The sequence below is a fragment of the Streptomyces sp. NPDC055966 genome (assembly GCF_042269865.1).
Taxonomy (GTDB): Bacteria; Actinomycetota; Actinomycetes; order Streptomycetales; family Streptomycetaceae; genus Streptomyces.
In genome coordinates, this window is record NZ_JBHJYK010000019.1 from 1 (window position 1) to 54,761 (window position 54,761).

Annotated in this window: 53 protein-coding genes and 7 pseudogenes (1 of these 60 running past the window's edge); 23 read left to right on the forward strand and 37 right to left on the reverse strand. The window is 70.6% G+C overall.

The window, feature by feature from the left end; all coding sequences use genetic code 11:
* Both ACFC8N_RS33505 and ACFC8N_RS33510 read left to right on the forward strand, forming a co-directional pair.
* A pseudogene (locus ACFC8N_RS33505) lies at positions 1-213 on the forward strand (hypothetical protein); the annotation flags it as partial.
* A 233-nt stretch (positions 214-446) separates the two neighbouring features.
* Positions 447-1,715 carry a protein kinase gene (locus ACFC8N_RS33510; protein ID WP_376292363.1) on the forward strand — a complete coding sequence of 423 codons (1,269 nt, stop codon included), beginning with the start codon at positions 447-449 and terminating at the stop codon, positions 1,713-1,715.
* A gap of 368 nt (positions 1,716-2,083) precedes the next feature.
* On the opposite strand, the gene ACFC8N_RS33515 is transcribed toward ACFC8N_RS33510, so the two are convergent.
* Together ACFC8N_RS33515 and ACFC8N_RS33520 are read right to left on the reverse strand one after the other, a co-directional pair.
* Complete coding sequence (locus ACFC8N_RS33515; protein ID WP_376292365.1) at positions 2,084-2,920, reverse strand: hypothetical protein; 837 nt, start codon at positions 2,918-2,920, stop codon at positions 2,084-2,086.
* A 74-nt stretch (positions 2,921-2,994) separates the two neighbouring features.
* Positions 2,995-3,645: a papain-like cysteine protease family protein gene (locus ACFC8N_RS33520; RefSeq protein ID WP_362817053.1), complete on the reverse strand. Its 651-nt coding sequence runs from the start codon at positions 3,643-3,645 to the stop codon at positions 2,995-2,997.
* Between the two features lie 255 nt (positions 3,646-3,900).
* On the opposite strand from ACFC8N_RS33520, the gene ACFC8N_RS33525 reads away from it, so the two are divergent.
* The 3 genes from ACFC8N_RS33525 to ACFC8N_RS33535 all read left to right on the forward strand — a co-directional run bounded on the left by ACFC8N_RS33525 (position 3,901) and on the right by ACFC8N_RS33535 (position 6,243).
* The gene (locus tag ACFC8N_RS33525; RefSeq protein ID WP_376292368.1) at positions 3,901-4,890 is read left to right on the forward strand and encodes a hypothetical protein; all 990 of its coding nucleotides are present in this window, start codon (positions 3,901-3,903) and stop codon (positions 4,888-4,890) included.
* A gap of 467 nt (positions 4,891-5,357) precedes the next feature.
* Positions 5,358-5,807, forward strand: coding sequence for a DUF4395 domain-containing protein (locus ACFC8N_RS33530; protein WP_376292370.1), 450 nt, complete (start codon positions 5,358-5,360; stop codon positions 5,805-5,807).
* 7 nt (positions 5,808-5,814) lie between these two features.
* Positions 5,815-6,243 (forward strand): thioredoxin family protein, encoded by a 429-nt coding sequence (locus tag ACFC8N_RS33535; protein ID WP_356038202.1) that lies wholly within the window; start codon positions 5,815-5,817, stop codon positions 6,241-6,243.
* 708 nt (positions 6,244-6,951) lie between these two features.
* Here ACFC8N_RS33535 and ACFC8N_RS33540 read toward each other — a convergent pair.
* The gene (locus tag ACFC8N_RS33540) at positions 6,952-7,476 is read right to left on the reverse strand and encodes a MarR family winged helix-turn-helix transcriptional regulator (protein WP_376292372.1); all 525 of its coding nucleotides are present in this window, start codon (positions 7,474-7,476) and stop codon (positions 6,952-6,954) included.
* A gap of 52 nt (positions 7,477-7,528) precedes the next feature.
* On the opposite strand from ACFC8N_RS33540, the gene ACFC8N_RS33545 reads away from it, so the two are divergent.
* Positions 7,529-8,449: an EamA family transporter gene (locus ACFC8N_RS33545; protein WP_376292769.1), complete on the forward strand. Its 921-nt coding sequence runs from the start codon at positions 7,529-7,531 to the stop codon at positions 8,447-8,449.
* A 425-nt stretch (positions 8,450-8,874) separates the two neighbouring features.
* Here ACFC8N_RS33545 and ACFC8N_RS33550 read toward each other — a convergent pair whose 3' ends face one another.
* Positions 8,875-9,129 (reverse strand): hypothetical protein, encoded by a 255-nt coding sequence (locus ACFC8N_RS33550; RefSeq protein ID WP_376292375.1) that lies wholly within the window; start codon positions 9,127-9,129, stop codon positions 8,875-8,877.
* A gap of 41 nt (positions 9,130-9,170) precedes the next feature.
* Entirely contained in the window at positions 9,171-9,602 is a 432-nt protein-coding gene (locus ACFC8N_RS33555) for a hypothetical protein (protein WP_376292378.1), read from the reverse strand.
* 73 nt (positions 9,603-9,675) lie between these two features.
* Here ACFC8N_RS33555 and ACFC8N_RS33560 point away from each other — a divergent pair, with 73 nt between their 5' ends.
* A complete protein-coding gene (locus tag ACFC8N_RS33560) occupies positions 9,676-9,819 on the forward strand; it encodes a hypothetical protein (RefSeq protein WP_376292381.1) in 144 nt (47 codons plus the stop codon).
* 38 nt (positions 9,820-9,857) lie between these two features.
* Here ACFC8N_RS33560 and sigJ read toward each other — a convergent pair whose 3' ends face one another.
* Entirely contained in the window at positions 9,858-10,811 is a 954-nt protein-coding gene (gene sigJ / locus ACFC8N_RS33565; RefSeq protein ID WP_356038213.1) for an RNA polymerase sigma factor SigJ, read from the reverse strand.
* Between the two features lie 161 nt (positions 10,812-10,972).
* Between sigJ and ACFC8N_RS33570 the strand changes: the two genes are divergently transcribed.
* Positions 10,973-12,109, forward strand: coding sequence for an LUD domain-containing protein (locus tag ACFC8N_RS33570; RefSeq protein WP_376292384.1), 1,137 nt, complete (start codon positions 10,973-10,975; stop codon positions 12,107-12,109).
* 410 nt (positions 12,110-12,519) lie between these two features.
* On the opposite strand, the gene ACFC8N_RS33575 is transcribed toward ACFC8N_RS33570, so the two are convergent.
* Positions 12,520-14,838, reverse strand: coding sequence for an MMPL family transporter (locus ACFC8N_RS33575; protein ID WP_376292386.1), 2,319 nt, complete (start codon positions 14,836-14,838; stop codon positions 12,520-12,522).
* Positions 14,839-15,062: 224 nt separating this feature from the next.
* Complete coding sequence (locus ACFC8N_RS33580; RefSeq protein WP_376292388.1) at positions 15,063-15,629, reverse strand: LmeA family phospholipid-binding protein; 567 nt, start codon at positions 15,627-15,629, stop codon at positions 15,063-15,065.
* A gap of 404 nt (positions 15,630-16,033) precedes the next feature.
* On the opposite strand from ACFC8N_RS33580, the gene ACFC8N_RS33585 reads away from it, so the two are divergent.
* Positions 16,034-16,243, forward strand: a complete 210-nt coding sequence (locus ACFC8N_RS33585) for a hypothetical protein (RefSeq protein WP_376292391.1) — start codon at positions 16,034-16,036, stop codon at positions 16,241-16,243.
* A gap of 24 nt (positions 16,244-16,267) precedes the next feature.
* Here the strand turns inward: ACFC8N_RS33585 and ACFC8N_RS33590 are convergent, their stop codons facing one another.
* Together ACFC8N_RS33590 and ACFC8N_RS33595 are read right to left on the reverse strand one after the other, a co-directional pair.
* Positions 16,268-17,473, reverse strand: coding sequence for a cytochrome P450 (locus ACFC8N_RS33590; protein ID WP_376292394.1), 1,206 nt, complete (start codon positions 17,471-17,473; stop codon positions 16,268-16,270).
* A 536-nt stretch (positions 17,474-18,009) separates the two neighbouring features.
* Positions 18,010-18,201: a hypothetical protein gene (locus tag ACFC8N_RS33595; protein ID WP_362817073.1), complete on the reverse strand. Its 192-nt coding sequence runs from the start codon at positions 18,199-18,201 to the stop codon at positions 18,010-18,012.
* A 409-nt stretch (positions 18,202-18,610) separates the two neighbouring features.
* Here ACFC8N_RS33595 and ACFC8N_RS33600 point away from each other — a divergent pair, with 409 nt between their 5' ends.
* From ACFC8N_RS33600 to ACFC8N_RS33610, 3 genes are all read left to right on the forward strand, one after another.
* On the forward strand, positions 18,611-18,766 hold the full coding sequence (locus tag ACFC8N_RS33600; RefSeq protein ID WP_356038229.1) for a hypothetical protein: 156 nt from the start codon (positions 18,611-18,613) through the stop codon (positions 18,764-18,766).
* Between the two features lie 163 nt (positions 18,767-18,929).
* Positions 18,930-20,252, forward strand: a complete 1,323-nt coding sequence (locus ACFC8N_RS33605; protein WP_376292397.1) for an ADP-ribosylglycohydrolase family protein — start codon at positions 18,930-18,932, stop codon at positions 20,250-20,252.
* A gap of 234 nt (positions 20,253-20,486) precedes the next feature.
* Complete coding sequence (locus ACFC8N_RS33610; protein WP_376292400.1) at positions 20,487-21,194, forward strand: hypothetical protein; 708 nt, start codon at positions 20,487-20,489, stop codon at positions 21,192-21,194.
* Positions 21,195-21,399: 205 nt separating this feature from the next.
* Here ACFC8N_RS33610 and ACFC8N_RS33615 read toward each other — a convergent pair whose 3' ends face one another.
* The gene (locus ACFC8N_RS33615) at positions 21,400-21,780 is read right to left on the reverse strand and encodes a sigma factor (RefSeq protein WP_376292402.1); all 381 of its coding nucleotides are present in this window, start codon (positions 21,778-21,780) and stop codon (positions 21,400-21,402) included.
* Here ACFC8N_RS33615 and ACFC8N_RS33620 point away from each other — a divergent pair.
* A complete protein-coding gene (locus tag ACFC8N_RS33620) occupies positions 21,664-22,239 on the forward strand; it encodes an SDR family NAD(P)-dependent oxidoreductase (protein WP_376292404.1) in 576 nt (191 codons plus the stop codon). The genes ACFC8N_RS33615 and ACFC8N_RS33620 overlap by 117 nt on opposite strands.
* Before the next feature lie 214 nt (positions 22,240-22,453).
* On the opposite strand, the gene eno is transcribed toward ACFC8N_RS33620, so the two are convergent.
* Positions 22,454-23,761 carry a phosphopyruvate hydratase gene (gene eno, locus ACFC8N_RS33625; protein WP_376292406.1) on the reverse strand — a complete coding sequence of 436 codons (1,308 nt, stop codon included), beginning with the start codon at positions 23,759-23,761 and terminating at the stop codon, positions 22,454-22,456.
* A 163-nt stretch (positions 23,762-23,924) separates the two neighbouring features.
* Between eno and ACFC8N_RS33630 the strand changes: the two genes are divergently transcribed.
* Positions 23,925-24,347 carry a MarR family transcriptional regulator gene (locus ACFC8N_RS33630; protein WP_356038240.1) on the forward strand — a complete coding sequence of 141 codons (423 nt, stop codon included), beginning with the start codon at positions 23,925-23,927 and terminating at the stop codon, positions 24,345-24,347.
* Positions 24,348-24,817: 470 nt separating this feature from the next.
* Positions 24,818-25,036, forward strand: a complete 219-nt coding sequence (locus ACFC8N_RS33635) for a hypothetical protein (protein ID WP_376292408.1) — start codon at positions 24,818-24,820, stop codon at positions 25,034-25,036.
* A 264-nt stretch (positions 25,037-25,300) separates the two neighbouring features.
* Here ACFC8N_RS33635 and ACFC8N_RS33640 read toward each other — a convergent pair whose 3' ends face one another.
* Positions 25,301-26,050 carry a class I SAM-dependent methyltransferase gene (locus ACFC8N_RS33640; protein WP_376292411.1) on the reverse strand — a complete coding sequence of 250 codons (750 nt, stop codon included), beginning with the start codon at positions 26,048-26,050 and terminating at the stop codon, positions 25,301-25,303.
* Between the two features lie 175 nt (positions 26,051-26,225).
* On the opposite strand from ACFC8N_RS33640, the pseudogene ACFC8N_RS33645 reads away from it, so the two are divergent.
* Positions 26,226-26,735, forward strand: a pseudogene (locus ACFC8N_RS33645) (IS30 family transposase); the annotation flags it as partial.
* Between the two features lie 103 nt (positions 26,736-26,838).
* On the opposite strand, the gene ACFC8N_RS33650 reads toward ACFC8N_RS33645, so the two are convergent.
* The gene (locus ACFC8N_RS33650; RefSeq protein ID WP_376292414.1) at positions 26,839-27,318 is read right to left on the reverse strand and encodes a DUF732 domain-containing protein; all 480 of its coding nucleotides are present in this window, start codon (positions 27,316-27,318) and stop codon (positions 26,839-26,841) included.
* A gap of 341 nt (positions 27,319-27,659) precedes the next feature.
* On the opposite strand from ACFC8N_RS33650, the gene ACFC8N_RS33655 reads away from it, so the two are divergent.
* Positions 27,660-27,932 (forward strand): hypothetical protein, encoded by a 273-nt coding sequence (locus ACFC8N_RS33655; RefSeq protein ID WP_376292416.1) that lies wholly within the window; start codon positions 27,660-27,662, stop codon positions 27,930-27,932.
* A gap of 313 nt (positions 27,933-28,245) precedes the next feature.
* Here ACFC8N_RS33655 and ACFC8N_RS33660 read toward each other — a convergent pair whose 3' ends face one another.
* Entirely contained in the window at positions 28,246-28,962 is a 717-nt protein-coding gene (locus tag ACFC8N_RS33660; RefSeq protein WP_376292419.1) for a TetR/AcrR family transcriptional regulator, read from the reverse strand.
* Between the two features lie 115 nt (positions 28,963-29,077).
* On the opposite strand from ACFC8N_RS33660, the gene ACFC8N_RS33665 reads away from it, so the two are divergent.
* Positions 29,078-29,785: an NAD(P)-dependent oxidoreductase gene (locus ACFC8N_RS33665; RefSeq protein ID WP_376292421.1), complete on the forward strand. Its 708-nt coding sequence runs from the start codon at positions 29,078-29,080 to the stop codon at positions 29,783-29,785.
* A gap of 234 nt (positions 29,786-30,019) precedes the next feature.
* Here the strand turns inward: ACFC8N_RS33665 and ACFC8N_RS33670 are convergent, their stop codons facing one another.
* From ACFC8N_RS33670 to ACFC8N_RS33680, 3 genes are all read right to left on the reverse strand, one after another.
* On the reverse strand, positions 30,020-30,514 hold the full coding sequence (locus tag ACFC8N_RS33670; RefSeq protein ID WP_362817093.1) for an alpha/beta hydrolase: 495 nt from the start codon (positions 30,512-30,514) through the stop codon (positions 30,020-30,022).
* Between the two features lie 833 nt (positions 30,515-31,347).
* On the reverse strand, positions 31,348-31,548 hold the full coding sequence (locus ACFC8N_RS33675; RefSeq protein ID WP_376292424.1) for a hypothetical protein: 201 nt from the start codon (positions 31,546-31,548) through the stop codon (positions 31,348-31,350).
* A gap of 147 nt (positions 31,549-31,695) precedes the next feature.
* Positions 31,696-31,902 carry a hypothetical protein gene (locus tag ACFC8N_RS33680; RefSeq protein ID WP_376292426.1) on the reverse strand — a complete coding sequence of 69 codons (207 nt, stop codon included), beginning with the start codon at positions 31,900-31,902 and terminating at the stop codon, positions 31,696-31,698.
* A gap of 266 nt (positions 31,903-32,168) precedes the next feature.
* Between ACFC8N_RS33680 and ACFC8N_RS33685 the strand changes: the two genes are divergently transcribed.
* The gene (locus tag ACFC8N_RS33685; RefSeq protein ID WP_376292427.1) at positions 32,169-33,011 is read left to right on the forward strand and encodes a hypothetical protein; all 843 of its coding nucleotides are present in this window, start codon (positions 32,169-32,171) and stop codon (positions 33,009-33,011) included.
* 23 nt (positions 33,012-33,034) lie between these two features.
* Here ACFC8N_RS33685 and ACFC8N_RS33690 read toward each other — a convergent pair whose 3' ends face one another.
* From ACFC8N_RS33690 to ACFC8N_RS33710, 5 genes and pseudogenes are all read right to left on the reverse strand, one after another.
* Positions 33,035-33,247, reverse strand: coding sequence for a hypothetical protein (locus ACFC8N_RS33690; RefSeq protein ID WP_362817097.1), 213 nt, complete (start codon positions 33,245-33,247; stop codon positions 33,035-33,037).
* 1,794 nt (positions 33,248-35,041) lie between these two features.
* Positions 35,042-35,335 (reverse strand): SPW repeat protein, encoded by a 294-nt coding sequence (locus tag ACFC8N_RS33695; RefSeq protein WP_362817099.1) that lies wholly within the window; start codon positions 35,333-35,335, stop codon positions 35,042-35,044.
* A gap of 128 nt (positions 35,336-35,463) precedes the next feature.
* On the reverse strand, positions 35,464-35,943 hold the full coding sequence (locus tag ACFC8N_RS33700; protein ID WP_376292431.1) for a hypothetical protein: 480 nt from the start codon (positions 35,941-35,943) through the stop codon (positions 35,464-35,466).
* 194 nt (positions 35,944-36,137) lie between these two features.
* Positions 36,138-37,220 (reverse strand): annotated as a pseudogene (locus ACFC8N_RS33705) (SpoIIE family protein phosphatase); the annotation flags it as partial.
* 45 nt (positions 37,221-37,265) lie between these two features.
* A pseudogene (locus ACFC8N_RS33710) lies at positions 37,266-37,562 on the reverse strand (PAS domain-containing protein); the annotation flags it as partial.
* Positions 37,563-38,009: 447 nt separating this feature from the next.
* On the opposite strand from ACFC8N_RS33710, the gene ACFC8N_RS33715 reads away from it, so the two are divergent.
* A complete protein-coding gene (locus ACFC8N_RS33715) occupies positions 38,010-38,483 on the forward strand; it encodes an Hsp20/alpha crystallin family protein (RefSeq protein WP_356038330.1) in 474 nt (157 codons plus the stop codon).
* 365 nt (positions 38,484-38,848) lie between these two features.
* Positions 38,849-38,992, forward strand: a complete 144-nt coding sequence (locus tag ACFC8N_RS33720; RefSeq protein WP_356038333.1) for a hypothetical protein — start codon at positions 38,849-38,851, stop codon at positions 38,990-38,992.
* 83 nt (positions 38,993-39,075) lie between these two features.
* On the opposite strand, the pseudogene ACFC8N_RS33725 reads toward ACFC8N_RS33720, so the two are convergent.
* Both ACFC8N_RS33725 and ACFC8N_RS33730 read right to left on the reverse strand, forming a co-directional pair.
* Positions 39,076-39,180: pseudogene (locus tag ACFC8N_RS33725) on the reverse strand (type III effector protein); the annotation flags it as partial.
* 75 nt (positions 39,181-39,255) lie between these two features.
* Positions 39,256-43,794, reverse strand: a complete 4,539-nt coding sequence (locus tag ACFC8N_RS33730) for an HAD-IC family P-type ATPase (RefSeq protein WP_376292433.1) — start codon at positions 43,792-43,794, stop codon at positions 39,256-39,258.
* A gap of 693 nt (positions 43,795-44,487) precedes the next feature.
* Between ACFC8N_RS33730 and ACFC8N_RS33735 the strand changes: the two genes are divergently transcribed.
* Complete coding sequence (locus ACFC8N_RS33735; RefSeq protein ID WP_376292436.1) at positions 44,488-45,282, forward strand: SigB/SigF/SigG family RNA polymerase sigma factor; 795 nt, start codon at positions 44,488-44,490, stop codon at positions 45,280-45,282.
* Positions 45,283-45,877: 595 nt separating this feature from the next.
* Here the strand turns inward: ACFC8N_RS33735 and ACFC8N_RS33740 are convergent.
* From ACFC8N_RS33740 to ACFC8N_RS33795, 12 genes and pseudogenes are all read right to left on the reverse strand, one after another.
* The gene (locus tag ACFC8N_RS33740) at positions 45,878-46,099 is read right to left on the reverse strand and encodes a DUF5133 domain-containing protein (protein WP_356038341.1); all 222 of its coding nucleotides are present in this window, start codon (positions 46,097-46,099) and stop codon (positions 45,878-45,880) included.
* 194 nt (positions 46,100-46,293) lie between these two features.
* A pseudogene (ligD, locus tag ACFC8N_RS33745) lies at positions 46,294-47,226 on the reverse strand (non-homologous end-joining DNA ligase).
* A 204-nt stretch (positions 47,227-47,430) separates the two neighbouring features.
* Positions 47,431-49,281: a complex I subunit 5 family protein gene (locus ACFC8N_RS33750; protein WP_376292439.1), complete on the reverse strand. Its 1,851-nt coding sequence runs from the start codon at positions 49,279-49,281 to the stop codon at positions 47,431-47,433.
* Positions 49,282-49,292: 11 nt separating this feature from the next.
* A complete protein-coding gene (locus tag ACFC8N_RS33755; RefSeq protein ID WP_362817114.1) occupies positions 49,293-49,637 on the reverse strand; it encodes a sodium:proton antiporter in 345 nt (114 codons plus the stop codon).
* Positions 49,634-50,389 (reverse strand): MnhB domain-containing protein, encoded by a 756-nt coding sequence (locus tag ACFC8N_RS33760; protein ID WP_376292441.1) that lies wholly within the window; start codon positions 50,387-50,389, stop codon positions 49,634-49,636. The genes ACFC8N_RS33755 and ACFC8N_RS33760 overlap by 4 nt, the downstream gene beginning before the upstream one ends.
* On the reverse strand, positions 50,379-50,684 hold the full coding sequence (locus ACFC8N_RS33765; protein ID WP_376292444.1) for a Na(+)/H(+) antiporter subunit B: 306 nt from the start codon (positions 50,682-50,684) through the stop codon (positions 50,379-50,381). The genes ACFC8N_RS33760 and ACFC8N_RS33765 overlap by 11 nt, the downstream gene beginning before the upstream one ends.
* Positions 50,681-50,989 carry a cation:proton antiporter gene (locus ACFC8N_RS33770; protein WP_376292446.1) on the reverse strand — a complete coding sequence of 103 codons (309 nt, stop codon included), beginning with the start codon at positions 50,987-50,989 and terminating at the stop codon, positions 50,681-50,683. The genes ACFC8N_RS33765 and ACFC8N_RS33770 overlap by 4 nt, the downstream gene beginning before the upstream one ends.
* A gap of 1 nt (position 50,990) precedes the next feature.
* The gene (locus tag ACFC8N_RS33775; protein WP_356040458.1) at positions 50,991-51,284 is read right to left on the reverse strand and encodes an MrpF/PhaF family protein; all 294 of its coding nucleotides are present in this window, start codon (positions 51,282-51,284) and stop codon (positions 50,991-50,993) included.
* Positions 51,281-51,766, reverse strand: a complete 486-nt coding sequence (locus ACFC8N_RS33780; protein ID WP_376292449.1) for a hypothetical protein — start codon at positions 51,764-51,766, stop codon at positions 51,281-51,283. The genes ACFC8N_RS33775 and ACFC8N_RS33780 overlap by 4 nt, the downstream gene beginning before the upstream one ends.
* A gap of 617 nt (positions 51,767-52,383) precedes the next feature.
* Positions 52,384-52,941: a hypothetical protein gene (locus ACFC8N_RS33785; protein WP_376292451.1), complete on the reverse strand. Its 558-nt coding sequence runs from the start codon at positions 52,939-52,941 to the stop codon at positions 52,384-52,386.
* A 185-nt stretch (positions 52,942-53,126) separates the two neighbouring features.
* Positions 53,127-53,664, reverse strand: a pseudogene (locus tag ACFC8N_RS33790) (thiamine pyrophosphate-dependent enzyme); the annotation flags it as partial.
* A 700-nt stretch (positions 53,665-54,364) separates the two neighbouring features.
* Complete coding sequence (locus ACFC8N_RS33795; RefSeq protein WP_376292454.1) at positions 54,365-54,547, reverse strand: hypothetical protein; 183 nt, start codon at positions 54,545-54,547, stop codon at positions 54,365-54,367.
* A gap of 130 nt (positions 54,548-54,677) precedes the next feature.
* On the opposite strand from ACFC8N_RS33795, the gene ACFC8N_RS33800 reads away from it, so the two are divergent.
* On the forward strand, positions 54,678-54,761 hold the 5' portion of the coding sequence (locus ACFC8N_RS33800; RefSeq protein ID WP_362817128.1) for a UdgX family uracil-DNA binding protein. Its footprint extends 669 nt past the window's final position; the window shows 84 of its 753 coding nt (coding positions 1-84); its start codon is at positions 54,678-54,680; its stop codon lies beyond the right edge, outside the window.

Genomic DNA, 54,761 nt, shown 5'->3' on the forward strand with positions numbered 1-54,761 from the left:
GGCCCGGCGCTGCCGGACATGTACCGCATCGGCTGCACCATGACCGGCGGTTCGTCGGGCGGTGGCTGGTTCCGGGTGGTGAACGGCAAGACCGTACTGGTGTCGAACACCTCGATCGGCCCGGCCGACCACTCCTGGCTCGCGGGCCCGCCGCTGGGCCAGGAGGCGAAGGCGGTGTACGAGAGCATGAGCCGGAAGTACGGCGGACAGTGACACACGCGTGACGAAGGGCCGCTCCTGTTGACAGGAGCGGCCCTTCGCGTTGGCCGTCAGAGCCCGTGTGGGCCCGCCGGGTCTGTGCAGGCCGTCGGTGTCCGCCGCAGTGGGGGGGCGCGGCCCCCGACCACTGCCGGGGCGTGCCACAAGGTCGGCCCCGGATCACAGAGATCCCACAAGAACCGCCCCTACGGTGCCTCGGCGGAAGTCGGCAACGAGGGGGGAACACCATGGATCGCTCACGTCATCTGGGCGGACGCTACCGTCTGGAAGAGGTCCTGGGGCACGGGGGGATGGCCGAAGTATGGCTGGCATACGATGTGTTGCTGTTCCGCCAGGTCGCCGTGAAGACGCTCCGGCCGGAACTGGCGGCCGATGCCGAACACTGGGCGCGTTTCCGCCGTGAGGTCGTCTCGGCGGCGCTGTTGGGCCACCCGTCCGTCGTCGCCGTGTACGACGCGGGCGAGGACACGATCGACGGTCACCTCGTCCCGTACCTCGTGATGGAGTACGTCAAGGGCGCCACACTGCTCCAACTCGTGCGCGAGGAACCGGTCGTCGGGCCCGAGTACGCGCTGGAACTCACCGCCGGCGTGCTGGAGGCGCTCGATCACGCCCACCGTAACGGCATCGTCCACCGGGACATCAAACCGGCGAACGTCATGCTCGGCGACGAGGGCACCGTGAAGGTGACGGATTTCGGTATCGCCCGCTCCGTGGATCGGGCGGGTACGACCCTCACCCGTACGTCGGTGGTGGTGGGCACGGCCGAGTATCTCTCGCCGGAGCAGGCCCGGGGCGAGCAGGTGGACGTCCGTACCGACCTGTACTCGACCGGCTGCCTGCTGTACGAACTGCTCACCCGCCGGCCCCCGTTCACCGGTGACAGCCCGCTGGCGGTGGCCATGAAGCACCTCTCGGAACCGCCGGTGCCTCCCTCCGTCCACGTCCCGCAGTTGCCCGCCGCCTACGACACCCTGGTGCTGCGCGCGCTGGCCAAGGACCGTGCGGACCGGTACCAGACCGCCGAAGAGATGCGCGACGCCATCGGGAAGGTACTCACAGAACGTGCCACGCCGGTCACGTCGGCTCCGCTGGCCCCGCCCGCTCCGCCTGCGACGCTTCGGCACACCCAGCCACAGCCGCCCCGGGATCCCCGGAGGGACCGCCCCGTGCGCCGACTGCGCATCCGCCGGCCACTCCAGGCGATGGCGGTGCTGCTGGGAGCCGCCGTGTGCACCTACGTGATCATCGGATCCCACGCCCCTGCTCGTCCCCGGATCGCGGCACCCTCGCTGATCGGTGACACGATGGCCGAAGCCCGATCGAGCGCCCAGGCAGTCGGCGTACGCGTCCAGCCCGTCCGACACCGAGCGTGCCCTCACCCCGGCACGCCCGTCGGCCGCGTATGTGAACAGACACCCTCGCCCGGCAGCCAGGTCTCACGTCACGCCATCCTGCGGATCACCCTGTCTCCCGGCACACCTCAACAGAGGTAGACCTGTCTTGCGGCTGCCCTGCTCAGGCCGCCGAATCCGCGGTGCGGGTCGCGGAGTGCCGGGCCGTCGTGCGTCCAAGCCGAACGCCAACGAATACGACCGGAGGCGACCGAACGCGAGCGACCCCGGGGCCATCGCGCGGTACGGAGAGCCGGGGGAGCGGTGGATGTGATGGAGAGCTGGGATCGGGCGGCGGCCCAAGTACCCCGGGAACGAGACCACTTGGCGGCGAGGCGTGGACGCTGATGCCGATGGGCGCGAAGTCCGGGCGCCCGTCGGCACGGGTCCGGCCGCGGCTCACCCCCGTGCGCCAGACCGGGGATGAGCCTGAGGCACGGGGGTCCGGGGATCCGGCCCGGGAAGCCCACTCAGCCGACGCGGCGCGAGCGGCGCAGGCCGAAGCAGGTGCCGAGCAAGGCGGCGACGGCCGCAGTGGCGGTGCCCGCGATGACGGCCGCTCCGGCGGTCGCCGTGGGGGCGGCGGACACGCGCGGGGGCGCGGCCGTACCGCCGTAACCGCCGCCCTTGCCCGCCCGGTCGTAGGCGGACCCCGGGAGCTTGTCGCCGTATTTCGCGTGGACCAGGTGCTGGTAGGCGGCGAGTGTCATGCCGCCGTTGCCCACGGCGCGCCGTGCGTCGGGGTCGAGCGGCAGCACACGGCCGTCGCGCACCATGTACCACGCGTCGATCTGCGGTTCCTCGAAGACGGTTCCGAGACCGTGCGCCTCGCTGACGTAGTCGGTCTCGTCGCCGCCGGTCGCGATGTTGACGACCTTCCAGCCCTTCGCCGTCCGTGCGGTCCACACCGAGGCGACCTGGCCGTCCGCGGAGACCGCCTTGGTCGCGACGAACTGCCGGTCGGCCACGGGGGCGCCCGCGCGCCCGGCGACGAACCCCGGGTCGAGGAAGGAGACGGTGACCGACGGCCCGACGAGGTGCGGCCGGGCCGCGCGCTGTGCGGTCGCGCCGTCGCGGGCGAAGAAGCGAGAGAGGGTGAGGAGGGTGGCCGGGGTCGACGCCGCATCACGTGCCTGAGTGGTGTCGGCGGCGGTGAAGGGCGCGGGGAGGGTGCCGGCGGTCGCCGCGTGGGCGCTGGCGGGGGCGAGAGCGCCGAGGGTCGCGGTGACGGCGAGCGCCATGACCGCCGCGCTCTTGCGGACGGGCTTACGGCCGGCGGGCGCGTGCCCGTTCGGCGTGCGGTGCATCGACGACCTCGGGGTTGGTGACGTCTGGGTCGGTGACGTCTGGGTCGGTGACGTGCGGATCGGCGTCATCGGGGTCACGCTCCGATCCCGTAGAGCGAGTGGGTCCACGTGAACGTGTTGTTGCTCACGTAGTAGTCGTAATCCCCCCAGTTGTAACGGTAGTTGGAGGGCCACGGGTCGCCCCAGTAGACCTGGTTGGTGGAGGCGTCGTAGCCGTACAGCACATGCATGTGCCCGCCCCCGGAGTTCCACTCGATGCGCGTCTCGACCGGCCGATCGGCGCTGATCTCCGTCTGCACGGTGCTGTAGCGCAGGTAGCCGCTCACGTACCTGCCCGGGTTGATACCCATCCAGTCGAGGGCGTTCTGCACGTCGTCCAACGCCGCCTGCCAGTTGCCGCAGGCGCTGCCCTGGGGCCGGTTGAAGGCGGCGTCACAGAACTGGTTCTGGGTGTAGTTGCGCCCGAACCACGAGGCGATGGTGTCGCCGCTCGCCGCCCAGCACCAGTTGCTGTTCTCCTGGGCCTGCATGGTGATGTTGAGCCGCTTGGCGGCGGGAACGGCGGGGTGAGCCGCGGCCCGAGGAGCGGCGTGCGGGGCGGCGTCAGAGGCGGAGCGCGGAGCGGCGTGAGCGGTTGCCGTGGGCACGAGGGCGGCCGCCAGGAAGGCGACGGCCGCGAGGGCCGTTGACGCCAGCCGTCTGCGACCCCGGGTGGTGATGGACATGGCGTTCCTCCCAGTCAGGGTGGGGGTGGAGGAGCGCGTCCGGACGCTGCGACAGCAGCATCGATCTCTTGTCGGGTTTCGGTCAATGACGTTATCCACAGGGCTGGCGGCGAAGTGAACACCACCCGTACGGTTGTGAACGCCACAGCAGGTACCAGCAGGTGGCAGCGCGCGTCACGCCCTGTTCCAGGACGGGGAAGTGAACGTTCATAGATGAACGATCCGAGGGGGGTGGGGGGGAGGGGAGAGGCCCAAGTGACAGCACACAGCACCGATCGCCGCACCACCCCACGCTCCGCCGCCGGTCCAGCCCCCGGCTCGTCCCGCCGCCCCACCCCCGAGGCCGAACTCGCCGAAGTCCTGCGCACCGGCCCGTTCTCCGCCGCGCTGCGGGCCGCGCTCGCCGCGCGCGGGCTGGCTCTGCATCGCGTGCAGCACCGGCTCGCCCAGCGCGGCATACGTGTCGGTGTGACCAGCCTCAGTTACTGGCAGCGCGGGGTGCGGCGGCCCGAGCGGCCCGAGTCGCTTCGTGCCGTCACCGCGCTGGAGGAGGTCCTGGAGCTTCCGCCGCAGGCCCTCACCCGTCTGATAGGCCCACGTGCCACCAGCGGCCGTCCCCCGGCGGCCCGCCCGTATCGCACCCTGCTCGAACCGGCCGCCGCGCTCGAATCGCTGCTGGCGAGTCTGGCGGCACCGGCGGACGGCGGGCTGCACACCGTCATCCACTACGAGCACGTTCACATCGGTGCCCATCGAGAGCTCACCGCCCGCGACTCCCAACACGTCGTACGGGCCCACCGCGATGGCGTCGACCGCTATGTCGCCATCCATCACGGCGACCCTGGCTGCGACACGGAACGAGTACGGGTACGAGGTCTCGGCAACTGCAGGGTCGGGCGGATCCGACGTCACGGCGCTTCGGGAGTGATCGTCGTAGAACTGCTCTTCGACGGGCGGTTGAGAGCCGGCGAGACCGCCGTCCTGGGGTACCGCTTCGAGGACGGAACCGGCGTGCCCAGCCATGAGTACGTTCGTGGCTTCTCCTACGGCGGCGGCCAGTACGTCCTCCAGATCGGCTTCGACCGCACCGCCCTGCCCGTCCACTGCCGCCGCTTCTCCCGCCCCTCCGCGACCGCCCCTCGCGAGGCGGTCGCCGATCTGACACTGAACGCCCATGGCTCCGTCCACCTCGTGGAGCAGCAGATACGGCCGGGCGTCCTCGGCATCACGTGGGAATGGGACTAGGAGTTGTCCGCGCGATCACGCTGGAACTCGCATGACTGCGGACGCAACGGCAGCCGTGACCATGGTGGGTTGGCGGACCGAGGGCTCTCCTCCGCGGCGGCTGGACGAATGGTGTGGGTGCGGGGCAGGAGCGGCAGAGGCCGTCAGCGGGTGAATTTTTTTCGCAGAATGATCGAAAGCCGGCCTATTCGAATGCGGAAACGACTGCTGATCGGGCACGCGTACCGCTTCCAGCTCACCCCGGTGCTGTGAGGGCCGTTCCTGACCCCCGTTGGTCGGCCCCCGTGTGTCCGGCAGGTGGGCGGTGATTGACCGCGGTGCGGGTGACTGCTGCAATGACGGCATGTTCTCCGCGACGTTCCTGGTGATCAGGGCGCACATCGATTTCGGTCGCGTGTGGTCCGCCGCGTGTTGTTGACCGCGCGCCCCACCCACCGGAATCCCTCCCTACCGTCCCGGAGTTCTCCATGCCCGACCGCACCCCCGGTGTGCCCGTCCGCGTCGACCCGCGTGGGCCGCGCTTCGCCGCCGCTCTCACCACCCTCGTTCTGCTTCTGGTCCTGGTCACCGGCAGCGGCGTGCTGCTCGCGGCGCAGGGCGCCGTCTTCGCTCTCGGTGCGGTTCTGGGATTGCGCTGGTCCCCGTACGGCTGGCTCTACCGTCGGTTGGTGCGTCCCCGTCTCGGGCCGCCGCAGGAGCTTGAGGACGAGCGGCCGCCGCGGTTCGCGCAGGCCGTCGGCCTGGGCTTCGCGGTCGTCGGCGCGGCGGGTTACCTGTCCGGTGCCACCTGGCTCGGCATCGCAGCGAGCGCGGCGGCGCTCGCGGCAGCCTTCCTGAACGCAGCCTTCGGCTACTGCCTGGGCTGCGAGCTCTACCTGCTCGCGGTCCGCAGCCGGGCCCGTCTGAGCCAGGGGTGAGGCGGCCGTGAGCGATCCGACCGGGCTGATCGTGGCCGCCGTCGTGCTGGTGGCCGCGACCGTCTTCGGGCTGGTCCGCGTCCGTCGCGACGGCAGGCTGCGCGACGGTGGCCGGGGCGACGCGCTGCGTTTGTCCTCCGGTGAGCTGGGTGCGGCGCTCGGCGAGAGGGCGACGCTGGTGCAGTTCTCGACAGCCCTGTGCGCGACCTGCCCCGGCACCCGGCGACTGCTGGCCGGCGTGGCCGCCGAGACGCCCGGCGTGCGCCTGGTGGAGATCGACGCCGAGGCGCGGCTCGACCTGGTGCGTCGCGTCGAGGTGATGCGCACGCCTACGGTGCTGGTCCTCGACCGCGCTGGTCGCGTCGTGCGCCGCGCCTCCGGGGCGCCGACCCGGGCCGATGTGGTGTCGGCGGTGGAGTTGGCTACGGCGGACTGATCGCCGAGTCCGGCGGGTCCGGGCTGTGATGAGGGCTTGGGTGGCCGGGTCGTGTTCGAGGCCGAGGTCGCTGAGGCGTCTTGCGGGGCGGGGATTGCAGGCGTGCCGGGCGGCGTCGTTGGGTCCGCAGGCCCGGTAGAGGCGGATGGCATGCTGGGCGGGGCGTTCGTGGTCGGGGTGGATGGTGCCCAGGTGTTCCAGCAGCGCCAGGACGGTGTCCCGCTCGCGTGGTGTGGCCTCGGAGTCCTCGGCCTTGCGGGTCAGACAGAACGGGGCAGGCGGAGCCCGGCGTCGGTGGCCCTCATGGCGAGGTGCTCGCGTACTGTGTCGACCCAAGGCAGTCGCCGCTCTGGGCGAAAGGGCCGCTGCCGCAGGGCCTGCGATCCTGGAAAGAGCGGACCCTCAGCAGTACCCGCCCCGCCGGAGCGGATCGGCGAGGCCACCGACGCCGACCTGCCTGGTATCAGCAGTTTCGCGGCCGGGCCTGAACAACGACTCCGATGCGGTGACTGCCGGGCTGACCAGTGACTGGAATTCCGGCCCGGTCGAAGGAGCAGTCAACCGGATCGAGACGATCAGACGGTAGATGCTCAGACGACAGATGTTCGGCCGCGTCGGCTTCGGCCTCCTGCACAAGCGGGTCATGCTCTGCTCATGAGGGCTTCCGTCAGAGCTGCCAAGGCGCCGGTCGCAGACCCCGGGGGCGGGTCAGTCGCCGCGGGAAGGACGCGGATGCTCCATGCGGGAGAGCCAGTTCGTGAGCAGAGCCTCCAGTGACTCGGCCTCGGTGGGCGTCAGTAGATCCAGCAGGTGGCGTTCGTTGCGCATGTGGTCGGTGAACGCGCGGTCGATCAGTTCACGTCCGGGTTTCGTGAGGGCGACGATCCGGCCGCGCTGATCGTCGTCGGCGCGGCGGCGGGTGACGAGTCCGGCTCGCTCCAGGCGGTCGATCCGCTTCGTCATCGCGCCGGTGGTGACCATGGTGTGCGCGGCGAGCTCACCGGGTGCCCGCTCGTATGGGTCCCCGGCGCGGCGCAGCGCGCACAGCACGTCGAACTCTCCCTCGCTGAGGCCGTAGTGGCCGTACACGAGGCAGAGTTCCTCCGTGAGTCGGTCGGCCAGGCGGTGCAGCCGTCCGATCACTCCCTGCGGGGTGATGTCGACGTCGGGGCGCTCGCGGCGCCAGTCCGCCTGGATGCGGGCCACGCGGTCCATCGGTTCGCCGTGCTCCATGCACCCCATGATAACTTCCCGGGAAGTTATATTAGCTTCCATGGAAGCTAATATGCGCTGGGCAGCACTGACCGCGGTCGCACCGGTGGCCTGGGGAACCAACTACTTCGTCACGCACGAGTTCCTGCCGGCCGACCGCCCGCTCTACGGGGCTGCCCTGCGGGCGCTGCCCGCCGGCCTTGTCCTGCTCGCCCTGCGCAGACAGCGGCCGCGCGGCGCGTGGTGGTGGCGGTCCGCGGTGCTCGGGCTGCTCAACATGAGCGTGTTCTTCGTCCTCGTCTACGCCGCCTCCCAACTGCTTCCGACAAGCGTCGCCTCGACCGTCATGGCGGTGTCCCCGCTGACGATGATGCTCATAGCCTGGCCCCTGGTGTCCGAACGTCCCCGGACCGCCCACCTGGCCTGCGCCGCGATCGGACTCGCCGGGGTCTGCCTCATGCTGCTCACCGGGACGGAGGGGGTGAGCGTGCCGGGCGTCCTCGCCTCGACCGCCGCCATGCTGGTGTCGTCCTTCGGGCACATCCTGGCCAAACGGTGGAGTGCCGGTGTCGATGTGCTCGCCTCGACCGCCTGGCAGCTAACCGCCGGCGGTCTGTTCCTGCTCCCGGTCGCCGCCGCAGTGGAAGGCCCTCCACCCGCGCTCTCGACGCCGACTCTCCTCGCGTTCGGCTACGTCGCCCTCGTCGCCACCGCGCTGGCCTTCACCGCCTGGTTCACCGGACTGCGGTACCTGCCGGCAGGAACCGTCGGACTGATCGGACTGCTCAACCCTGTCACCGGCGTCCTGCTCGGCACAGCTGTCGCCGGAGAGACGCTGACTGTTCAGCAACTGTGCGGACTGGTCCTGGTCCTGGCCGGAGTTGTCCTCGGTCAATCCAAGCGCGCGGGCCGACGCGACAGAAGTCAGGTACCTCCCCATCCGGTAGCCGACGAGCGTCCCGTGCAAGCACCCTCTACGCGCAATGCCCCGTGACGATCAGAAATGCGGGTAGAAGCGCGGGCAGAGCCCGGGCAGGGATACGCGCGAGGACGAGCGAACTTCCGCCGTCTCACCACACATCGCTGATAGCACGGGTAGCGATCGACTGATCGCCTCACGGAACCTGTGCGTTTGGCCCCACCACTGGACGACGCCATACGCTCCCCGCTGCGGGACGCTCTGCACTGTGACCCGGGGGCTTTCCCGCGGGGAACCCGGACCGCCTGCGGTGGGTGCGGAAGTTGGCGGCATCATCGCCGGCGGCTTCCGCGGCCAGCAGAACCCCTTCGGCCGGGTCCCGCCTATGGGCCCTGATTACGGGGAGCAGGTCGGTCAATGCCCGCCGAATGTCGGGGAGTTTGAGTCTGCGGGTCAGTTCCATCGCCCCGGCGAGGGGGTCGCCGTGCGAGCCGGGGACGTTACGAAGAGCGGTGGCCGTCGCTAGTCCCCTCTCCTTCAGGGGCGACGGCGCAGCGGGGCGAGGCGGATGTGCCCGGCTGCAGGCTGTGGCCCCTGGAGGGGCGGGTCGGCTCGGGAACGCGGCGTCCGATGTGGTGGTCGAGGATGGAGATGAGGTCGTTCTCGGTGAGCCGGCGGGCCGGCGCCGCGGTGCCCAGGGCCTGGTCAGCCTCGGCGGCGCCGTGGAGTTTGGCGAGTTGGTCGGCCTCGGCCATCTCCGGCCGCATTCTGCGGGCGCCGGCCGCTGGGGGCTCCACTAGGACGCGGCCTCGGTTCGAGCCGCAAGAAGGCGGCCTCTTCGGCGCTGCTGGCTTTCGGGGGGGCGGTCGCCTTCCCTGTCCTCGCGGGGCGGGCAGGGCTCGTCCTTGACCGACGGGACGCCCGGGGCGGATCGCTGGTGACGGGCGGCCTCGACGGCGGCGGTCTCGGTGACCGTGGTGACGACGACCTCGTCGCCGTGGAAGTGGGCCCAGACGGTCTGCCCGGCCAGCCGGCGCGGAACCGAATACCGAACCGAATCGATGGAGAGTGTCGCGCCGTTGGCGACTTCGACGTCGTCCCAAGGGCCGCGGCCAACGGATTCTCGGGCAGCGCGTGCTGTTCCTCGGCGCGGGCCTCGGCGGTCCGTCCGGCGCCGGATGGCCCGGCGGATCTGCATCGCTGCCGTGCGGGAGACTTCCCGGCCCATCTGGGAGGCAAGCAGCGACGCGGATGTCCTCCGGCAGTTCCTCAACGACAACGGAATCCGTGGAGTCGAAGCCGTGTTCGTCACCACGGGCCTGTTGAGCTGCGACCTTGCCGAAGCTCAGCGAGCCTTCTTCAGCGTTCCGTGGCGCGACGCCGAACGCCGGTTCCACAGCGACGCCTTGGGCCTGCTCGCCGAGGACGCCGCTGACGACACCTGAGAGCAGGCGGAGGCCTGACCACCGTCGCCGGCCGACGGTCAGGACAGTTGCCATGGGTGGAGCTTGTCCGGGTTGCGTACTGCCCAGATGTGCGTGATCCGGTCGTCGTCGGAGACCTCGAACGCGAACACCGTCTCGATCCGGCCCTCGGACTCGACCACCAGGCCCGGCAGCCCGTTGACCGTGCGCTCGAGGATCGTGCGGGGCGGCGCGAACCGGGCGATCGTGCGGTAGAGGTGGGCGATCTGTTCCGCGCCCTCGATCGGCAGCAGGTGGGCGATGGCGCGGCCACCGCCGTCGGAGATCGCGGTGGCGCCCGGGTCGAGCAGGCCGAGCAGGGCCTCGATGTCCTGCGCCTCCCAGGCCGCCCTGAACCGCCGGACGACGCTCGCCTGCCGGGCCGCGTTCGGGCTCGCCCCGGCCCGCGCGGCGGCGATGCGACGGCGGGCCGAGGACGCCAGCTGACGACACGCCGCCGGGCTGCGGCCGACGATTCCGGCCACCTCGGCGAACGGGTAGCGGAAGACGTCGTGCAGCACGAACGAGACGCGCTCGGCCGGAGTCATCGACTCGAACACGACCAGGAAGGCCATGGTCACCGACTCGTCGAGGGTGATCCGGTCGGCCGGGTCCACGACGGCGCCGCCCGCCGCCCCGGCGATCCACTCGGCCGGGTCGGGCAGCGGCTCCGGGACCCATTCTCCGACGTAGGTCTCCCGCCGGGCGCGCGCAGAGCCGAGCAGGGTCAGGCAGATGCGGCTGGCCACCTTCGTCAGCCAGGCACCCGGCGACTCGATGGCCTCCTGCTGCGCCCGGGACATCGCGTACCAGCGGGTGTAGGTCTCCTGGACGACGTCCTCCGCGTCGGCCAGGGAACCGAGCAGCCGGTAGGAGAGATTGAGCAGCTGTCGCCGCTCGCTCATGATCGTGCTCAGACCCGGGTCCTGCTGCTCGTCTGTCTGCCGCTGTGTGTGTTCCGACGGGGTGGTCATACGCTCTCCGGCTCCCTTGTTCACGGTCCCTCTCCATTACGACGAATCAGAGCGGCGGAATGTGAGGTCGGCGGTGCGCCTCACATTCGGCGGGGCTGCGTGGTCGGACTGGTGAAGAGGAGCACACCGTCCACAGGACACGACGAGACAGGACGCTGAGCATGAACGACTTCCAGGAGATCGCCGACCGCGTCGAGATCGAGGCGCTGCGCGGGGAGTTCACCGACGCCGCGATGATGCGCGACCGTGCCCGCCTCGCCGCGCTGTTCACCCCCGACGGCGTTCTGCGCATGCCCAACGTCCCGGTCGAGCTCATCGGCCGGGAGGAGATCCGGACCGGAGGCGAACGCCTGCAGAGTCAGTGGGACTTCTTCGTGCAGAACAGCCACCCGGGCACGATCCGGATCGACGGCGACACCGCCACCGGTCGCACCTATATGCAGGAGATCGCGCGCGTGCTCGACGGCCGCTCGGGCCTGAACTTCGCCATTTACCACGACACCTACCGGCGTACACCGGAGGGTTGGAAGTTCACCGAGCGGGTCTACGAGGTCAGGTACGTCGACACCACCCCGCTCCGGGGTTCGGCGCCCGGCCCCGACGCTCAGGGGCATGGGTCCGGCAAGCCCGAGGACGCAGGCCGGGCGCCGGGCACGATTGAGGCGGACGCGTCGGCCACGGGTGCGGCCGACGACTTCGGCGCACCGGCGTCCGTCGAGCGGCTGGACCGGGCGGTCGCGGCGCTGCGGGCGAACGGCTTTACCGCCGAACTGCTCGACGACGCCGCGGCGGCCCGCGCCCGCGTCAGGGATCTGATACCGGAGGGCGCGGGCGTGTTCACCGGGGCCAGCGAGACGCTTCGGCTCTCCGGTATCGCGCGGGACATCGAGACGGGCGACCGCTACCAGGCCATCCGGCCGCGCGTGCTGACGATGGACCGCGCCACCGAGTTCGACCAGATCCGCAGGCTGGTGGCCACCCCCGACGTCTTCGTCGCCAGCGTCGCGGCCGTCACTGAGACCGGCTCGCTCGTCATCGCCTCGGGCAGCGGCAGCCAGCTGCCCGCCTCCGCCGGCGGCGCCGCAAGGGCGATCTGGGTCGTCGGGGCGCAGAAGGTGGTGCCCGACCTGAACAGCGCTCTGCGCCGGGTCGAGGAGCACGCCCTTCCGCTGGAGACCGCGCGCGCCCAGGCCGTCTACGGGCAGCCGAGCGCGGTCAACCGTCTCCTCGTCCTCAACGCGGAGCCGCAGCCCGGGCGCGGCACCGTCCTGCTGTTGCGCGAAGCCATCGGATTCTGAACCACCAGGAGTCGTCCAAGGGCTGCTCCCCGCAAGGCGTGCCTCCACTGGCTGTGGCGGAGCGTAGGTGCACACGTCGGTGGCCGGCTGAACGGCGACGACGGACGATCGCGAGGGCACGGCCCTGCTCACGCAGCAGGGTTCCGAAACTTTGCTGTGCTCAGCGGGCGCGGCGCCGTGCTGACGGCGAATCGATGCCCGGCCCGGCCTGGCCACGTCGGGCCGGGCCGGAAAGTCGGCTACCCGCCGCGGGTGCGCCTCCCGGCCGTACCCCTCGGCTGACCGGCCTTGCTCTTTGTCCAGGAGTTCGTGCGGATCCGCATCCGTCTCAACTCGTGGACGCGGCAAGGCCGGAGCCCGTGACCGGGCGATGGTCACGGGCTCCGGTGGGCTCGTTGGCGGCTGTTGTGTCAGTGCGGGGCCTCCTGGACGGCCCCGCCGACCGCGACGGGCAGACCCGGACGACTGTGCCCGACCGTGCCGTCCGTCTGCTGATATGCCGCCAGTCGTTCGCCCTCGATGTCGAGGTCGGGCAGCAGCCGGTCCAGCCATTTCGGCAGCCACCAGCCGGCCCGTCCGACGAGGGCGAGGACCGCGGGGACAAGCGTCATGCGGACCAGGAAGGCGTCGATGAAGACGCCGACGGCGAGGGCGAAGGCGATCGGCTTGAGCATGGTGCTGCCGCCGGGGATGAAGCTCGCGAACACCGCGAACATGATCAGGGCTGCGGCGGTGACCACGCGGGAGGCGTGGCGCGAGCCGGCCAGGACGGCCTCCCTCGGTGCGGCGCCGTGGACGTGTGCCTCGCGCATGCGGCTGACCATGAACACCTCGTAGTCCATGGCGAGTCCGAACAGGACGGCCATCACCAGGATGGGCAGGATGCTGACCACCGGCCCGGTCTCGGCGACGCCGAGCGCGCTCGCGAGCCAGCCCCACTGGAAGACGGCCACGACCGCGCCGAAGGTGGCGGCCACCGAGAGCAGGAAGCCCAGGCTGGCTTTCAACGGGACGATCACCGAGCGGAAGACCAGCAGCAACAGCAGCAGCGACAGGCCGACGACGACGAGCGCGAAGGGGATCAGCGAGCTCGCCAGCCGGTCGGAGACGTCGATGTTCACGGCGGTCGTACCCGTCACCGAAACCTTGGCCCCCGTCTGCTGCTGCCAGGTGGGTGCCTCGTCGCGGATGTGCAGTACGAGGTTCTTCGTCTTCTCGTCCGAGGGCCCGGTCTTCGGCACCACCTGGATGACGGCCGCGTTCCCATGGTCGATGACCTGCGGCTCGCCGACCGCCGCGACGCCGTCGGCGGACTTCAGATCCTTCACGAGCGCGGCGGTGGCCGCTTGCGGGTTCGTGGCACGAGAGGTGTCGGCGTGGACGAGCAGCGGCCCGTTGAACCCGGGCCCGAACTTCTCGGAGACAGTGTCGTACGCCTGCCGCTGGCTGCTGCCCGCCGGGGCGGAACCGTTGTCGGGCAGGGCCAGTTGGAGGCTGTGGGCCGGGATTGCGACCGCGAGCAGGCCGATCAGGACGGCGAGCAGCGTGAGCAGCGGGCGGCGGATGGCGATCCTGCCCCAGCGTTCGCCCATCGTCCTGCGCCCGCCGTGTTCGCCTGCGTGCCCGCCGCCGTGTTCGCCTCCGTGTCGGCCGTCGTGTCCGTCGTCTCCGTCGTGTGCGCCTCCGTGGGCGGCCTGCTCTCGGCGGGTGGCGCGCGAGCCCGGTTTCGGCCGCAGCCGTTCACCGGCGAAGCCCATCAGCGCGGGCAGCAGAGTGGTGGAGACGCCGACGGCGATCAGTACGGCTGCCGCACCGCCGACGCCCATGACGGTGAGGAACGGGATGCCGACGACGGCCAGCCCGCACAGCGCGATGATCACCGTCAGTCCGGCGAAGACGACCGCGCTGCCCGCCGTGGCGGTGGCCCGGGCGGCGGACTCCTCGGTGTCCATGCCGGTGGCGAGTTGGGAGCGGTGACGGGAGAGGATGAACAGGGCGTAGTCGATACCGACCGCGAGTCCCAGCATCGAGGCCAGGGACGGGGCGGTGCTGGAGATGGTCAGCACGCCGGTGAGCGCGGACAGGCCCAGCAGGGTGACGGCGACGCCCGTGATCGCCGTCAGCAGCGGCAGGCCGGCCGCGAACAGCGAGCCGAAAGTGATCGTGAGGACGACGAGGGCGACGGCCACGCCCATCAGTTCCTTGGTGTGGCCGGTGCTCTTGCTGCTGCCGTACGCGGATCCGCCGACCTCGACCGTGAGCCCGGCGTCCTTTGCGGGCCGGGTGGTCTTCTCCAGCGAGGTGAGGCTGTCGTCGTGCAGGTCGGCGCGGCTGACCTGGTAGCGGACCTGGCCGAGTGCGGTGGTGCGGTCCGGCGATATGACCTTGCTCCGCACGGGGTCCGTCACGCCGACGACCTGGGGAGCCTTGTCGGCCTTCGCCATGGTGGCACTGACCGCCTCGGCGTACTGCGGCTCGGTGATCTCGTGGCCCTCGGGGGCGACGAAGACGAGCTGGGCGCTGGTCCCGGCCGCCGAGGGCAGCTCCTTCTTGAGGGTGTCCATGGCGGTCTGGGCCGGTGAGCCCGGGACGGTGAACTCGTCGTTGGTCGTGCCGCCGAATGTGATCACGCAGGTGACGACCGCGGTCAGTATCAGCAGCCAGCCGGCCAGCACCGCCCGGCGATGCCGGAACGCACCGCGGCCGAGCCGGTAGAGGAGGGAAGCCATCGAAAAGGTGCTCCTTGAGGGTGACTTGCCGGGGTGAGCGGCACGTTGGAGCCCGCGTACGGGGCCGGGCAGCGCGGGGTCAGGTGCGGAACGCGGCAGGGCCGCCGCTCAGGACGAGGCGGAGGCCGCTGTCGGTGACCGTGAGCCGACGGGGCCGCAGCTTCAGCGGAAGGTCGGTCGGGGAGACAGTGCGGGTGCCCCCGGCCGGGATCTCGTTCGCCAGGTCATCGGGGAGGGGGTGGTTGCCGGTGAACGTGGGCCGGCCGGATGTGACGCGGATCGTCCGGCCGGTCGGCCAGGACAGGAGTGACGGGGACGGTCAGGGCGCCGGCAGGGCCGATGCGCGCGATCAGCCGTCGGTTCGCGGGATCGGGGGCCACCACGCTGTCCGGACGGCTCCCGCCGGCGCCGGCCAGGGACGCGGGGTCGACGTCGACGATCACGCTGGACGATCCGACCGCGCCTCCCTCCCCGCTCCGGCGCACCTGATGCAGGTGGGCATCGACGGCGAGGCCGATCACGTGCCGGGCGGACACCCCGTCCGCCGTCAGCTCGACGTCCGGGAAGGTGCCCCGCGCCAGCTGCCACAGCGCGGGCATGTCGCCCAGCCCGACGTCCGGGGTGGTGCCCAGGCGAGTGCCGACCACAGTCGCGATCCGTTCGGCGATCCGGTGCCGGACCAGCGCTTCCGCCGTGTCGGCGACCGCGGTCAGGGAGAGGACGGCGGCCGGGACGAGCGCCGTACGCCGCCCCGGGCACAGCCTGGAGGCCACCCGGCCAGAAAGTGTCATGACTGACACGATACACAAACTGTCATGACTGACACTTTCCATGGATGCGGCAGGCAGCCGGGCCCGGGGAATGGCGCGTCAGGATGAACGCGTGGTGCAGGAGGGGGCCGTACGGAACATGCGGGACGCGCAGGACCCGCAGGACGTGCACGACCTGCAAGGCGGGCCTGGTCTTCGCCGAGGTCCTCGACTTCATACGCTGCTCAAGCAGGAGATCGCCCGCCGCCCGGCGGGCGAGCCCTCGCAACACCGCCGTACTGGGCGGACCGCTCGCCGCCGCCGGGCGCCTCGACGGCGGCCTCGGCATCACACGTGTCATATGCCGCTCACGCCCACGTGGACCGCACGCTTCACCATCCGGCGCGTTCAAGATCCGCTGGTTCTACGACGGAACGCCCCGACCCGTGGAACGGCGCGACTTCGCCGCCCCGCTGGCAGCCGCCGTGGCGGTTCCCGCGGCCCTCGGCACCTCGTCTTCGGCCCAGGCGCGGGCGCCGTACCTGTACGACGTCGGTTTCGTCCGGCATCCGGAGACGGCGGAGCCGGCCCGGTTCGCTGCGGTCGGGCGTGCCGTCTGCGGAACCGTACGCGTGCCAGCTCTCCAACCGGATTGAGTCGCTGTCACGAAGGAGCCGTGTCTACCAGCGCACCGGCAGTTCGCGCAGGCTCCGCATGAGGCTGTTGCGCCACTGCGGTGTGCCGTCACCGTCGAAGGCCAGGCGGGGGCAGCGGTCCAGCAGGATGCGTAGGGCCAGGGATGCCTCCAGGCGGGCCAGCGGGGCGCCCAGGCAGTGGTGCAGGCCGTACCCGAAGGCGAGGTGGGCGCGGGTCGCGGCCGGATCGCGGTGGATGTCGAACCGTTCGGGGGCGGGGAAGCGCGCGGGGTCGCGGTTCGCGGCGGCGATGGAGAGGACGACACGGGCGCCCGCCGGTATCCGGGCGCCGCCGAGGGTGATCGGTTCGGCGGTGTAGCGGTAGGTGCCCGCCGGCACCGGCGACTCGAAGCGGAGCGTCTCCTCCACGGCGCCCTGCAGCAACTCGGGGTCGGCGCGGAGGGCGGCAAGCTGCCCGGGATGGCCGAGGAGCAGGTGGACGGCGTTGGCGATGAGGTTGACGGTGGTCTCGTGCCCTGCGACGAGCAGGAGGAAGGCCATGCCGAGCAGTTCCTCCGGGGTGAGCCGGTCGGCGCCGTCCCCGTCGTGGGTGCGGACGAGGGCGTGCAGCAGGTCGCTCTCCGCCGCGTCCCGCAGCCGCCGTTTCTCTTCCGCCAGCCCGGCGAGATACGCGGCCATCTCCTGCGCGGCGCGGGTGGACTGCTCCGCATCGTCGAGGGCGACGACCTTCGTGGACCACGCCCGGAAGGCAGCCCGGTCCAGGTCTGGCACGCCGAGCAGCTCGCAGATGATGGTGAGGGGCAGTGGATAGGCGAATGCAGCCACAAGGTCGGCACGACCGTCGGCGACCACGGCGTCCAGGAGCGCACCGGCCGCCTCCTGGACGCGGGGTCGCAGTGCCTGGACGCGGCGGGCGGTGAACTCGCGGGCCACCAGCGTCCGTAGGCGGGTGTGATCGGGCGGATCGGCCTGGAGCATGTTGCGGCCCACGGAGTACAGCCCGTCGTCCTCGAAGTCGGCAGAGTGCCGTACGTCAGTGCGCAGCCTGGGGTCGACGAACGCCGCGCGCACTTCCTCGTGCCCGACCACCAGCCACGCCTCGTCCCCGGTGGGGAAGCGCACGTGGTGGACAGGCCCGCGGGAGCGCAGCGCGGTGAAGGCGGAGTACGGGTCAGCGGTGAAGTCGTCGGTGAGGTCGGCGAGTCGGACGGTGGCGTGCTGTGTGCGCATCGGCGGCTCCCGGGACTGAAGTGGGGACTACTCCCCGATTAGATGTTGGGAGTGACCCTAGCATGAACCGGGGAATTGTCCCCGGTTCGGTTCCGTCCCTTGGCTGGGGATGCCGACCCCTTGAATTGAACGCGTTCAAAACATGCGGCAGGCTCGCTCCGAGTTTGCGCTGGAAGGTCGCGACGGTCTGCAGCTTGCTGTGCGCACGCGGCTGACGCTCTCAAGCGGATGGATGGGGGTATGGATTCAACGCACGAGGTCCTGGCCGAAGCTGACCATGGCGGGCAGTCGGCACCGCGGCCAGGTGGCAGGATGCGCCACCCGGCCCATCGACTCAACAGGCCCTTCGGCCGGGTGGCTGCAGTTCTCGGGTGCCTGATTCTCGCGTGCACTTCGTGCGCCGGCGCCGGCGGCGAAGCAGCCGTGATCCAGCAGGCCGAGCTGGTCGGGGATTGGAGTAGTGCGGCCGGCGCCAGAATGCACGTGTCGGCCGACCACAGCCTGACAGTGAGTGGCATCAACCACGCCGCGCCTGACTACAGTTGTTCTACGAACATCACGGTCGGCAGGTGGCGGTTCTGGGTGCAGGACGGCTCGCCGCAGAGCTTGACAGCCTCGGACTCGGCGACCGAGGGGGAGTCCTTCACGGTGTCGGCGAACACCGGCGATTCGACCAGATGGTGCGACCTCGAAGCACGGGTCCAGCGTGATGGCCGAGGGTTCAGCATCTGTCTCGTCCTGGACCTTGACCAGACATGCACTGTTGAAGAGCTCCTGCGCAAGGACTCGACACAACCCCTCCAAGGTTGCCCGGCCACCGACCCTCCTCCCACCTCTTCGTCCACCGCAGCGCCGCCTGCGCGCAGAACCTCCCGCCCGGCGTCGTAGAACGCCTGGCACGCGACGAGGGCTGGGTCGTGCGCCTGTCCCTTACCGAGGACTGCGCACAGACACCTGCCGGGGTTCTGCCCGGCATGTGCCGGACGTGGGACGGCTATTCGGCCGCCTGCTTCCCGGAACGTCCCCACTTGCCTTGCCAGAACACCCTGCAGTACACCGACGACGCCGACCCCTCTATGCGCCGACTCGCCCTCGAAGACCCCGCCGCCACGGCGGGCCTGGTCGAGAGGTTCAGCCGTGACCCCGACCGCGGTGCGCGCTGGCGGGCCCTACGCGACCCCCGCCTCACTGCACCACGCCACCGCCACCGCCACGGCCGCAGTCGCTGTCCCGCCCGTCCCGGAGCACGTGATGCACCACCTCCTGGACCGGCAGCCACCAGGCACGACCTGATCAGCTGGGTGTCGGTCAGCAGAGCGACGGCGATGTGCGTGCCTCGACGCGGTCCCTCCGCAGCTTCCATCGTCGCCGCCGCGATGGGCGGGCCCGCCAGTGCATTCCTCCACGCGATGAAACCAGTGGCCGGCATGGGCTGGAATTGGCACGATGTCCGGCAATGGCCTCCCACTCGTACTCCTTCAACAGTCTTCCGGTCGATCCCATCGCCACCGCCCGCGACGCCTTGAACGGCCTGGCCGTCGGCGACGCCTTCGGAGCCCAGTTCTTCGTCCCCGACAACCTCCCCGCTCTGCGTGCCCAGCAACTGCCCGAAGCGCCCTGGCCATGGACCGACGACACGGAGATGGCCTGCTCCGTCCACCAACTCCTCATGCGACGAGGCGCGGTGGACCAGGATGAACTCGCCCGCTCCTTCGCCGAACGGCACGACTTCGACCGCGGCTACGGTCCTGCGATGAACCGCCTGCTGCGCCTGGTCCGCCAGGGCGGCGACTGGCGTGAACTCGCGGCCGGACTGTTCGACGGTCAGGGCTCCTGGGGCAACGGGGCAGCGATGCGCGTCGCCCCTCTCGGCGCCCGCTACCCAGGCGACCCGGAACACGCAGCCCGGCAGGCTGCCATGTCCGCCGAGGTGACCCACACCCACCCCGAGGCCAGCGCCGGGGCCGTCGCGGTCGCCGTCGCCGCCAGCCACGCCGCGGACCGCCGCAGCGAACCCGTGACCGGCACGGACCTGCTCGCCACCGTTTTGGACCTTGTCCCGACCAGCCGGGTACGCGACGGCATCGTCGAGGCCCGTACGCTCCTGGACCAGCCACACGTCGAACTCGCCGCCCATCATCTCGGCAACGGCCGCCAGGTCAGCGCCGTCGATACGGTCCCCTTCACCCTCTGGTGCGCCGCCCGCAGTCTGACCGATTACGCGACTGCCCTGTGGACCACTGCAACGGCCGGCGGAGACGTCGACACCACCTGCGCGATCGTCGGCGGCATCGTCGCCTCCCGCGTCGGCACCGAAGGCATCCCCGCCCCCTGGCGCAACAGCACAGAGACCCTGCCCGCTTGGCTGCACGGACGCCAGTCCTGGAACGCCGCCCACACCGCCACCGTGGCCGACCGCCACCCCTGCCCCTGCTGCGGCCACCTCGTCCACGACGAACCGCGCGGCTCGAACGACATCTGCCCGGTGTGCTTCTGGGAGGACGACCTCTCACAACTGCGCTGGCCGACCACGACCGGCGCCAACCGCGTCTCACTGATCGAAGCGCAGCGCAACGTGCAGCGCTTCGGGGCCTGCGACCAGCGCGGCCTGCGCTTCACCCGTCGCCCACTCCCCGACGAACCACTCGACCCCCTCTGGCGACCGATCGACCCGCAGCAGGACTCGTTCGAGGACCCCCACGACCCCGTACCCTGGCCCGACTACCAGCCGGACCTCTACTGGTGGCGGCCGACGTTCTGGCGGCGCGAACCCAGATGACCGGCAGGCAGGTCGGCCGTCCCGCAAGCTACTGCTCACTGTGGCCCGACCCACCGAAGCTCTTGTCCACTGGCGGGATGCCGCCCCCTCAGGGCCGCGGCTGCCATCGTTCCCAGGAACCCAGGCAGCCCTGGGAGGCGGTCGGCAACCGGTGACGGTCCCGCCGCACGACACGCTCCGGCGCTGTCCGAGAATGATCGTTGACACGGTTGTGACGGTCGGACGGGGGATGAGATGACGACGGGTACGAAGCGGGGCGGGAGGAAGCGGGCGGGGGATCCGGAATATCCCCGCCGCCCGGTGCTGACCGCTTTGTTGGTTCCGGTGGCCGCGCTACTGCCGCTTGTCGGTGGGGTATTGGGGCCGCTGCGCTGGATGCTGGTGCCCTCGATCGTGTTGTGTCTGGGCGGCGTGGTCTGGCTGCTGGTCGCGGTGATGTCGTTGTCTCCTTCCGCCGTGCTGCGGCGGGTGGCCCTGGCGCTGATGTTCGCGCCGATGATCGCCACACCGTTGTGCGCTATGCAGGCGTCCCAGGCCCTGGTCCTGCAGGCACGAGGCGTGTCGGAGTCGGCCGTGATCACACGGATCGAGGTCCACCACGGGAAATCGACCACCTATGACTGCACGCTCCGCTACGACGGTTCCGCCACACCGACCGCCGATGCCATCTCATGCGGTGCAGACGACCGGGTCGGCGAACGCGTACAGGTGGTGCGGGATCCCGGGGGGCTGGTCGATCCGGAATTCGACTGGCGGGTGCGTGCCGCCCGGGCCGATGTCGTGTTTGCCGCCGCGTCGGAGATCGCCTTGATGGTCGTCTCCGTCTTGGCCGTCGCAGTCGGCGCGGTCATCCACATCGTCGGCCTCCGGCGTGCGGGCACAAGCTGCCCAGCCGGCACGGACGCTCAGACCCTCCAGCTGAGGCGCTCGCAGGCCCGGTGAAGTCTCGGCCAGAGGCCGTAAGGCGTAAGAGCCCAGTCGCTTTTGGACGCTGCTCTGGACCGAGAACACCGCTACCCAGCTGGCCCAGGGCAGGCCGTAGCGTGACGGCCGGGAACGGCGGGCTAGCTCGCCGGCCCGCCGTGGACGGGGCCATGCTCGGGGTACGACTGCAGACTCGACCACGGCGCGCCGCCGGTACTTCCGGTCAGCGGGGGTCAGTTGCGCTCTCGGTGAGGCCCAGCAGTTCCGCCGTTGCCGCGGTGCGGTGACCGAGGACGTCGCGCAGGATGAGGGCCGGGTCGGGGTTCTGGTCGGGCAGGCAGTCGAAGAGGAAGTCGGAGTAGGCCTGCAACCACGGGGACTCGCCCAGACGGGAGGGCCCCGGACGAGAGGCCACCGACGGCTCCGCCGGCACCGGACGGCGACGAGTGGTGCGCAGGGCGTTGAGGCAGCGGTTTGTGGCGATGCGGTGCAGCCACGTCCGGACCGAGGAACCGGCCTCGAAGCCGTCCAGGCCGATCCGGGCAGCCAGGAGGAGGTCGCGGCGCTGCGCCTCTACACCGGTGACCGGTGCCAACCGCAGCATCGGACGCGCACTGGTCGAGGCGGTTCCGCGCCGGAAGGCGCGACGCGTCTACGCCGCGACGCGGCAGCCCTGCCTGGTCGGTCACATCCAGCGGCACAGGCCGCGCAGATCGAAGCGGTCGCGGAGCAGATCGAGGATCTGGACGTGCTTGTCAACAACGCGGGACTGGCGATCTTCGACGATTTCGGGGACCGTCAGGTGCTGTCACAGCACCTGACGGTCAACTTCTTCGGGCCGGAAGCCGTCACGCAGGCGTTCACGCCTCACCTGCGACGGTCGCGCGGGGCCATGGTCAACGTGCTGTCGCTGGCGACGCTAGCGTCGGTGCCGGGGATGGCGGGGTACTCGGCTTCCGCGGCCGCGGCGCTCGCGCTCACCCAGACGCTGCGCCTCCAGCTCGCCGCTCAGGGCGTGCTGCTCGAACGCGGGAACGCCGCGCTGCCGACCGACCTGCGATGAGCCCGACGGCACCCACAACGGGCCGCGCGCCGACAACGGCCGACCCGCAGTGCAGACCCGTCTTCGCAAGGCTCATAAGGTCCGACGCTGCCGCCAGGTCGAGGTCGCCGACACCACGCACGCCCAGGCCGCCCTGCAGAGATCTGTCTCCCTGGCACGCGAGCGGCCCCCGATCGATCTGGGAGCCCGCGTGGCCTCCATCTCTGCCTGCTGTTCAGGCCCGACGTAGTGCGGAGCGGCCCGCGTAGCGTGCCGATTCGCCCAACTCCTCCTCGATCCGGATCAGTTGGTTGTATTTCGCCGTGCGGTCGGAGCGGGAGAGCGAGCCGGTCTTGATCTGACCGCAGCCGGTGGCCACCGCCAGATCCGCGATGGTGGTGTCCTCCGTCTCGCCCGAGCGGTGGGACATGACAGCCGTCCAGCCCGCCTGATGGGCCGTGGCCACGGCGGCCAGCGCCTCGGTCAGGGTCCCGATCTGATTGACCTTGACCAGGACCGAGTTGCCGACGCCGGTGCGGATACCCTCGCGCAGCAGCGTCTCGTTGGTGCAGAACACGTCGTCGCCGGTGAGCTGGCAGCGGTCGCCGACGCGGGCGGTCAGCTCGCGCCAGCCCTCCAGGTCGTTCTCCGCCATCGGGTCCTCGATGGAGACGACCGGGTAGGCGTCGATGAGCTTGGTCAGGTAGTCGGCGTGCTCGGAGGGGGTGCGGCGGACCCCCTCGCCCGCGTAGTCGTACACCCCGTCGCGGAAGAACTCCGACGACGCCGGGTCCATGACCAGGCCGATGTCCGTGCCGGGGCGGTAGCCGGTGCGCTCGATGGCGGTCATCACGAAGTCGAGCGCCTCCTCGGCGGTACGCAGCGCGGGCGCGAACCCGCCCTCGTCGCCGACGCCCGTGGAGTGCCCGGCTGCCAGCAGATCGCGGCGCAGGGTGTGGAAGACCTCGCTGCCCATGCGTACCGCTTCGGCGAAGGTGTCCGCGCCCACGGGCGCGATCATGAACTCCTGGAAATCCAGCGGATTGTCGGCGTGGGCGCCGCCGTTGACGATGTTCATCATCGGCAGCGGCAGGAGGTGGGCGTCGGCGCCGCCGAGGTAGCGGTAGAGGGGCTGGCGGTGGGCCGCGGCGGCGGCCTTGGCGGCGGCGAGGGAGACGCCGAGGATCGCGTTGGCGCCGAGCCGGGACTTCGTGGCGGTGCCGTCGAGGGCGACCAGCGCGGCGTCGAGGCCCGCTTGGTCCGCCGCGTCCCGGCCGCGCACGGACGCCGTGATCTCCCCGTTGACGTGGGCCACCGCGTTGTCGACGCCCTTGCCGTGCCAACGCGCGGAGTCTCCGTCGCGTAGTTCGACGGCCTCCCGGGCCCCGGTGGAGGCGCCGGAGGGGACAGCCGCGCGCCCCAGGGACCCGTCCGCCAGAACGACGTCGACCTCGACCGTGGGGTTGCCCCGGCTGTCGATGATCCGGCGGGCGGTGACGCTCTCGATGCCGGCGTCGACGGTTCCGACTGCCTTTGCGGACATGGGACGTCCTTCCCGTTGTGGTGTGCCGTGGCCCCGGCTGCGACGACGCTGGCGCTGAGCCCGACAACGGCAAACTGTACAGCAATGCTGCTCAGTTTTGCTGTACAGCATTGCTGTGCAGGTCAGGTGCACAGCCTCGCTGACCAACGGGGTAAAGTGCCCTATGCCCACCTCGGAAGCCGCCGCCATCGCCGTCGAACTGCGCACAGCGATGGGCAAGCTCACCCGACGCGTCAAACACGAGGACCGCATCCCGCTGGGCCAGGCCGCCGTGCTCGGTGCACTCGACCGCAACGGCGCCATGACCACCAGCGACCTCGCCGCCGATCAGCGCGTACGCCCCCAGTCGATGGCCCGGGCGGTGGGGCTTCTCATGGAACAGAACCTGATCACGCGCCGCGCGCACCCCACCGACGGCCGCAAGTCCCTGGTCGAACTGTCGGACGCGGGCCGGGCCGCGCTCGAAGCGGAGCGCGGCCGCCGGGCCGGGTGGCTCGCGCAGGCCATCGAGGCCGAACTCACGGAAGAGGAGCGGGCGTTGCTGGCACGGAGCGCCGCCCTGCTGGAGCGGCTCGCCACGCGCTAGTGCCCCGCCAGGCAACGTTCGCTCCGTCGCGACGCCCGGCACGCGCCCCGAGCTCTCGGCTTCGAAGCGAACAGGGACGTACCCCCCTTCACCGCACCTGCCGAAGGCCCAAGTGCGCCCAGCACGCCGACTTCCGCTTCCGGCTCGCCACGTACGTGGCCGACGTCGACATCTCCGCCACGGCCGGGCGTGGTCACCGCGACAGCGGGGCGGGGTAGGGGTACAGGTGTCGGCGGCCGTGTGCGGCGGCGCGCCACAGCAGTGCCGCCGTAGTCATCGAGGGGCATCGCCGCGACTTCGTCGTCGAAGTGCAGGGACGGGTGGTCAGGCGGGCCAGCCGGTCGAGCTGGGCAAGTTCTCGGTCTCCCAGCGTTACCTCAGCCCCCACGAACTCCGTAGCGATTGAGGCGTCCTGGCGGCGCTGATCATCCTGCGTCGTTCGGGACGAACACACCTGGCTCGCCGCGTTCATGTCCGAGGCTTGGGACAACCACCCTGACGAGTACGCGGCAGGTGTCGCCGACTCGATCAACAGGGTCTTCAACCCCGTCAAGGACTTCCATGCCGCGGCCGATGTCCTTCATGTAGACGCCGATGCCGCCTGGATGCCGCCGATTTACGGAGGCCGCCGCCTCGTGGCACATCTCAGATCGCTGGGCTGGATGCCGTACGCGCTCCGACCGTCATGAGGCAGGGCCAGGAGGTCTGATCCTGTCCGCTGGGCGTCGGCGGCGGGAGCTTCAGGATCATGCGGCGGCGTGGTGAAGTTCGGGGAACCCGCGGCGGCAGCCTTGCGGACGGCTGCCCAGCCGCTACTTCGATGACTTTTCCGCCGCTCCGGCCAGGCGGTTCAGTGTGACGCCGGTCGCGATTCCCTGGGCAATGCGGCCGAAGACGGCGGCTGGATGGGGGCCCCACTGACCGGAAGGCCGGCGAGGGCTCCGAGGTGTGGATCAGGCGCGGCACCGCAGCAGGGTGAGCGGCGGGTTGGCATAGAAGTCCTGCCAGAAGTCACTTCCGAACTTCTCGATCCCGGCCGGTGAGATGGGCAGCGAAATCCATGTGACGTCAGTGAATCCCGCCTCTGCCAGGCACCGCTCGTATGTCTCGCGCTTCGGAGGAGTCGCATCGAAGGAGACCTCTTGACCCGGCAGCAGGGCGGTAATCCTTGTCGGGATACCGTGCTCCGAATCTCCTTCCCTGGCTTCGCAGCGAAATCCGTACTTGTCCAGCGGCGGACCGTCGAAACGGTAGTCGGGGTTCTGCGCGAACAGCACGAACGGTGCCCCCGGCTTCACGCTGGCATGGATCGTGCGACACATTTTTTCGACAGCCGTCATGTCGTCGGCGTAGTTGAAAAGCTGTACCGCTACCGCGATGTCGAACGGCTCCCCGGGCTCGGCCAGCTCGGCGACGTCGCCGACGGCATATCGCACACCCAGCGGCTGTGCCTGCTCGATCTTCTCGCCGACCGCGATCATCTCGCCGGAGATGTCGATACAGAAGACATCGGCCGCACCGCGCCGCTTGAACTCGCGGGCGTAGAATCCAGTTCCCCCACCGAAATCGATGACACTCTTGCCGGTGACGTCGCCGACTTCGGCGAGGACGCCAGGAACTTCCCCGTACTGGATGATCGGCAGCGCCTTGAAGCCCTCGAAGGCCTCGCCGATCCGGTCGTACTGCTCACGTGCGTTGGCCATGCGTCATTCCCCCTGCGTGTGCGTGTGGTTGTCCGTCTGTTCGGCAGTCTCTACGGGGTCGGCCGTCGCGTCGTATTGGCGTAAACTACAAATATTCCGTCAGTTGACCGGATCCATATACGACGAGGCCCCCGCCGACCGTAGCTTGAGTTCTGGTAGTCGTCGGGAGTGGCACTGGACCCCCGAGCAGAGCCTTCACGCTCTGCGCAGACGGTTCCCGACCGGCCGGAGATGCGCGTGGTCCACGAGACGACCTACAAGGCCCTCTACGTCGAGGGCCGTGGAGAGCTCCGCCGCGAACTGACCAAGGTACTTCGAACCGGCCGGGCCATGCGCCGGCCGCGCCGCCAGTCCGACAAGCGCCGGCCCAGCGCCATCAAGGGCATGGTGATGATCAGCGACCGGCCCGCAGAGGCCGCCGATCGAGCGGTCCTCGGGCACTGGACAGGCGACCTCATCATCGGCAAGGACGGCAAGTCCGCGAACGCCACCCTCGTCGAGCGGGCCACCCGACACGTGCTGCTCGCCCACCTGCCCGCACGCCACATCCCGGTCTACTTCTACAACCCCGCCAGCCCCCGGCAGCGGGGACCGAAACGAGAACACCAACCGGCTGCTGCGGCAGTACTTCCCCAACGGCACCGAGCTGACCGTCCACAGCCGCGAGCGCCTGGACGGCGTCGCCGCCAAGCCCCTGGCCGCAGCCAGTTGATCACCCGTGCTGCCACGACTCCTGGAATTCGCCTAGAGGCTGACGGGGGCTTCGACAGGTGCTCAGATCGTTCCCGTCAGCTCTGGTGCCAGCGGTACTTGTCCTGCGGACAGATGTACGCCCTCACCGCCGCGTTGATCATCCGTGCCTGGTCCGTTGTCACGGGGTTGTGCGGGGAGGCGAAACGCCGCTTGGCTGCCGCGATCTCGTCTCGGCCGCCCAGACTCGCGCAGTGCTCACGTCCCCACTGGATCACCTGCTCCGGAGTGGTTCCCAGGAACGCGGGACGTGCTCCCAACAAGGCGCTTATGTATCTCTCTCGTACCTCGCCGGTCGGCTCCGGCGGCAGCACGGCACGAGCCGGTGTCGGGGCGAACGGCGGCGCGGACGCGGTGGTCGACGGCTTCCCCATGGTGGGGTCCTTGCCGTGATAGGCGGACGATGGCAACGACGTGTCTCCTTTTCCCGTGCGGCACGCGGAGAGGAGCAGCATGGCGGCTGCGGCTGCCGCCATGGTGATCACTTTCGCTGTGCCGATGGTCATGATGTCCTTCACGCGGGGACGCAGGCCCGGCCCTTCCGGGTAGCTGTAGCGTCTCCCGTTCCTTCGAACGGAGGCCGAGCAGCCCGGGAACGGCCGGACGGCACGATCATTGCTCGGCGGGATCCTCCCACCATCCGGTGATCCGGTACGGCCAGTTCTGGTGAACGACGCTGAGTCCCTGACCCCACTTCTCGCCGTGGTCGTCCACCCGTCCAGTCGGTGATCGGTGTCGTCCATCGGCCGGTACCGGGCCATCCACACCGCGACCGGACACACGGGCTGATGAGGATTCCTGAAATTGGCTCTGCCCGCAGAATGTGCTGTTTCCCGGGATCGATGTGCGGGTGGGGCGGGTGAACGGCTCCTCCAGCGTCCTGGTGGTGGATGCGGTGTGGCCGGCTCGTCCGGGCCGGTGCCTCGACTGCGGCGAGCAGGCGAGGCGCGTGCACAGCACGTACCAACACACCCTGAACGAGCGGCCTTTGGACCCTCGCCAGGTCATCGTCCGGCCGCGGGTGCGCCGGCACTTCTGCGACCGGAAGAGCTGGTCCCGCAAGACGTTCGTCGAGCAGGTGCCGGGCCTGTCCGAGCGACGCCGCCGCTCCAGCACCGGGCTGACGGGCTGACTGCGGTCGGATCACGATCGAGCTCGGCGGACGCCCGGCCACCTGGCTGTGCCGACGTCTGCGGATGACCGCGGGCCGGACCCGGCTGCTCATCAGGCTGCTGAAGGCGGCGACGGTACCGGACCGCGCCCCGCGGGTGCTGGGAGTGGACGAGTTCGCCTTCTGCAAGGGCCGCACTTACAGCACCGTGCTCGTCCACGTCGAGGCCGGCCGCGTCGTGGACCAGCGCGGACAGCTCCTCGAACGTCTCCGCCCTCGCACGTGGGGCATGCCCAATTCCGGAGTTCACCGAGCCTGTCGGCGTTTGGGACGCTCAGCGTCGACGTGGGATGCGCAGCGTCTGTATGAGCTGGGTGAGTTCCTCCCGGAAGAGCTTCTCCGGGCTGGTGGTCTGGGTGTGCATGTGGCCGTAGACCTCCAGTGACACCAGTCCATGCAGGTGCCCCCAGATGCGCAGGGCGAGGGCGACGGCTGCGGGCGGCAAGTCCGGGAAGGCCGGACGCACCTTTTCGAGGAGCCCACGGTCGAAGTCGGACCAGTCGAAGGCGCTGTCCTGGTAGAGGTGCCGGGCGTGGGGCCAGGCGGCTGCCGCGAGGGCGGTGAGCCCGGTGCAGACCCGGCGAGCGGCATCCGGGGCGGGGCCTCCCTCGGGGGCCTGGTAGCCGGGCACGGGGTCACCGTAGATGAGGCGGAACCCCTGGGGGTTGACCAGGGCCCAGGTCCGGAAGGCGTTGGCCCACGCCTCGATCCGGATGGCTGGATCGGCGGAGGGCGTGGTTTCCCAGGCCGTGTCCACAGCGTCGGCCAAGGCGGTGTACACGTCGTTGATCAGCGTGGTGACCAGGTCGTCCCTGGTCGGGAAGTACCCGTAGATGGCGTTGGCGGTCATGCCCATCTCGCGGGCGATGGCCCGCAGGGTGATGGCGTCCGGCCCGCCCTTGGCCATCAACGCCAGTGCCACCTCCTTGATTTCGGCCGTGGTCTCGGCCCGGAGCCGCTCGCGTCTTCCCCTGCTTCCCGTGGCTGTCACAACTGGCACTCTACAGCGTCGACTTACTGATCCTTGTAACTTAACTTCACGCCGTATAGTTTCTGCACGGCGTCACCAACAGTGGCGTCCTACTTCTGCATGCACAGGGGAGAACATGCACATCGGAGTCATCGGAGCCACGGGCACCATCGGCAGCCGGGTCGTCACCGAGGCCCTCGACCGAGGCCACAACGTCAAGGCGTTCAGTCGGGACGCCGTTCAGGCGCAGCGCGAGGAGCGTCGGGACAACATCACCTGGACGAGCGTCGACGTCCTGGACCCGAAGAGCATCGCGGGCATCCTGCCCGGCCTCGACGTCCTGATCAGCGGATTTCAGCCGGGTAATGCCGCCAAGGACTTCGCGGACACCGTCCGGCGCTCGATCGCCGACCCGACCGTCTATGCGACGGCGGCGCGGGCTCTGCTGAAGGCTCTGGAGAGCCGCCCACAGACCCGGCTCATCGTGATCGGCGGCGCCGGCAGCCTCGAAATCGAACCGGGAGTGGTGCGCGCAGACTCCGACGAACTGCTGCACGCCGCCCTCGACCAGCTTGGGTTGCCCCGCGAATACGCCGCAGCGGTACGCGGTCACCGCGACGCCCTGGCCGTCCTGCGGACCTCGAACCGGCTGTGGACCTACTTCAGCCCCGCGGAGGAGATCGGCCCCGGCGAGCGCACCGGCCGCTTCCGGATCGGCGGCGACCAGCCGGTCCTGGACGCCGACGGCCGCAGCCGCATCTCGGTGGAGGACGCGGCCATCGCCTTGATCGATGAGGCGGAGCTGCCGCGCTTCGTGCAGCGCCGCTTCACCATCGGCTACTGACAGCCACAGCCCACGCCCCCGTGGGGGACCTCATGAACTCCCTCACGGGCGAGTGAAGCGGACCACCACCGCGCACGGCCTGCATGCCGGCGGCGCCGGTCCTGCACGAGAAGCCGATCCGAGACGTACCCACCGGAGGTGCCGTGTAGGAGGAGCCACAGCCACCCACCGGCATGTCCATCTCCGAGCCGTCTCCGTAGTAGTGCAGAGAGCCCCGCTGGACGCACCCACTGCTCACCGGGCCGAATCCGACCATCGCTCCCGCAGGCCAGGCGTGCGGACTGGCAATGTTGTAGGTGACGTCGTAGTTGACGGCCACCACATCCTTGTTACCTCCGGAACGCCCCGTCGCACTGCCAGTGCGCCATAACGTGGTGGTACTCGCTGTCGCCGGGGCGCGGGTCCCGTGCTTGAGGGCCGGGCAGCAGGGTCGACGGTGGGTCCCACGAGCACCATCCCGACGACGCGGTCCGGATGCCGCACGGCGGCATCCACCGCCACTTGGCAGCCGAAGGATCCGCCGAGGAGCACCACGTGGTCCAGGTCGACGGCGGTCAGCCACTCCACGAGCAGGTCGGCCAGCGCCCGCAATACCAGCGGGTGCCGGGGTCCGGCGCTGGCGCCGAACCCGGGAAGGTCGACGGTCCACGTGTCGTGACGATGACCGAGGATCTCGGTGAACGGCCGGAACTCCCGGCTGGAGACTCCGGCACCGTGGACGCACACCACCGACGGTGCCCGGCCCGCGATCCGTCAGGCCACGATCGGTCGGCCACCCACCGCCACCGTGATCCGTTGCATGAAAGATCCCTACCCGGAGTCCGGAACGACGATCAGGACACCGCCCCTCGTGTCCGCGCGAGGCGCCGGTTCGGCTGGACCCGACGGCAGCACCGGGCAACCGGATCAGCATGACCTGGAGATTTGTGCTCGTCGACGTAGATCTCGATCGTGACGCTCATGCGTCTTGAGTACGTGGCGGTGCACTCCGGCTCGACCATGGTGGATCCGGGTCCGCCCGCGAGGGCTTCGGGCAGGCCGTGTGGTGGAGCAGGGTCGCTGCCCTGGCGTACGCGCACGAGGACACCAAGGCGGAGTCGCACGCTCGGCGGGTGAGCCGGGTGAGCCGGCCGGGGCGAAGGCGGCGAGGGCGCGGTCGGCCGGTCAGGCTCCGATCTCGTCCGGCCCTACCGCCGTGCCCTGAACCAGCGGCAGGGCAGATGACCGGTACTCGCGCCGACCACCGTGCTGCTGCCAGCGACGCCTACGGTCCGGACAGGAGAAGGTGATCGGCATCCCCAACGATGTCGTCGCCACCGAGGTGGTGTGCCGGCTGCGCCGCATCCGCCACGCCGGCACGCGCTGCGAGTCTCCCAACTGCAACCTGCTCGCCGGGCGGATCGTGATCGCCTGTTATCAGGAGCTCATATCTGGAGCTCACCCGGTGGATCCGGTGGATGGAGACCACAACCCCACCACCCGGCGCATGATGGAGTCCATCCCGGGACAGGCAGAGGAACACGCCTACGACCTCGCCAACCTGCTGGAGACCGACACCCGGCTCACTCGCCCGACGTCCAGGCCTGTGGCCCACCACCGCGCCACTCGATCAGGTCCGAGTCGTCGACCGTCGTGTCGGTCTCCGGGAGGCCCTCCCGGCGCAGAAACTCCACCACATCGAGCAGGTGGTACGCGGTACCGACGAACTCGCCATGGATCGTGACCTGCCGGCCGCCGTCGGGGCCCGGCGGCTGGACAGTCACAGGCGCGCCTTCCATGCCCACCGGGTTCCCCGTCGCCGAGGCACTCATGCCGGCCCGCGCCCGTCGAACACCGTCCGTGACCGGGTATGAGAGGCGTGGGCGTCCGTCCCGCTGACCCGACCGGGCGGCGGCGTGCGAGGGCGTCGCTCACCCGGGGCTACCGCTGGGAATCGCGAGCTCACGGCCACGGTAGAAGCCTTCCCGCTCCTCCACGACGTACGGGGCCATGGCGGCACGCCGCTGCGTCTCCGGTTCGGACGTCCGCCAGGCGTCGCACGTCTCCTGGGACTCCCAGAAGGACACGCCGGTGATCTCCTGTCCGTCCTCGGACCAGTACGCGAAAGCACGGCGCATACCCCGTGGACGGGTGGCCGGCCGCCACGCCCTCTCGAAGTCATCGAGGGTGCCCGGCCGAATGCGACGCGTGGTCACCCAGACGAAGTTTTCCGCCACCCCAGCCTCCTCCGCTACGTCGGCCCGGCTTGCCGGCGCCCATGTGACCACCGTAGGTCCGCGGCACCGATGGCGCCTGCGCGGCGATCTCACGTGCTCCCGAGAATCCGGCACGGAAGGCGGAACATGATGGATGTATATCCCCGTTCCGGGAGGAGAGGTGCGGAATGACCGAGTACTGCCCTGGTGGTGCCGAGGGCGTGGCGGGCGGCAAGTCACGGTTCGACGACATCTACGACCGTCCGGACCCCCGCGCGTACTTCCGGCGGCTGGCCCCGCTTGAGTACGAGATCCCGCATCACGCCCAGCCCGTCTTCCGGCAGGTGGCGGCCGACCGGGCCGCGCTCGCCGATGGCCACCGGGGCAGGCCGGCGATGCTGGACGTGTGCTGCTCGTACGGGATCAACGCCGCACTGGTGAACCACGACGTCACGCTGGCGGAGATGTACGAGCGGTACACCGCTCCGGGGCGCCGGACGATGCCCACGGCGGAACTCGCGGCGCAGGACAAGGAGTTCTATGCCGAGCGGCGTCGACCGGACGCCGTACCCGTGTTCGGCCTGGACGTTGCGGCACCCGCCGTGCGGTACGCGTGTGAGGTGGGCTTGCTGGACGCCGGCTTCACCGACGACCTGGAGCAGGGCCCGCCGGGGGCCGGCCTGAGCGGCGCGCTCGCCGAGGTCGGCCTCATCACGCTGACCGGCGGCGGCAGTTATGTCACCGCCCGGACGTTCACGGCACTGCTGGGCGGCGTCCGAAGGCCGGTGTGGGTCAGCGCGTTCGTCCTGCGGACGGTGTCGTACCACCCGATCGTCCGGGCACTGGCCGCACACGGTCTGAGTACTACCGTCGACGTCACCCGCACCTATCCGCAGCGTCTCTTCACCGACGAGCGGGAACAGCGGTATGCGATCGAGGCGGTACGGGCACTCGGAGGCGATCCCGCAGGGTGCGAGGAGGACGGTCGTTTCCACAGCCTGCACTACGAGTCCCGGCCCGATACGGGGTGACACCCACGCGGCCGGGCAAGGACTCACCGTGCGCAGCCGACGTCCAGTACCTCGACCACGTCGCCGTGCACGGTGTAGACGAGCCAGCACCACTCGCCGAACGCCGCTGCCAGGTCCGGCGCCCGGGTCTCCGCGCCCTCGGCGACCGCGTCGATGAGCGCGATGATCTCCTCGTGCGTCTCGTCCGGCATGTCGAAGAGCACGTTGGCGGCGGGTTGGATCAGTTCGATTCGCATGACACCCCCGCGGACGGGCAAGCAGGGCACCAGGTGAAGCGGCGTACACCTCCGTTCGGCTCGATGACCGGGCAGAACCCGGGGAAAGTTCCTCATGACCACCATAAATCCACTGCATCGGCGTCAGCGCACGGCAGTGCGCGCTGCCCGCCCCGGCGCCTGCACGCGTCTACGAGACGGCCGCCCGCGCGAGCGGTTACCACGCCGATGTGTCCACGCTGGATACCAAGGAGTTGTAGGAGATTCCTGGGGTCGGCGAGTCGATCGCGGAGAAGGTCGAGGAGTACGTCCGCTCCGGCAGTGTGTCGGCGGTTGACGGGATATGCGCGCAGATCCCGGCCGGCGTCCGGCGACTTATGGCGACCCCCGCGCTCGGCCCGAAGAAGCCCCTGGCCCTCAACGAAGAGCCTAAGCCGGGTCACTGCGCCGCGTGCGGCAGGACCTCCACCAGCTGTGCCCCCCCGCCTCGGCCGGGCGCCCTGCCCCTTTTTCGGCGCCGATATTTCACGCAGACACGCAGGTAATCCAAATCTCAACATGTGGGCGCTCCTGTCCGTTAGGTAAATCGCTGAATAGCATTCCGCTAATCAAAGGAGTTGCAATGGGTGAACACGTTCACGTCCGCGTGTGGGACGGCCTGAGTGTGAGCGATGGCGGCGAATTGATCGAGTTCTCGCACTGCCGGTGTGGCGCCACCTGGTCCACGACCCACCGGGTGGACGAAGGAGCCCCAGAGGAGTAGGCGGGTACTCGCCGGAGGCGAAGGTGCCTCCGGCGAGTACGGTGCGCGGGCGGCCGTCGGAGAGGCGGTGGCGGACCTGGTAGGTCTCGCCCTTGGTGGTGTTGTGCAGGCCGGTCTGCCGTAGCCCGTCGCCGGTGTCGATGCGGTCGTAGTCGCCGGGCCTGTCGTCGGCGGCCAGGTCGGCGGCGCGCAGGGGGCCGCCGCACTGGAGGAGGGCCGGACCGGTCAGCTCGTCGGGCAGCGGGTCGAAGTCGGGGAGCCCGGAGATGTCGGGGCCGCGTTCCAGCTCGCTCCGGGCCGCCTCCCCAGACGGCAGCGGGGGCTCCGGCACGGCGCGGTTGACGGAGGCGAGCTCGGGCAGCCGCAGATCCGGGAACGGCGCGCCTTCCCGGCTGCCGATGCGCGGGGGTCGGTGATCGTGCCGGTGAGGGCGGAGACGGCGGCCGTCTCCGGGGAGGAGAGCCAGACCGCGCCATCGTCGGTGCCGGAGCGGCCGAGCCAGCCTGCCTGGTGGATATGCGCTCTGGCGGCGATCAGGTCGAAGGTGGCACCCGTCCTGGCGAGGTCGGCGAGGAACTCGCGGGAAGTGGGTTGACGTCGAAGCTCACGGCCGGTCGGTCCGGCGGCCGACGACGATGACGGCGGCCACGGCGAAGTCGCACAGGCTGAGGTTGGCGGAGAAGCCGATGACGGCCTGCCTGATGGGCTCGCCCCCTGCGAGATCGACCTCGCCATGCTCGAACCGCTCATCGCCCGTCCCACCTCGCCCGGCAGCGTCGTACCGGTGCGTCCGGTTCGCGGAAACCGGCCTCGCGGTCCTCGGCGCGCAGGAAGTCGCGCACCGCCGCGTCAGAGGGGAAGACGGAGGTGGTGGCGCCCGGCTCGGCGCCCTGTTGGCGATGACGTGCCGGTCCATCGAGGACAGGCAGTAGACCCGACCGCTCCAGCACACGGAGGTCCAACAAGACCGGGATGACCCACTCACAATCCGGTCCGGGGCAGTCTGGCAAGAGCGTGTCGTACCGGTGAGCGGATGCGACACGCTCATGGGTTCAGCCCAGCAGAAGGGTGACAGCGCCGACCCGGCAGTTGTTCCAGGCGATGCCTGCCCGTGCGCCATGGGTGGCGGTGACCACCCAGGGGGAGACGAGAAGCCAGACGCCGAAGGGCGCAATGGTCCATGCCAGGCGGAACATCCGTTCGTGGACGACCCAGGGCGAAATCGCGGCATATACGCCAGCCAGGAGGCTCAGACCCTCAAGGGCGATCGCCCTGCCCGAGGAAGCCGTGCGTTCGAGTCGCTCCCGCATCTCTGCAATCTCGGGGTGCTGTCGCCTCCTCTCCATAAGGGGCTTTATGTATATACCTTTTATGGAGAGTGAGCCGCGCTCAGGAAGGGGAAATGCCGGGTCGATGGTCGACCCGGACGGAGGTGGTCATGCGAGGAAGGACGTCCCGCCGGGCGCGCGCAGCACTACCGGGCGCTGTTCGTGCCCAGCGTGATCTGACCCATCCCGCGTTCCGCCGCCACCGCCCATTCCGATTCACCGGATACGGGGAGGGGCTGCCGGCACGGCGTTGATGTGTCGATGTTCGGCGCGGCCCGGGCGATGGCCCTGGCCGTTGCCGCGGCTTCCTCGTCGTCCCGTGCGGACACCGCGAGAAGGCGGAAGGGGGCGGGAGGCCGGAGTTCGACGCATACCGCGGGTCTGTCCCGTCCCACTGCTGCGAAGTCCTTCCCGGCCTGATGACAGCGCGCACCGATGGACAGGGTGCCGGCCATGCAGATGCCGCGCTCGTGCACCCCGCGCAGGGCTCGCCACCAGTCAGGCTCGACGGTCACCCGGCACACGGCCGCCAGCGGCACACGAACGTCGCCACGACGGGCGGCCGCCTTTTCCCACCACGCCAGATGTACGACCACTTGATCTTCTGTGACGAGCATCTCCGCCATGGTTGAGCGCCTCCTCACCCCGTGGGATCTGGGGCCGTGGCTGTCGTCCCGCCACAGGGGACGTCGGCCTCGGAACCTCGTCCCGGGCCCCTTGCCCCACGGGTGCGGGTGGTCCGCCTTGCAGCCTTGGTGCGCCTGTCCGCGGAGAGCGCTTGCGGTGCGGGCGCTCGGTATGGCTGGACCGGGTGGCGTAGCGGCGGGGGCTGCTCGGCCCAGACGGTCTTCCCGGTGGGCGTGTGCCGGGTGCCCCAGCGCTCGGCGACCTGACCCACCAGGAACAGGCCGCGACCGCCCTCGTCCAGAGCACGGGCCCGGCGCAGGTGCGGGGTCGTACTGCTGGCGTCGGAGACCTCGCAGATCAGGGCGGTGTCGTGGATGAGCCGCAGCTGGATCGGGGGGTGGGCGTGGCGGATGGCGTTGGTGACCAGTTCGCTGACGATCAGTTCGGTGCTGTCGGCGGCGTCCCGGAGTCCCCAGACCGAGAGCTGGCGTGCGGCCCGTCGGCGTGCGGTGGCGACGACGGATGGATCGGCGGGGAGATTCCAGGAGGCCACATGGGAGGCGCCCATGATGTGGGTGCGTGCGACGAGCAGGGCGGCGTCGTCGTCCGGGGTGCCGGGCAGGAGTGTTTCGACGATACGGTCGCATGCCGCCTCGGGCGAGGGAGCGGCTCGGCTCAGGGTGTCGAGCAGGCTCCGCTGTCCGGAGCCGATGTCGCGGTGGCGGGTTCGGACCAGTCCGTCGGTGTACAGAACGATCAGGCTGTCTTCGGGCAGCCGGCTGTCGGTGGCTTCGAACGGCAGCCCGCCCACGCCGAGCGGCGGTCCGGGGACCACGTTGAGGAAGCGCACCGCGCCGTGGGGGGTGACGAGGGCCGGCGCGAGGTGGCCCGCGCTGGCCATGGTGCAGTGGCCGGAGATGGGGTCGTAGACGGCGTAGAGGCAGGTCGCGCCCACTTCGCCGACCGATTCGATGCCCTCTTCGATCTCTTCGAGGATGAGGTCGTCGAGCTGGGTCAGCAGTTCGTCAGGGGTGAGATCGACGTCGGCGAGGGTACGTACCGCTGTGCGCAGTCGGCCCATCGCGGCGGAGGCGTGGATGCCGTGGCCGACGACGTCGCCGACGACCAGGGCCACGCGGGCGCCCGAGAGAGGGATGACGTCGAACCAGTCGCCGCCCACACCGGCCTGCGCGTCGGCCGGCAGATAGCGGGTTCCGGTCTCCACGGCCAGCCGCGTCGGGCGGTGGTGCGAGAGCAGGCTGCGTTGCAGCACCAGGTCGGCGCCGTCGGCCTCCTGCGGAACGTCGGCCTGGAGGAACCACTGCACGTGCTGCTCGGCGTCCATGAGCGGACAGGCCCGCAGGTCGGCTTCCACCTGGCGGCCCCCTCGGTCGCGCAGCGCGACCCGCCCTGTCCACGCCTGCCTCTGTGCAGCCCTCCGCCGGGCCGCGTCGGGAAGACCGGAGCCCAGGAGACCGGCCGCCGGGCGCCCGACGATCTCGCCCGGCGTGTATCCGAGCAGCAGCCGGGCACCACGGCTCCACGCGGTCACGACGCCCTGCGCGTCGATGGCCGCGACGGCTGCGTCCGCCATGTGCGGAGTGACATACGTGCGCATCGTTCTCAGTCCCGTATGTGTCCCGGCGGGTCGGCGAACGCGCCGCACACCGCCGCGTCACGACGGCCAAGAGCCAACATTCAACTAATGGAACACCGACAGGCGGATGAGCATTCCGCTGACGGGTGCCGTCCGTCAGCGCCGTCCGGGTCGATGCCGTCGGCCTCAGCGATGCGCGAAGAGGCGTTCGTTCCTGCCCGCCCGGTGACCATGCAGGACTGGCCGCTCACGGTGTGTTGCGACTCCACCTCGCCGTACACGGAATCGCGGGAGCACGTGCAGCGTGTCCTGGCGCGTAGCGAGCCGGCGTTCACGGGGCGTCTCGGCGTTGCGGTCGATGAGGACGGTGCGAACCGGCAGTCAACGGCGGTTGATTCGCCCGGCCGGGCGGAGACGCGCACCATGGAAAGTGACCCACATTGCCCCACCTCGCGGAGGTGAACCGCGATGACGCTGCCCGTACGACACCGGCCCGGCAGCTTGCTGGAGCGGCGGCTTCCAGGCTTCGGATGGGGTGAACCCATCGCTGCCGAGTTCGACGAGCTGTTCCAGCGGATGAACCAGCTGCTGGAAAGCACATCCGCCCCAGGCGAGCCGGCCTGGTCCCCTGCGGCCGACATGCGGGAGACCGACGACGCCTATGTGATCGAGGCCGACCTGCCCGGGATCAAGCGGGACGACATCGACATCGAGATGAGCGAGCGGGAACTGCGCATCACCGGGGAGTGCAAGGAGCGGGAGCGCGAAGGCGTCCTGCGCCGCAGCACCCGCCGCACCGGCCGTTTCGAGTACCAGGCCCTCCTGCCCGCAGATGTCAGGTCGGAGGAGGTGAGCGCGACCCTGCACGAAGGTGTGTTGACCGTCACCGTGCCCAAGTCGCAGGCCACCAAGCCGCGGCACATCGAGATCACCGAGTCCTGACCCCTACTCGGTGCGTGCTGCGAAGCCGTCGCACGGCAGAGTTCATCCTGCCCGGGCAGCTCTGCCGTCCGACGGTGATCTGCCGGGACAGCGAGGTGCGGACACGAAGATGTCGGTGCCCCACGTCACGACCGTCGCCGCGGCACTTCGCGCCTACCGGTCCGCATGGGCCGCTCTGGCGCCGGATCCGGCGAGCTCGCCCACCTCTCGTCGGCTTGACGACGACGAACCGGGCCGGGCGGGAAACCACTGCCTCCCGCTGAGCCGATGCAGGCCCCCTGTATGCGCCACGTCTCGGGGCCGCAGCGCATTTCGGTGTCGAGCACGATCAGGCCGAGGGGCGGGATCAGGCCGAGGGGCGTGGCGTGCACGAGGCGTTCCACGGCCGTCGGATCGCTCTCGCTCGTCGGCTGCTCCGCAAGCATCGCTACGGCGAGTACGCGGGATGCCGGCCGATGCTGCGGCACGTACCGCCGCGTCGCCTGATCACCGAGCAGGCCGAGTCCTGACCGACGGTCTCCCGCCCGCCCCGGATAGCCGTCAGAGACCGTGCCCCCTCAGGTGTCGACACTGGCGGCAAGGTCGCCTGGACAAGGGCCCCATCGGGTTGGCTGACGGGGAGGCGAGCAGCGCTGGGCAGGTCGGTAAGTGCGGTGATCTGGCCGGTGATACGGCGCAAGCCGGCGGCGTTGCCACGGGTGGGTCAGGGGCCTGGTCCGGCAGGGCGAAGATGCCGTCGAAGTGGACCAGCGCGGGTGGGAGGTGCGGACGTCTATGGCCGGACAGCGACTTGGAGCCGTCGGAGGAGTTCCTCGATTCCCGGTACCAGCCGGGGGCCCAGGACGGCGACGCCCATCGCGGTGGCCACTCCGGCCCAGGCCACCGGACCGAGCGGTGTGCAGCCGAAGAACTGGCTGATCAGTGGCGTCTCGACAAGGGCGACCAACACCGCTGCCGAACCGAGGGCTGTCATCAGCACCAGCGGGCTGTGCCGCCGGCCGGTCACGGTCTGGGTGAGCTGGGCTCCGACCACCCCACACAGCGCCATCGTGCTGGTCCGTCGCGCGGAGCCGGGCGTGATCGTGCCGATCAGCCAGGCGGTGCTCGCGCCCAGCGTGGTGACGATGCCCCGTTCGCGGATCTGACGTGTCAGCGGATCGCCGAGAGCCGCGACGCCGACCGGGACGCTGTCCGCCAACGCCGATTCACCGGCGGGGCTGTCCTCGGAGGTCTCGTCGCGTGGTGTGACCGAGACCGCCATCGCCGGGAACATGTCGGTGAGCAGGTTGACCAGCAGGATCTGCCGCGTGGACAGCGGTGAGGCGCCGGAGAGCAGGGTCCCGAGCACCGAAAAAGTGATCTCACCCGCGTTGCCGCCGATCAGCACGCTGATCGCATCCGCGACGCTGCGCCACAGGGCTCGGCCCTCGGCGACGGCGGCGACGAGCATGGACAGGTCATCGCTGGTGATCACCAGGTCCGCCGCGTTCCGGGCCGCGGCCGAGCCGCGGACCGCGATGCCGATGCCGATGTCGGAGGCGCGGATGGCGGCGGCGTCGTTGGCACCGTCGCCGACCATGGCGACCACTCGCCCGGCCGCCTGCAGCGCCTCGATCACCTGCAGCTTCTGCTCCGGTGCGACGCGGGCCACCACGTCGCAGTCGCCCAGCAGGCGCGCCCCTCCGGCGCGGTCCTGTTCGGCGAGTTGGCCGCCCGTGATCACCGATACGTCGTCGGGCCAGCCGAGTTGGACGGCGACCGCACGAGCCGTCTGCGGGTGGTCGCCGGTGAGCATGACGGGCCGCACACCGGCGTCGCGGAGATCGGAAACCAGCGGCGCGGAGCTGGGACGAGGGGTGTCGGCCAGAGCGACGTAGCCGAGGAGTTCCAGGTCCGCGAGAGGGCGATCGAGCGCCTCGGCAGGTTCTTCGGCGTCCGTCAGCGGGCGGCTGGCGACCGTCAGTATCCGCAAGCCGTCCGCGGCCAGGGACTTCGCGAGGTCGTCGGTGCTGTCTGTGCAGGCAGGCAGTACGACCTCGGGGGCGCCCTTCACCAGCAGCACGCGGGAATCGTCCGCGGTGGCGCCGACTGCGGCGGCGTAGCCCCGGCTGGCCTCGAAGGGCTGGATCGCGAGGGGCTTGCGCCGTGAGCCGGCCGGGGCGGCGGCGAGGATGGCCTCGTCCGTGGAGTGCGCGTGGATACCCGCCTCGTGGTCGGGGGTGCGGCAGGTCAGCGCCGCCGACTGCAACAGGGGTGCCGCCTCGGTGGCGTCGGCCGGGTGCTGGTCGCCGTCCGCCGTGGCGACGCGCACCACGTGCAGGCGGTTCTGGGTGAGGGTGCCGGTCTTGTCGAAGCAGATGGTGTCCATGCGACCGAGGGCCTCAAGGGCGCGTGGGGTGCGCACCAGTACACCGATCCGGCTGAGCCGACGGGTTGCCGCCAGTTGTGCGACGGTCGCCACGAGCGGCAGCCCCTCGGGAACGGCGGCCACCGCGACGGCCAGTCCACCGCGGACCGCCTCGCGCACCGGTCGGCCGCGCAGCAGCGACAGCCCCGTCACGGCCGTTCCGCCCAGCAGCGTGAACGGCAGCATCCTGCCGGTCAGTTCGTGCAGCCGGGCCTGGACGCCGGGCGCCGGCCGAGCGTGTGAGGCGAGGTGGGCCGCACGCCCGGCCTCGGTCTGGTCGTCGGTGCCCACCACGACGGCACGGCCATGGCCGGCGGCCACGGTGGTGCCGGCGAAGACCATGCAATGACGGTCGGCCACCGGAGCCTGCGGTGTGGCGTCCACCTGCTTGGCCGTCGGCAACGACTCGCCTGTCAGCGAGGACTCGTCCACCTCCAGGTCCTCGGCCTCGATCAGCCGTCCGTCGGCCGGTACGACGTCTCCGGTGTACAGCTCGATGAGCTCGCCCGGCGCGAGGCGGCGCGCGTCCACGGACCGGGTCTTCCCGCTCTCCACGTCGACGATGCGACGGGCCTCCTGACGCTGCCCCAGCTTGAGGCCGGCCAGCGCGTGCTCGGCGCGCAGCCTTTGGAGCCCTCCCACCAGGGCGTTGACCCCCAGCGCGCCGGCCACCAGCAGCCCGTCCACCATCGCCCCCAGGAGAGCCGACGCGGTCGCGCCGACCAGCAGCAGGGGAGTGAGCGGGTCGTGCAGTTCGGCGCGGACGGCGCCGACCAGACGGAACGTCAGGCGAGCGGGGGCGAGCACGGGAAGCCTGGCGGCCCTGCCGGCGGACTCCCGGAAACCCGCGAGCATGCTCGGCTCCAGCGTCCGGGCGCCGGTCCGCAGCCGCGCCAGCACCTCCTGGGGCTGTAGCGCGTGCCAGGGGACTCGGGGCGGCGGGTGCGGCGCATGGTGGGCACTCGCCTGGAGCGCTGCGCGCCAGCCCGATACGAGGGAGGCGGCTGCGGCGGCGTTCACCGGACCGATCCGCAGGCCCAGCGGGAGGGTGACGCGTTTCGAGCGGGCGCCCCGGGTCACCACCAGCAGACCGGCCAGCGCGGCGCCCGCCTCGGCGAAGAGCTTGGAGTGCTCGCTGACGGTCCGCGCGGCGGGGATGGCTGCCAGCAAGCGCCACGCGCCTTCCAGCCCCTGCAGCAGCAGGACGTCCGCGCCCCACACCACCGCGCTGCGGGCGTCGGTGAGGGAGACGGCGATGTCGCTGCGCAGCAGACCCGCGAGCACGTCACGGCTCTCGGGGTTCAGTTCTTCCTCGGTCGTGGCCCGGACGCAGGGAACATGGGCCACCGTGAGCACGACGCGGCCCTCGCCCTGAAGCTGCTCCACCACGTCGGCCAACGGCACGTCCAAGCCGACGAGTTGGTCCACGAGCGCGTCGAAGTCACCGAGTGATCCGTCGTCCCGCACCACCACGTGGAGACCGGCCCGGCGGGCCGCGTCCAACGCGGCCTCGGCCAGTGGGTCGATCTCCCAGCCGACCAGCACGGTACCGATGTCACGGCGCCGCTCCGAAGCGATCATCAACCCGGTGTCCGACTCTCCCTGGTCGGGCACCGGGCGCAGTGCGAGCCTGTGCTCCTCGTCGGGCCGCAGGGCGGCCGCCGCGGCCTGCCACAGATGGTCGTGGTCCCATTCGGGCACGTTGGGGTGGACGTCCAGGACCGTGCGCCGGGTGCTTCGCAGCGCCTCGGGATGGAGGACCACCGTGTCGACGAGCTCCAGCTGCCTCAGCCGGTCCAGGCTCCGGACGAGCACGCCCTCGCAGGCCAGCTCGGTGCACAGGGCCGCGGCGAAAGCGGCTGGTCCGTAGCGCGCGGCTTTGGGGTTCCCGGCCAGCAGCGCCTCGGCGCTCTCGTGGACATCGCGGGTGAAGAGGAGGGCTCCGGCCGCGCCGAGGAGGGCTCCGGTGACAGCCTGGTCCCGGTACTCCTCGCCCGGGTACCGGTGAAGCGGCGGGCGGGCGACCTCGCGGCCGGCCAGGCTCAGCCGTTCCGGCGCGCAGACGGTGTCGTGCGCGGCGTCGAACGCGGCGGCCCGCGCCACCGCCTCGGCCAGCTGACCCGCCCGCAGTGCGGCGTCCAGCGCGAGGGCGGTCGGCGACTGCCCGATCCCGTTGGCGGCCGCGTTGACGGCGGCCAGGACCAGATCCGTGGCCGAACGGCCCAGACGGCGTCGCAGCACGGTCCGTATCCGCGGGTCCTCACGCAGCAGTGCCACCCCGGCGGTCAGCAGGCGCGGCCCCTGCTTCAGGCGGACAGTCCGCGCCGCGACCGCGGTGCTGATCCCGACCGCGTCGCAGAACAGCGCGAGCGCCCCGGAACGTATGCCTCCTGTATGGCCCGGATGCGCGGGCTCCAGGACATCCTCCTCCGGCCGCTCCAGCTTCTGCCGACCGGCCAGTTCCGTCGCCCTGTCCACCACACGGTCGGTGACGGCGTCCTGCGTCGTCTGTATCACCAGCCGCGCCAGCCCGCCGTCCCAATAGGCGGCCAGCACATCCGGATGTTTCGCCAGACCGGCTGCCACGCGCCTGGCAGCCGCCTCCATACTGCGCACGGTGGCGCCCGGACGTGGGCGCAACGGGAGCTGCACACGGGTGCCGGCACACCAGTATCCCTGGCCGGGAGCCATGGCGTTCAGGCCGACCCGGCCGACCCGCACAGCGCTCTCGGACACCGTCACTGCACCGCGTTCGGTGGCACGTACCCCCGCTTCTGCCGCGGAGGCCGCCAGCCGGACAGCAGCACGCGTGCTCGGGAGGACGCGGCGAGCGACCTGCGCCGGCGCCCGCACCGAGAGGCTCAGCCCTGCGGCTGGAAACCGGCTCAAAGCGCTCAGGATCATCTCTCACCTCGCGGAACCGCTGGAGTCACCGACCGGCAGACCGGCCCGAGGCCTTCTTGGGAGGGCGCTTACCGGCCGCGCGGCCACCGGCCTGCGACCTGCGACTTCCCTCGGCACGCCCGGGGCGGGACTGTGTCAGCCAGACCACCGCGGCGCCAGCGGCCGCCAACGGCCACTCGACCACTCCAGCGGCACCCATCAGTCCGGCGCCCGCGTACGCCGCCATGCGTCGTGATCGGGGGGAGACGACGCCCACCGTGTCAAGGACGGTGTCGAACGCGTCCTTGACCGCGGTCGCGCCTGGTAGACGGCTCACTGTCGTCGTGACGGTGTCGACGGGATGGAGCAGCTTCTCTGTCGCCGCGGACGATGACGCTCGCGCATTCTCGGTCATGTCCGTCTCATCTCCTGCGGAGCCCGTCCGCGATGCGGATCGGGTCGGTGGCGGGTGTCCGGTACCGGGTACCTGGTACGCGGCGCCTTACACGGAGAACGGCGGTGGGCCGTCTCATGCGCTGTCGGACGCGGGGGTTTAGCGTCCCGGTTCGCGGGAGCGGGACGAACATGGTGTTTCGGACAGGAGGCACATCCGTGGGTCGCGACGTTCTTCGTCGCCCGGATGGAGTCGTCCGAAGCGCGATCGCCATTCCACGGTGAACGGTCGTTCGTTCCGTAGGAGAGTGGCGAGACGTCATGCCAAGTCGTACGACTGCGCCGCATCGTGTGCACGACGACGCCCCGGATACCGAGCAGGCGTTTCTCCTGCTCGCCGATCTGCCTTCTGGCCGCAGACACGACACACTCCGTGAGGAGCTGGTCGAGGCGTGGCTGCCGATGGCCGAAAGAATCGCCGGCCGGTTCCGCGGCCGTGGGGAGAGCTACGAGGACTTGTGCCAGGTCGCCGCGCTCGGACTGGTCAAGGCCGTGGACCGGTTCGACCCCGGGCGGGGCCACGCCTTCGAGAGCTATGCCGTCCCGACGATCACGGGAGAGATCAAGCGGCACTTCCGCGACCACATGTGGTCGCTGCATGTGCCGCGACGGGTCCAGGACCTGCGCAACCGGGTCCGCACCGCCTGCCGGGACCTGTCCCGTGGAGTGGCGGACGGCTTGCCGAGCGTCGGCGAGATCGCCGCGCAGGCGCACCTGAGCAAGGAGGACGTCAGGGCCGGACTGGACGCCCTCGGGAGCTTCAGCGCGCTGTCCCTCGACGCCGACGTCTCTCAGGGGCAGGACGGTTACTGTCTCGGCGACACGCTGGGCGCATGCGATCCGGCGCTGGACACCGTCGTGGACCGCGAGGCCGTCAAGCCCCGCCTGGAGGCCCTGCCCGAGCGCGAACGCGCCATCCTCTACATGAGGTTCTTCAAGGACATGACCCAGAGCAGCATCGCCGAGCAGTTGGGGATCTACCAGATGCACGTCTCGCGCCTGATCAGCCGCTGCTGCCATGACCTGCGCGACGCCGTCCTGGAGGACGCCGCGTAGGGCTTGTCGATTCGATCGAGACGCCTCATCGGGAATCAAGGAGCCACGTGCCCCGGCGCCGGGGCCGTGCCAGGCCGACCGGGTGACCGTGGCCGTCGCGAGTGCGCTGACGGAGACCGCGGCGTGATGGCGTGAGGCCCAAGGATTGCACAGCGTGCGATGCGGACTGGTCCTCGAAGCGCCCGTGGGTGCCGAAGCCCCTCCCGCCCGCGCCATCCAGCGGCTGGGTACCACGGCGTTGGCGGCCAGCGTGCCGCACGCAGTACTTCCGCCGCCCCAGTACTCTCGGCGGCGCGGGTGGTTCGCCGCGTGCACCACGGCACGCGCGGCGAGTTCGGGCTGGTATATCGGGGGAACCGGTTGCAGGCGGCGCGCCACGAGCGCGACGCGGTCCCCTCGTGCGGCGAAGGCATGGGCTGAGGTCCTGACCGCGCCTCCGCTGGCGCCGGTGATCACCACGACCCGCGGGCTGTGCCGGTACGGAACCCGACCGTTGCCGGGTGATCCGTGCTCCGTCCCGCTCGCGTATCGCCCGGTGCGGTGCGGTCGGCAGGTGTTCGGGACGTCGACGCTCTCGCCTGTAGACCCGGTGCGCTCAGCCGTGCTGGAAGGCCGATGACGCGGCCATGAGACGTTCGGCCCGCATCGCGGCGTCGGCGACATCGTGTTGCCCCGTGAGCACGCACAGTGTGTATGCGGCGTCGTCGAGCTGGCGGCGGCGCAGCGGGCTCGACGGCCCGCTGAGCAGGGCGGCCTGCGCGTCCCGGTAGGAGCGCAGCGCAGCGGCGACGGTTCTGACGTGGGGCGTCAGCATCATGGTGTCCCTTCGCCGGACCAGGCCGTTCGGACCTGGTTCCGCCGAGGCGACCGGAGCGGCGCGGCGTGCCCTCCGGTCCGGCAGTGCCGGTGCCGTGCGCCTCGGCGATCGTGCAGGTCTTCCGGATGCGTTCCATGGTGCGCGTCCTCACGCGAACGGGCGACTCGGCCTTGTCCCGCACGGCCTCCCACACGTCATGCGAGGTCGTCGAGGCGGTGTCGCGCCCTGTCGAGGGAGCGACGACAGCGGCTCAGGTCCCGCCACGGGTTCCCGTGCTTCTCCAGGCGCCCGGGAAGGGTGCGCAGGGTCCAGCGCCGCGGGCCCAGCTCCGGGTCGTCGAGTTCCGTCCACTCCAGCGGGGTGGCGACCGGGGCGTGGGGACGGGCGCGTACCGCGTAGGGGGCGACCGAGGTCTGGGCGTAGGCGTTGCGTTGGGTGTCCAGGTAGAGGCGGCCCCGGCGCTTGTTCTTGCGTGCCTCCGTCGTCAGCCGGTCGCTGTGCCGTGCCGCGAGCAGGTCGGCGACGCGCCGGGCGAAGTGCCTGGCCGTGTCGAAGTCCGTGTGCCGGTCGAGCGGTACCAGGAGGTGCAGGCCGCGTGATCCCGTCGTCATCAGCGCGGGCCGCAGCCCCAGCTCGGTGAGCAGGTCGCCCAGCCGGCGCGCGCCTCACCGGACGTTCTCGAAGCCGTCGCTCGCACCGTCGGGTGGGTCGAGGTCGAAGACCAGCCGGTCGGGGCAGTCCAGGCAGTCCGCCGGGCTCAGCCAGGGATGCGGGGTGATGCACGCCTGGTTGGCGAGGTAGACGAGGGTGGCGGTGTCGTCACAGACGGCCATGGTGAGACTGCCGCCCTCTTTCGGCACCCGCACCGTGCGGATCCAGTCGGGGAAGTAGTCGGGAACGTCCTTGTGGTAGAAGGACTTTCGCCCGTAGCCGTCCGGATGGCGTTCCATCACCAGCGGCCGGCCCCTGAGATGGGTGAGCATCGGGCGCGCCACGGTCCGGTAGTAGTCGATCAGCTCGGCCTTCGTGATCCCGTCGTCCGGGAACAGTTCCTTGTCCGGGTTCGACAGCGGCACCACGCGGCCGCCGACCCGTATCTCGTCCTGGGTCCTCGTCCGGGTGCTCATGCGTTCCACCTCGATTCGCCCCTGCGCCGTACCCGCACCACGGCCGGCACGGCGGTGGACAGGTTCGTCACCGGGGCGGAGACGGGCATCGGGAGCCACCCCTTTCCGCCGTAGGAACTCCCGGCCGTCCGAGTGCCCGCCGCACGGGATCCCATGCAGGCGAAGCGTCGCCTCCGGTCACGGGCCGGTGGTGCAGCCGGTGCACTACAAGGTCATGGCGACCAGCAGCACCGCCACCCCGACGGCCAGCCAGGCCACGTAGTCACCGAGGTGCCCCGAGTGCAGCCGTCGCAGCGGTACGACGACGCGCTGTCCCACCCCTTCGCAGACGGCCGCGGCGCGCCGCACGAGCGGTGACCGGAGCGTGGGACCCCAGACTGCGGCCGCGGCGAAGAGTACGGCCAGGGCCGTCGAGGCGAGCGCGAGAAGCACGCCCTCGGCGCTCCACCCGGCGTCCGGGACCGGCGAGGACGGTGCGACGGTGTGGCCGAGGACGGCGGCGGCGTACGCGGTGCGGTCGGTGAACTGACGCGCCGCGCGGGCGAGGGCGACGCCGCATCCCGGTAGCAGCCCGACGGCGAGCGAGGCGGCGAGCAGTACGGCCGGCACGGCGAGCATCGGGACGGGGACGCGGCGCTGCGGATCGCGGATCTCCGGTTCCTCACCGTCGCCGGTCGTCTGCGGACCGGCGTACCGTTCACGGGGCGGAGGCCCGGCACCGCCGAAGATCCGGGCACCGGCCCGCATCACGGCCCCGCCCGTGAGAGCCGACACGAATACGAACACCGCGGGAAACCAGGGGAACTGATCCTCCCCGGCGTGTTCGGCGACGGCCTTGCCGAGAGCCGTGCCGAACGGCGGCAGGCCCGCCAGCCCGAGACCGCCCAGGGCGAACAGCGCGCCGACGAGCGGGAGATCGCGGCCGCGCCGGTACAGCCCGTGCTCGTCGACGGAGCCGTGCCGGTCGAGCAGGACACCGGTCGTGGCGAACAGGGCCGCCTTCACTCCGGCGTGGGCGGCGACGTACAGGGCCACCCCGGCCGTTGCGGCGGGGGTGAGCAGCGCCGTACCGGCGAGGAAGAGGCCGACGTGCCCGACGGTGGAGAAGGCGAGCAGACGCTTGAGATGCCGCTGCTGCCAGCACATCACCGCGCCCACCAGCGCCGTCAACACCCCGGCTGCCACGAAGACGGCGCGCAGATGCGGCTGCGCGATGCCGTGCGGCCCGGAGAACACGACCCAGTAGACGCGTGCGACGCCGTAGACCCCTAGTTCCACCATGACGCCCGAGAACAGCATGCACACCGGGGTAGGCGCGACGGAGTGGGCGTCCGGGAGCCAGAAGTGCAGGGGCACCACCGCAGCCTTGACCAGCAGTCCGGTGACGATCAGCACGAAGGCCACGGACAGCAGGACGTCGGCACGGTGCCGGGCCAGCTGCACGCCGATCTGCGCGAACCCCAGCTCACCGGTGCGGGCGTACACGAGGCCGATGCCGAGCAACGAGCAGTAGGCGCCGAGGGAGTTGACGACACCGAAGACCAGGGCGCCCTGCACCGGCCGTGGATCCTCGATGCGATAGCCCGTGAGCGCGTAGGCGACCGCCCCCATCAGCTCGAAGAAGACGAACGCGTCGAACAGATCGCCGGTCAGCGCGAACCCGACCATCCCCGCCTCGAACAGCAGCAGGAGAGCCGGGAAGGTGCCCGCGTGCGCCACGGGCGGCTCGTCGAAGTAGCGCCAGGAGTAGACGACGACCGCGAGGACGAGCACGGCGGTCAGCAGGGCGAGACCGACACCGATCCGGTCGCCGACGAGCACGATGCCGACGCTCTCGCCGTGCACCGGGGACCAGCCGCCCAGCCACGAGACGCTGCGCCCGTCACCGGTGCGCAGCCACAGCCAGGTGAGACAGCCGGCCTCCAGCACCGCCCAGGCCGAGACCAGCGCGTCGATGGCCGGACGCGGCAGCCGTCGTCCCACGACCGCGAGGGCGACGGCACCCAGCAGCGGTACGGCGACGGCGAGCGGCAGCAGATCGGCGGTTCGCGGCATGCCCGGCCCCGTCAGCCCTTCAGCCCTGTCAGGGCGTCCGGGTCGACCGTGCCGTGCCGCTTGCGGATCTGCATGGCGAGCGCCAGCAGCAGCGCGGTGACCGTGGCGCCCACGACGACGTCGGTCAGCGCGAGCGCCTGCACGACCGGATCGACGGTGCGGGTGCGCAGGGGAGTGTCGGTGAAGTACGGCGCGATGCCGCCGCGCCGGTATCCGACGGTGAGCAGCAGCACGTACGTCGACGACTGCGCCACGGCGAGACAGCCGACCGCGTGGATGATGTCGCGACTGGTGACCATGCCGTACACGCCGGCCAGGAAGATCCAGCCGGCTGTGAGGAAGGGCAGGACCGTCATGTGCCGCTCCCCGGACCTGAGTTGTCCGCCGACTTCACCTCGACGGCCTGGTCGAGGAAGTTGGCTAGCAGGACGATGATGCCCGAACCGACCTCGACGCCGACCGCCGCGTTCAGCAGCGGCACCAGGCCGCCCGAGGAGAGCTGTCCGAAGGTGCCGAGCGGCAGCACGTTCTGGAGGTAGGCGCCGCCCGCCACCAGCCCGGCCAGACCCAGCGCCGCGAAGACACCCGCGCCGAACGCGTCGGCCAGGTCGAGCACGGCCAGCGGACGGATCCGTTTCAGCACGCGGTAGTCCGCGGCCACATATGCCATGTGCAGCCCGGTGGCGAGAATGACACCGCCCTGGAAGCCGCCGCCCGGCGACAACTGGCCATGCGCCACGATGTACACGCCGGTCAGCAGCGTGAGCGGCACCATCACCAGGCCCAGCAGCCGGGTACTGGGCAGGACCCGGCCCGCGCGTGGCCGGCCGATCCGCTCGTCGCGTGCGTGGCGCAGGAGCACGATGGTCCCGAGCACCGAGGCGAACAGGATCGACTCCTCCCCGAGGGTGTCCAGGGCACGCTGGTCGAAATTGACCGACGAGACCACGTTGGCGGTGCGCTGCCGCAGGGACGCGGCCACCGCGCGGGTGGCGTAGGGGTGCACCGCCGTCCCGAAGTGCGGCAGTCCGGTGCAGGCGAGCGTGTACACGACGGCGAACACGACGGCCGCGGCCCAGAACAGCCGGACACGTGCGCTACGACTCATCGCCGCCCTCGGGCCCACGGCCGCCCTGCTCGTGGCGGGCTGCCGTGTCGCGGCGCACCTTGCGGACCGTCAGCAGGATCAGCAGCGGGGTGACCGCCGTACCGACGCCCAGCTGGGAGAGGGCCACGTCGGGCGCCTGGAGCAGGGTGAACAGGACGGTGAGACACAGGCCGAGGACAGCCAGCAGGACGGCCTGCCGCAACGGGTCGCGGGCGAGCGCCGCGGCGGTGGCGCTCGCCGCCACCAGCAGCAGCGCGACGGCGATCAGATATTCCTGGGCGGTGGCGGTGCTCACTCCGGGGAGTCCCTTCGCAGCAGATGGTCGTGCTGGGCCGTCGCCCTGCCGATCGCCATCGCGGTGACCGCCCCGCCGAGCACCACGATCACCGCGATGAGGAGCAGCTTCACGGCGGCGCGCCCGGGCCCGGTCTCGACGGCCAGGGCGAGTACGACGAGCGGTCCGCCGACGGTGGAGGCGGGGGTGAGGGCATGCAGCCGCTGATACGGCCGGGGTAGCGCCACCAGGCCAACGGTGGAGAGGAGGAGCACGCCCGTTCCGGCGACGAGCAGGACGAGCGCGCATACATGACGAGCCGACATCTCATGTCTTCCCGTGGGTCTGACGCGTGTCGGGGGCCTCGATCGACCGGCCGCCGAGGAACCGGGCGAAGACCAGCGTTCCGGCGGGCCCGAGCACGGCCAGGACGAGACCGAGGTCGGTGAAGGAACTGCGGCCGAATCCCTGGGCCGTCAGCAATAGGACGGAGGTGACGACGGTGGTCGCGAGATTGAGCCCCGCGAGCCGCTCGACCGCCGAACCCCGGCCGGCGGCCCACACGCACGGCGGCATTCCCAGAGTCAGCAGGACCGCCGTCGCGAGCAGCCAGGCGTTCACCGCCGCCCCTCGGTGAGTACGTCTTCCAGCCGCGTACGGTCTTCGGTGAGGAAGTGAGCGACGGCGCGTTGCCCGCCTTGCATCTCCTGCCCTTGGACGTCGACGACGTACGCGCCAGGTGTGGCCGACAGCACGGCGCACGCCCACGCGGCGCCCGTGCCGGACCGTAGCGACAGCGTCTTCAGGCTTCCCTCCGGCGAACGGCCGCGCACGGCACGCGCGGTGACCCCGCACAGCCGCCCCAGGTCGCCGAGAACCGCACCGGGCCACATCAGAGCAGCCGATGCCCACCTCCGGGCTCCGCCGAGCCCGGCCCCCGACGCCGTGCGCACGGCGCGTGCCGCGACCGCCGCGATGGCCGCTCCCCCCGCGGCCACGAGGAGTTCGAGGGCCGTGACGGGGGTGATGAACATGAGGTCGACGGCGACCAGCACCGCCCACCACACCAGTACCTCGCCGGTGGCCGGCCACGTCTGCCGCATCGCCCCTCCTCACGCGGTTGTGCCGTCGCGGACCAGCAACGTGTACCGCGCACGGCGATTCCCATGCCCCACGCACGCCGGTGAGCGCGATCCGTCAGGCCGAGCATCACCGTGATGGAGCACCACCGTGCGCGATCACACCTGCGCAGTTCGAACCGTGCGCAGGTGACGCCGACCACCGTTCTCGCGTGACAGCGATCCGCCGCTGACGGGATCGTCGAGCGGGATACGAGCTGCGGCGTGGAGGTAGGCGTGGCCGAAGTCCTTGTGCGGGGCGACGGGCAGTGGCCTGACCCGGTGGCAGAGTCTCCAGCTGTCGGTGGGCGTGCGGTGGCGCCGGGGCAGGGTTCCGGCTGGAAGGGGCGGCTGACCTGGCGATCGCCTCCGACGCCATCGCCTGCCTCGGCCCCGCCACCCGCCGCGCCGCCCGGCAGGCCATCACCCGGGAACCGCCTGTGGTCCACCAGTGATGGCGCCGGCCGCCGATGGCGTGACCGACAGAGCCGAGGAGGTACAGGAGGTATCCGATCATGCGCAGGCGGTTGAAGCACGAGCGGTAGTGGCGCTCTGCGCCCGCACCACCTGGCGGGGCGAGGTCCTCCGTGGACAGACCGCGGTCAGGCCGGGGCGTGGCGGGCCTGGCCGCCGTCGGAGAGAAGTTCGTCGAACAGCGCCCGGTAGTGGACCATGGCGCTGCGCAGCTGTTCGGTGGTGGCCTTGTGGCCCTCGCTGAGCATGTCGATCTCGTGGGCGGCCCTGTAGTGCTCAAGGGTGCGGCTGTGCTCCACGGAAAGATCCTTGAGCTGCTGCTCGTAGTCTTCGGTGGGGTAGCCGCGTTCCTGCATGACGGAGGTCACCAGTTGGTCCGCGTCGTGCACGGCGTCCTCGGGCCGGTCCACGAACTCGTGCTGCACGTGGTCCCAGTCCCGTGAGTATCGCTCGCGGAGACGGTCGGGCAGGGGCTTGATGTCGAGTCTGTCGTGTCGCTTCTCACGTGCGCTGAGCTCGCGCTCGGCAGCAAGTCTGCTGTCGGCCTCGTCGACCGTCCGTTCGTACTCGGGACCATAGCGCTCACGCAGGGCCCGGTGCCGTGTGAAGAGAGCCAGGCCTACAGCGATCAGCACGACGACGACCGCGACGGGAATGACGATTGCCAGAAGTGTGCCGGTGGACATCGAGCCGACCTCCTTCCGAAATCCTCGCTATCTGCTACCTGCCGTGTTCCCGATCTGCGGGAATTACGCCTCTTCGAGAAAGAGGTCTGCCGACGCCGAGAGCGCCGTCGTCGGCATCCACGGTGCCGTCGAAGAGGAGCCGCTCGAACGCCCATGCGTACGCGCCGCCGCATCGGGTGACATCGGCCGAGCGAGCGGGCGATGTCGGCGTACCCGACGTCGGGGATCGACTGGGAGGGCAGGAACTGCGGGACGCCCTCCATCGCGCGCATCTCTAAGGTCATCTGGTTGAGGTCCCGGTTGTTGAAGACAGCGACGATCAGTCGCGGATCCGCCCAGTCCCGCCAGTACTTGGCGATGGTGATCAGCTCCGCCATGCCGTTCATGTGCATCGCCCCGTCACCGACCAGGGCGATCGTCGGCCGGTCGCCGTGCGCGAACTTCGCACCGATGGCGTACGGCACGCCCGGCCCCATGGTGGCCAGCGCCCCGAGAGCGAGCCACGCATCGCGCCGCGCAGCTTCAGGTGCCGGGCGCACCAGTTGGCGGCGGAGCGGAGCCGGAGTCGGAGGACAGGATGACGTCGTCAGGGAGCAGTCCGCCCAGCGCGTGGGCGGCGTCGCCGACGACGTTGACCTCGAACGGGTACCGCGGCCCCACCATGTGCGGGTCGATGTCGATCCGCACGGCCCGTGTCTGGCCCCTCGGTGCGTCGAAGGGCGTCTGTCCATGTCATGCCCTGTCGCCTGTGTCGCCGGAGGTAGGCCCGGCCGGAGGGGGCTCTGGCGAGCGGCTCCTGCCGCCGGCAGGGGGCTTCCTCGGGATCGTTGGGCCCGCGAAGCCGGTCCTGCCGGGCGGGAGCTCGGTGCAGGACGACGCCGACAGACTGCGTAGACGTAAAGATGCCGCCCACGCTGGTCGGTCACGGACGGGGCAGCGCCGCCCCCGCGCATCGGCTCGCGCACCCGACCGACCGGGGGGCGAGCACGCTTCCAGGAGACCGGTCGTTGTTTCCACCGATCGGATCCCCGTGATGTCCGCCTGCGCTCGACGGCTCCTTGGCGCCTACCCGCCGCCCGCGGGCGCGCTCAGCCACGCGCCGGCCGGGGCCCAGGCCCGCCAGGCTGCCGCGCTTGCCGCCCGTTTGCGGTACCTCACCGGCACTGACGTGCAACTGCTCCGCCTGTGGGGCCAGGCGGAGCCGACCAGCTGGACGTGCGCACGGGACACGATCCGCACGACAACGCCACGACCGGACACGCACGCCAGGCCCTGGCCGCGACCGAGCACCGGACCGAGACCGGCGGTCTGCGGCGGCTCGTGTGCCCGGAGCGTCCACGACAGCGAAGCCACCGTGCGTTGCGCCCCCGACCTGGTCGAATCCGTCGCCGCCGCCCTGCACCGACCCCAGCTGCTGGAGCTGTCACAGGGACCGGGTGCCGGTCGCCGGAGGGTCGGACCTCTTGTCGTCTTTCGCCTTGTCGCCCTCGGCCTTGGCCCGTACGTCCCGTGGGGTCGGGGTCACGATGCTCCGTTCCTCCGCGGACCGCTCTCGCGTCTTGTCGTCGGGCTGGGTGCCGCCCCTGCGGTTGCGGTTGGCATTCATGGCAACGTCCTCTCCATCTGTTACACGCGACGGGTCCGTGTCCATGCCGCGAGTACCCGGGTACTCGGAATCCGTAACGGCTCGCGCAGGGCGCACGGCTCAGGACCAGGAGGAGAAGGGGCGACAGGCCATGGCCGGAACGACTGCCGGGGCACCCGGCCGCGATCATGACGCGACGCCCTACCTCCCGGGACGGCGCGCGGGGCTGCCCGGG

Coding starts and splice junctions, on each gene's coding strand:
- ACFC8N_RS33550 (WP_376292375.1), bottom strand. CDS start 9,129: ATGGCCGAGGCCGACCAACTCGCCAAACTCCACGGCGCCGCCGAGGCT.
- ACFC8N_RS33795 (WP_376292454.1), bottom strand. CDS start 54,547: ATGAATGCCAACCGCAACCGCAGGGGCGGCACCCAGCCCGACGACAAG.
- ACFC8N_RS33540 (WP_376292372.1), bottom strand. CDS start 7,476: ATGGAGCACGGCGAACCGATGGACCGCGTGGCCCGCATCCAGGCGGAC.
- ACFC8N_RS33595 (WP_362817073.1), bottom strand. CDS start 18,201: ATGCTGAACCCTCGGCCATCACGCTGGACCCGTGCTTCGAGGTCGCAC.
- ACFC8N_RS33685 (WP_376292427.1), top strand. CDS start 32,169: ATGACCGAGTACTGCCCTGGTGGTGCCGAGGGCGTGGCGGGCGGCAAG.
- ACFC8N_RS33730 (WP_376292433.1), bottom strand. CDS start 43,794: ATGATCCTGAGCGCTTTGAGCCGGTTTCCAGCCGCAGGGCTGAGCCTC.
- ACFC8N_RS33755 (WP_362817114.1), bottom strand. CDS start 49,637: ATGACGGTCCTGCCCTTCCTCACAGCCGGCTGGATCTTCCTGGCCGGC.
- ACFC8N_RS33605 (WP_376292397.1), top strand. CDS start 18,930: ATGGCCTCCCACTCGTACTCCTTCAACAGTCTTCCGGTCGATCCCATC.
- ACFC8N_RS33630 (WP_356038240.1), top strand. CDS start 23,925: ATGCCCACCTCGGAAGCCGCCGCCATCGCCGTCGAACTGCGCACAGCG.
- ACFC8N_RS33665 (WP_376292421.1), top strand. CDS start 29,078: ATGCACATCGGAGTCATCGGAGCCACGGGCACCATCGGCAGCCGGGTC.
- ACFC8N_RS33760 (WP_376292441.1), bottom strand. CDS start 50,389: ATGAGTCGTAGCGCACGTGTCCGGCTGTTCTGGGCCGCGGCCGTCGTG.
- ACFC8N_RS33530 (WP_376292370.1), top strand. CDS start 5,358: ATGCCCGACCGCACCCCCGGTGTGCCCGTCCGCGTCGACCCGCGTGGG.
- ACFC8N_RS33590 (WP_376292394.1), bottom strand. CDS start 17,473: ATGCGCACACAGCACGCCACCGTCCGACTCGCCGACCTCACCGACGAC.
- ACFC8N_RS33780 (WP_376292449.1), bottom strand. CDS start 51,766: ATGCGGCAGACGTGGCCGGCCACCGGCGAGGTACTGGTGTGGTGGGCG.
- ACFC8N_RS33785 (WP_376292451.1), bottom strand. CDS start 52,941: ATGTCCACCGGCACACTTCTGGCAATCGTCATTCCCGTCGCGGTCGTC.
- ACFC8N_RS33680 (WP_376292426.1), bottom strand. CDS start 31,902: ATGCGCCGTGCTTTCGCGTACTGGTCCGAGGACGGACAGGAGATCACC.
- ACFC8N_RS33615 (WP_376292402.1), bottom strand. CDS start 21,780: ATGCTGCGGTTGGCACCGGTCACCGGTGTAGAGGCGCAGCGCCGCGAC.
- ACFC8N_RS33610 (WP_376292400.1), top strand. CDS start 20,487: ATGACGACGGGTACGAAGCGGGGCGGGAGGAAGCGGGCGGGGGATCCG.
- sigJ (WP_356038213.1), bottom strand. CDS start 10,811: ATGACCACCCCGTCGGAACACACACAGCGGCAGACAGACGAGCAGCAG.
- ACFC8N_RS33545 (WP_376292769.1), top strand. CDS start 7,529: ATGCGCTGGGCAGCACTGACCGCGGTCGCACCGGTGGCCTGGGGAACC.
- ACFC8N_RS33695 (WP_362817099.1), bottom strand. CDS start 35,335: ATGGAGAGGAGGCGACAGCACCCCGAGATTGCAGAGATGCGGGAGCGA.
- ACFC8N_RS33575 (WP_376292386.1), bottom strand. CDS start 14,838: ATGGCTTCCCTCCTCTACCGGCTCGGCCGCGGTGCGTTCCGGCATCGC.
- ACFC8N_RS33750 (WP_376292439.1), bottom strand. CDS start 49,281: ATGCCGCGAACCGCCGATCTGCTGCCGCTCGCCGTCGCCGTACCGCTG.
- ACFC8N_RS33570 (WP_376292384.1), top strand. CDS start 10,973: ATGAACGACTTCCAGGAGATCGCCGACCGCGTCGAGATCGAGGCGCTG.
- ACFC8N_RS33700 (WP_376292431.1), bottom strand. CDS start 35,943: ATGGCGGAGATGCTCGTCACAGAAGATCAAGTGGTCGTACATCTGGCG.
- eno (WP_376292406.1), bottom strand. CDS start 23,761: ATGTCCGCAAAGGCAGTCGGAACCGTCGACGCCGGCATCGAGAGCGTC.
- ACFC8N_RS33635 (WP_376292408.1), top strand. CDS start 24,818: ATGTCCGAGGCTTGGGACAACCACCCTGACGAGTACGCGGCAGGTGTC.
- ACFC8N_RS33520 (WP_362817053.1), bottom strand. CDS start 3,645: ATGTCCATCACCACCCGGGGTCGCAGACGGCTGGCGTCAACGGCCCTC.
- ACFC8N_RS33690 (WP_362817097.1), bottom strand. CDS start 33,247: ATGCGAATCGAACTGATCCAACCCGCCGCCAACGTGCTCTTCGACATG.
- ACFC8N_RS33515 (WP_376292365.1), bottom strand. CDS start 2,920: ATGCACCGCACGCCGAACGGGCACGCGCCCGCCGGCCGTAAGCCCGTC.
- ACFC8N_RS33555 (WP_376292378.1), bottom strand. CDS start 9,602: ATGGGCCGGGAAGTCTCCCGCACGGCAGCGATGCAGATCCGCCGGGCC.
- ACFC8N_RS33770 (WP_376292446.1), bottom strand. CDS start 50,989: ATGTCGGCTCGTCATGTATGCGCGCTCGTCCTGCTCGTCGCCGGAACG.
- ACFC8N_RS33580 (WP_376292388.1), bottom strand. CDS start 15,629: ATGACACTTTCTGGCCGGGTGGCCTCCAGGCTGTGCCCGGGGCGGCGT.
- ACFC8N_RS33510 (WP_376292363.1), top strand. CDS start 447: ATGGATCGCTCACGTCATCTGGGCGGACGCTACCGTCTGGAAGAGGTC.
- ACFC8N_RS33735 (WP_376292436.1), top strand. CDS start 44,488: ATGCCAAGTCGTACGACTGCGCCGCATCGTGTGCACGACGACGCCCCG.
- ACFC8N_RS33715 (WP_356038330.1), top strand. CDS start 38,010: ATGACGCTGCCCGTACGACACCGGCCCGGCAGCTTGCTGGAGCGGCGG.
- ACFC8N_RS33640 (WP_376292411.1), bottom strand. CDS start 26,050: ATGGCCAACGCACGTGAGCAGTACGACCGGATCGGCGAGGCCTTCGAG.
- ACFC8N_RS33740 (WP_356038341.1), bottom strand. CDS start 46,099: ATGATGCTGACGCCCCACGTCAGAACCGTCGCCGCTGCGCTGCGCTCC.